The organism is Nocardia sp. NPDC004068, from assembly GCF_042874315.1.
Lineage (GTDB): Bacteria > Actinomycetota > Actinomycetes > Mycobacteriales > Mycobacteriaceae > Nocardia.
On record NZ_JBIAMW010000001.1, the window covers coordinates 563297 to 618946 of the forward strand.

Annotated in this window: 56 protein-coding genes (2 of these 56 only partly in view); 27 read left to right on the plus strand and 29 right to left on the minus strand. The window is 69.9% G+C overall.

Annotated elements, in window-relative coordinates; genetic code table 11:
- Both galE and ACFYTQ_RS02675 read right to left on the minus strand, forming a co-directional pair.
- Positions 1 to 495, minus strand: partial view of a UDP-glucose 4-epimerase GalE gene (gene galE / locus ACFYTQ_RS02670; protein WP_387356500.1) — the 5' portion only. Its footprint begins 486 nt before the window's first position; only the first 495 of its 981 coding nucleotides appear in the window; it begins with the start codon at positions 493 to 495; its stop codon lies off the left edge, out of view.
- Positions 496 to 498: 3 nt separating this feature from the next.
- Complete coding sequence (locus ACFYTQ_RS02675) at positions 499 to 1185, minus strand: iron dependent repressor, metal binding and dimerization domain protein (RefSeq protein WP_387356502.1); 687 nt, start codon at positions 1183 to 1185, stop codon at positions 499 to 501.
- A gap of 216 nt (positions 1186 to 1401) precedes the next feature.
- Here ACFYTQ_RS02675 and ACFYTQ_RS02680 point away from each other — a divergent pair, with 216 nt between their 5' ends.
- Together ACFYTQ_RS02680 and ACFYTQ_RS02685 are read left to right on the plus strand one after the other, a co-directional pair.
- Complete coding sequence (locus tag ACFYTQ_RS02680; protein WP_387356504.1) at positions 1402 to 2622, plus strand: acetoin utilization protein AcuC; 1221 nt, start codon at positions 1402 to 1404, stop codon at positions 2620 to 2622.
- Positions 2615 to 5296: a GNAT family N-acetyltransferase gene (locus ACFYTQ_RS02685; protein ID WP_387356506.1), complete on the plus strand. Its 2682-nt coding sequence runs from the start codon at positions 2615 to 2617 to the stop codon at positions 5294 to 5296. The genes ACFYTQ_RS02680 and ACFYTQ_RS02685 overlap by 8 nt, the downstream gene beginning before the upstream one ends.
- A gap of 196 nt (positions 5297 to 5492) precedes the next feature.
- Here ACFYTQ_RS02685 and ACFYTQ_RS02690 read toward each other — a convergent pair whose 3' ends face one another.
- Positions 5493 to 6050, minus strand: coding sequence for an RBBP9/YdeN family alpha/beta hydrolase (locus tag ACFYTQ_RS02690; protein ID WP_387356508.1), 558 nt, complete (start codon positions 6048 to 6050; stop codon positions 5493 to 5495).
- Positions 6051 to 6164: 114 nt separating this feature from the next.
- Here ACFYTQ_RS02690 and ppc point away from each other — a divergent pair, with 114 nt between their 5' ends.
- Positions 6165 to 8933, plus strand: coding sequence for a phosphoenolpyruvate carboxylase (gene ppc / locus ACFYTQ_RS02695; RefSeq protein WP_387356510.1), 2769 nt, complete (start codon positions 6165 to 6167; stop codon positions 8931 to 8933).
- A gap of 149 nt (positions 8934 to 9082) precedes the next feature.
- Here ppc and ACFYTQ_RS02700 read toward each other — a convergent pair whose 3' ends face one another.
- From ACFYTQ_RS02700 to ACFYTQ_RS02710, 3 genes are all read right to left on the minus strand, one after another.
- The gene (locus ACFYTQ_RS02700) at positions 9083 to 9847 is read right to left on the minus strand and encodes a hypothetical protein (RefSeq protein WP_387356512.1); all 765 of its coding nucleotides are present in this window, start codon (positions 9845 to 9847) and stop codon (positions 9083 to 9085) included.
- Between the two features lie 237 nt (positions 9848 to 10084).
- Positions 10085 to 11053 carry a sigma-70 family RNA polymerase sigma factor gene (locus tag ACFYTQ_RS02705; RefSeq protein ID WP_387356514.1) on the minus strand — a complete coding sequence of 323 codons (969 nt, stop codon included), beginning with the start codon at positions 11051 to 11053 and terminating at the stop codon, positions 10085 to 10087.
- 230 nt (positions 11054 to 11283) lie between these two features.
- Entirely contained in the window at positions 11284 to 12810 is a 1527-nt protein-coding gene (locus ACFYTQ_RS02710; RefSeq protein ID WP_387356516.1) for a methyltransferase, read from the minus strand.
- Positions 12811 to 12933: 123 nt separating this feature from the next.
- On the opposite strand from ACFYTQ_RS02710, the gene ACFYTQ_RS02715 reads away from it, so the two are divergent.
- On the plus strand, positions 12934 to 13269 hold the full coding sequence (locus ACFYTQ_RS02715; protein ID WP_387356518.1) for a DUF485 domain-containing protein: 336 nt from the start codon (positions 12934 to 12936) through the stop codon (positions 13267 to 13269).
- Positions 13266 to 14879 (plus strand): cation acetate symporter, encoded by a 1614-nt coding sequence (locus tag ACFYTQ_RS02720; protein ID WP_387356520.1) that lies wholly within the window; start codon positions 13266 to 13268, stop codon positions 14877 to 14879. The genes ACFYTQ_RS02715 and ACFYTQ_RS02720 overlap by 4 nt, the downstream gene beginning before the upstream one ends.
- Here ACFYTQ_RS02720 and ACFYTQ_RS02725 read toward each other — a convergent pair.
- Positions 14842 to 15855 carry a GlxA family transcriptional regulator gene (locus ACFYTQ_RS02725; protein ID WP_387356522.1) on the minus strand — a complete coding sequence of 338 codons (1014 nt, stop codon included), beginning with the start codon at positions 15853 to 15855 and terminating at the stop codon, positions 14842 to 14844. The two genes, ACFYTQ_RS02720 and ACFYTQ_RS02725, sit on opposite strands and share 38 nt — an antisense overlap.
- On the minus strand, positions 15852 to 16574 hold the full coding sequence (locus ACFYTQ_RS02730; protein WP_387356524.1) for a VOC family protein: 723 nt from the start codon (positions 16572 to 16574) through the stop codon (positions 15852 to 15854). Before ACFYTQ_RS02730 ends, ACFYTQ_RS02725 begins: the two co-directional genes overlap by 4 nt.
- Positions 16575 to 16662: 88 nt before the next feature.
- Here ACFYTQ_RS02730 and ACFYTQ_RS02735 point away from each other — a divergent pair, with 88 nt between their 5' ends.
- The gene (locus ACFYTQ_RS02735) at positions 16663 to 17967 is read left to right on the plus strand and encodes an MFS transporter (protein WP_387356525.1); all 1305 of its coding nucleotides are present in this window, start codon (positions 16663 to 16665) and stop codon (positions 17965 to 17967) included.
- A 23-nt stretch (positions 17968 to 17990) separates the two neighbouring features.
- On the opposite strand, the gene ACFYTQ_RS02740 is transcribed toward ACFYTQ_RS02735, so the two are convergent.
- Positions 17991 to 18440 (minus strand): DUF3099 domain-containing protein, encoded by a 450-nt coding sequence (locus ACFYTQ_RS02740; protein ID WP_387356527.1) that lies wholly within the window; start codon positions 18438 to 18440, stop codon positions 17991 to 17993.
- A gap of 72 nt (positions 18441 to 18512) precedes the next feature.
- On the opposite strand from ACFYTQ_RS02740, the gene ACFYTQ_RS02745 reads away from it, so the two are divergent.
- On the plus strand, positions 18513 to 18752 hold the full coding sequence (locus ACFYTQ_RS02745; RefSeq protein ID WP_387356528.1) for a DUF3039 domain-containing protein: 240 nt from the start codon (positions 18513 to 18515) through the stop codon (positions 18750 to 18752).
- On the opposite strand, the gene ACFYTQ_RS02750 is transcribed toward ACFYTQ_RS02745, so the two are convergent.
- Together ACFYTQ_RS02750 and ACFYTQ_RS02755 are read right to left on the minus strand one after the other, a co-directional pair.
- Positions 18728 to 19933, minus strand: coding sequence for an MFS transporter (locus ACFYTQ_RS02750; RefSeq protein ID WP_387356529.1), 1206 nt, complete (start codon positions 19931 to 19933; stop codon positions 18728 to 18730). The two genes, ACFYTQ_RS02745 and ACFYTQ_RS02750, sit on opposite strands and share 25 nt — an antisense overlap.
- A 62-nt stretch (positions 19934 to 19995) precedes the next feature.
- Positions 19996 to 20205: a DUF692 family multinuclear iron-containing protein gene (locus tag ACFYTQ_RS02755; RefSeq protein ID WP_387357014.1), complete on the minus strand. Its 210-nt coding sequence runs from the start codon at positions 20203 to 20205 to the stop codon at positions 19996 to 19998.
- Between the two features lie 11 nt (positions 20206 to 20216).
- Here ACFYTQ_RS02755 and ACFYTQ_RS02760 point away from each other — a divergent pair, with 11 nt between their 5' ends.
- Positions 20217 to 20411 (plus strand): hypothetical protein, encoded by a 195-nt coding sequence (locus tag ACFYTQ_RS02760; protein WP_387356531.1) that lies wholly within the window; start codon positions 20217 to 20219, stop codon positions 20409 to 20411.
- A 37-nt stretch (positions 20412 to 20448) separates the two neighbouring features.
- Here the strand turns inward: ACFYTQ_RS02760 and ACFYTQ_RS02765 are convergent, their stop codons facing one another.
- A complete protein-coding gene (locus ACFYTQ_RS02765; protein WP_387356533.1) occupies positions 20449 to 21513 on the minus strand; it encodes a YihY/virulence factor BrkB family protein in 1065 nt (354 codons plus the stop codon).
- Between the two features lie 126 nt (positions 21514 to 21639).
- Between ACFYTQ_RS02765 and ACFYTQ_RS02770 the strand changes: the two genes are divergently transcribed.
- Positions 21640 to 23352: a DEAD/DEAH box helicase gene (locus ACFYTQ_RS02770; protein WP_387356534.1), complete on the plus strand. Its 1713-nt coding sequence runs from the start codon at positions 21640 to 21642 to the stop codon at positions 23350 to 23352.
- On the opposite strand, the gene ACFYTQ_RS02775 is transcribed toward ACFYTQ_RS02770, so the two are convergent.
- Entirely contained in the window at positions 23338 to 23949 is a 612-nt protein-coding gene (locus ACFYTQ_RS02775; RefSeq protein WP_387356536.1) for a TetR/AcrR family transcriptional regulator, read from the minus strand. The two genes, ACFYTQ_RS02770 and ACFYTQ_RS02775, sit on opposite strands and share 15 nt — an antisense overlap.
- Positions 23950 to 24056: 107 nt before the next feature.
- On the opposite strand from ACFYTQ_RS02775, the gene ACFYTQ_RS02780 reads away from it, so the two are divergent.
- Complete coding sequence (locus tag ACFYTQ_RS02780; RefSeq protein ID WP_387356537.1) at positions 24057 to 24797, plus strand: SDR family NAD(P)-dependent oxidoreductase; 741 nt, start codon at positions 24057 to 24059, stop codon at positions 24795 to 24797.
- A gap of 55 nt (positions 24798 to 24852) precedes the next feature.
- Here the strand turns inward: ACFYTQ_RS02780 and ACFYTQ_RS02785 are convergent, their stop codons facing one another.
- Complete coding sequence (locus ACFYTQ_RS02785; protein WP_387356539.1) at positions 24853 to 25653, minus strand: AraC family transcriptional regulator; 801 nt, start codon at positions 25651 to 25653, stop codon at positions 24853 to 24855.
- 55 nt (positions 25654 to 25708) lie between these two features.
- On the opposite strand from ACFYTQ_RS02785, the gene ACFYTQ_RS02790 reads away from it, so the two are divergent.
- On the plus strand, positions 25709 to 26275 hold the full coding sequence (locus tag ACFYTQ_RS02790; protein ID WP_387356540.1) for a class I SAM-dependent methyltransferase: 567 nt from the start codon (positions 25709 to 25711) through the stop codon (positions 26273 to 26275).
- A gap of 86 nt (positions 26276 to 26361) precedes the next feature.
- Here the strand turns inward: ACFYTQ_RS02790 and ACFYTQ_RS02795 are convergent, their stop codons facing one another.
- Positions 26362 to 26916 (minus strand): hypothetical protein, encoded by a 555-nt coding sequence (locus ACFYTQ_RS02795; RefSeq protein WP_387356542.1) that lies wholly within the window; start codon positions 26914 to 26916, stop codon positions 26362 to 26364.
- A 1-nt stretch (position 26917) separates the two neighbouring features.
- Positions 26918 to 28702, minus strand: a complete 1785-nt coding sequence (locus ACFYTQ_RS02800; protein ID WP_387357016.1) for a DEAD/DEAH box helicase — start codon at positions 28700 to 28702, stop codon at positions 26918 to 26920.
- 118 nt (positions 28703 to 28820) lie between these two features.
- Between ACFYTQ_RS02800 and ACFYTQ_RS02805 the strand changes: the two genes are divergently transcribed.
- The gene (locus ACFYTQ_RS02805; protein WP_387356543.1) at positions 28821 to 29576 is read left to right on the plus strand and encodes a TetR/AcrR family transcriptional regulator; all 756 of its coding nucleotides are present in this window, start codon (positions 28821 to 28823) and stop codon (positions 29574 to 29576) included.
- A 226-nt stretch (positions 29577 to 29802) separates the two neighbouring features.
- Here the strand turns inward: ACFYTQ_RS02805 and ACFYTQ_RS02810 are convergent, their stop codons facing one another.
- Positions 29803 to 29997 (minus strand): hypothetical protein, encoded by a 195-nt coding sequence (locus ACFYTQ_RS02810; RefSeq protein WP_387356544.1) that lies wholly within the window; start codon positions 29995 to 29997, stop codon positions 29803 to 29805.
- A 353-nt stretch (positions 29998 to 30350) separates the two neighbouring features.
- Here ACFYTQ_RS02810 and ACFYTQ_RS02815 point away from each other — a divergent pair, with 353 nt between their 5' ends.
- The 3 genes from ACFYTQ_RS02815 to ACFYTQ_RS02825 are packed head-to-tail and all read left to right on the plus strand — an operon-like array spanning position 30351 to position 32459.
- Positions 30351 to 30731, plus strand: coding sequence for a DUF952 domain-containing protein (locus tag ACFYTQ_RS02815; RefSeq protein ID WP_387356545.1), 381 nt, complete (start codon positions 30351 to 30353; stop codon positions 30729 to 30731).
- Between the two features lie 14 nt (positions 30732 to 30745).
- The gene (locus ACFYTQ_RS02820; RefSeq protein WP_387356546.1) at positions 30746 to 31228 is read left to right on the plus strand and encodes a cation:proton antiporter regulatory subunit; all 483 of its coding nucleotides are present in this window, start codon (positions 30746 to 30748) and stop codon (positions 31226 to 31228) included.
- A 4-nt stretch (positions 31229 to 31232) separates the two neighbouring features.
- Complete coding sequence (locus ACFYTQ_RS02825; protein WP_387356548.1) at positions 31233 to 32459, plus strand: cation:proton antiporter; 1227 nt, start codon at positions 31233 to 31235, stop codon at positions 32457 to 32459.
- 205 nt (positions 32460 to 32664) lie between these two features.
- Here ACFYTQ_RS02825 and ACFYTQ_RS02830 read toward each other — a convergent pair whose 3' ends face one another.
- The gene (locus tag ACFYTQ_RS02830; protein WP_387356549.1) at positions 32665 to 33417 is read right to left on the minus strand and encodes a rhomboid-like protein; all 753 of its coding nucleotides are present in this window, start codon (positions 33415 to 33417) and stop codon (positions 32665 to 32667) included.
- A 310-nt stretch (positions 33418 to 33727) separates the two neighbouring features.
- Here ACFYTQ_RS02830 and ACFYTQ_RS02835 point away from each other — a divergent pair, with 310 nt between their 5' ends.
- Positions 33728 to 35137 carry an ethanolamine ammonia-lyase subunit EutB gene (locus ACFYTQ_RS02835; protein WP_387356551.1) on the plus strand — a complete coding sequence of 470 codons (1410 nt, stop codon included), beginning with the start codon at positions 33728 to 33730 and terminating at the stop codon, positions 35135 to 35137.
- On the plus strand, positions 35134 to 35889 hold the full coding sequence (gene eutC / locus ACFYTQ_RS02840) for an ethanolamine ammonia-lyase subunit EutC (RefSeq protein ID WP_387356553.1): 756 nt from the start codon (positions 35134 to 35136) through the stop codon (positions 35887 to 35889). The genes ACFYTQ_RS02835 and eutC overlap by 4 nt, the downstream gene beginning before the upstream one ends.
- Positions 35890 to 35914: 25 nt before the next feature.
- On the opposite strand, the gene ACFYTQ_RS02845 is transcribed toward eutC, so the two are convergent.
- From ACFYTQ_RS02845 to ppgK, 4 genes are all read right to left on the minus strand, one after another.
- Positions 35915 to 37510 (minus strand): Na+/H+ antiporter, encoded by a 1596-nt coding sequence (locus ACFYTQ_RS02845; RefSeq protein WP_387356554.1) that lies wholly within the window; start codon positions 37508 to 37510, stop codon positions 35915 to 35917.
- Positions 37511 to 37580: 70 nt separating this feature from the next.
- The gene (locus ACFYTQ_RS02850; RefSeq protein WP_387356555.1) at positions 37581 to 38828 is read right to left on the minus strand and encodes a tetratricopeptide repeat protein; all 1248 of its coding nucleotides are present in this window, start codon (positions 38826 to 38828) and stop codon (positions 37581 to 37583) included.
- Positions 38829 to 39045: 217 nt separating this feature from the next.
- Complete coding sequence (locus ACFYTQ_RS02855) at positions 39046 to 40443, minus strand: RNA polymerase sigma factor (RefSeq protein WP_387356556.1); 1398 nt, start codon at positions 40441 to 40443, stop codon at positions 39046 to 39048.
- Between the two features lie 210 nt (positions 40444 to 40653).
- Positions 40654 to 41412: a polyphosphate--glucose phosphotransferase gene (gene ppgK / locus ACFYTQ_RS02860; protein WP_387356557.1), complete on the minus strand. Its 759-nt coding sequence runs from the start codon at positions 41410 to 41412 to the stop codon at positions 40654 to 40656.
- Positions 41413 to 41526: 114 nt separating this feature from the next.
- Between ppgK and ACFYTQ_RS02865 the strand changes: the two genes are divergently transcribed.
- Positions 41527 to 42474, plus strand: coding sequence for an inositol monophosphatase family protein (locus ACFYTQ_RS02865; RefSeq protein ID WP_387356559.1), 948 nt, complete (start codon positions 41527 to 41529; stop codon positions 42472 to 42474).
- Here the strand turns inward: ACFYTQ_RS02865 and cei are convergent.
- On the minus strand, positions 42471 to 43145 hold the full coding sequence (cei, locus tag ACFYTQ_RS02870; RefSeq protein ID WP_387356561.1) for an envelope integrity protein Cei: 675 nt from the start codon (positions 43143 to 43145) through the stop codon (positions 42471 to 42473). The two genes, ACFYTQ_RS02865 and cei, sit on opposite strands and share 4 nt — an antisense overlap.
- A gap of 443 nt (positions 43146 to 43588) precedes the next feature.
- On the opposite strand from cei, the gene ACFYTQ_RS02875 reads away from it, so the two are divergent.
- Entirely contained in the window at positions 43589 to 43891 is a 303-nt protein-coding gene (locus tag ACFYTQ_RS02875) for a DUF4193 domain-containing protein (protein ID WP_120739486.1), read from the plus strand.
- A gap of 9 nt (positions 43892 to 43900) precedes the next feature.
- Here the strand turns inward: ACFYTQ_RS02875 and ACFYTQ_RS02880 are convergent, their stop codons facing one another.
- Positions 43901 to 44389: a DUF3093 domain-containing protein gene (locus ACFYTQ_RS02880; RefSeq protein WP_387357018.1), complete on the minus strand. Its 489-nt coding sequence runs from the start codon at positions 44387 to 44389 to the stop codon at positions 43901 to 43903.
- A gap of 79 nt (positions 44390 to 44468) precedes the next feature.
- On the opposite strand from ACFYTQ_RS02880, the gene dut reads away from it, so the two are divergent.
- Positions 44469 to 44963 carry a dUTP diphosphatase gene (gene dut, locus ACFYTQ_RS02885; RefSeq protein WP_387356564.1) on the plus strand — a complete coding sequence of 165 codons (495 nt, stop codon included), beginning with the start codon at positions 44469 to 44471 and terminating at the stop codon, positions 44961 to 44963.
- 2 nt (positions 44964 to 44965) lie between these two features.
- Positions 44966 to 45883 carry a DUF3710 domain-containing protein gene (locus ACFYTQ_RS02890; protein ID WP_387357020.1) on the plus strand — a complete coding sequence of 306 codons (918 nt, stop codon included), beginning with the start codon at positions 44966 to 44968 and terminating at the stop codon, positions 45881 to 45883.
- Here ACFYTQ_RS02890 and ACFYTQ_RS02895 read toward each other — a convergent pair.
- On the minus strand, positions 45869 to 46312 hold the full coding sequence (locus ACFYTQ_RS02895; RefSeq protein ID WP_387356565.1) for a nuclear transport factor 2 family protein: 444 nt from the start codon (positions 46310 to 46312) through the stop codon (positions 45869 to 45871). The genes ACFYTQ_RS02890 and ACFYTQ_RS02895 overlap by 15 nt on opposite strands.
- A gap of 53 nt (positions 46313 to 46365) precedes the next feature.
- Entirely contained in the window at positions 46366 to 47082 is a 717-nt protein-coding gene (locus tag ACFYTQ_RS02900) for an alpha/beta hydrolase (protein WP_387356567.1), read from the minus strand.
- Positions 47083 to 47297: 215 nt separating this feature from the next.
- Between ACFYTQ_RS02900 and ACFYTQ_RS02905 the strand changes: the two genes are divergently transcribed.
- From ACFYTQ_RS02905 to ACFYTQ_RS02915, 3 genes are all read left to right on the plus strand, one after another.
- Positions 47298 to 47723, plus strand: a complete 426-nt coding sequence (locus tag ACFYTQ_RS02905) for an OB-fold nucleic acid binding domain-containing protein (protein WP_387356569.1) — start codon at positions 47298 to 47300, stop codon at positions 47721 to 47723.
- A gap of 5 nt (positions 47724 to 47728) precedes the next feature.
- Positions 47729 to 48439: a DUF3159 domain-containing protein gene (locus ACFYTQ_RS02910; RefSeq protein ID WP_387356570.1), complete on the plus strand. Its 711-nt coding sequence runs from the start codon at positions 47729 to 47731 to the stop codon at positions 48437 to 48439.
- Between the two features lie 188 nt (positions 48440 to 48627).
- On the plus strand, positions 48628 to 49281 hold the full coding sequence (locus ACFYTQ_RS02915; protein WP_387356572.1) for a sigma-70 family RNA polymerase sigma factor: 654 nt from the start codon (positions 48628 to 48630) through the stop codon (positions 49279 to 49281).
- Between the two features lie 156 nt (positions 49282 to 49437).
- Here the strand turns inward: ACFYTQ_RS02915 and ACFYTQ_RS02920 are convergent, their stop codons facing one another.
- Positions 49438 to 50112, minus strand: a complete 675-nt coding sequence (locus ACFYTQ_RS02920) for a potassium channel family protein (RefSeq protein WP_387356574.1) — start codon at positions 50110 to 50112, stop codon at positions 49438 to 49440.
- Complete coding sequence (locus ACFYTQ_RS02925; protein WP_387356576.1) at positions 50109 to 50780, minus strand: potassium channel family protein; 672 nt, start codon at positions 50778 to 50780, stop codon at positions 50109 to 50111. The genes ACFYTQ_RS02920 and ACFYTQ_RS02925 overlap by 4 nt, the downstream gene beginning before the upstream one ends.
- Positions 50781 to 50940: 160 nt before the next feature.
- Between ACFYTQ_RS02925 and ACFYTQ_RS02930 the strand changes: the two genes are divergently transcribed.
- The gene (locus tag ACFYTQ_RS02930; RefSeq protein ID WP_387356578.1) at positions 50941 to 52938 is read left to right on the plus strand and encodes an APC family permease; all 1998 of its coding nucleotides are present in this window, start codon (positions 50941 to 50943) and stop codon (positions 52936 to 52938) included.
- A 163-nt stretch (positions 52939 to 53101) separates the two neighbouring features.
- On the plus strand, positions 53102 to 54442 hold the full coding sequence (locus ACFYTQ_RS02935) for a class I SAM-dependent RNA methyltransferase (protein WP_387356579.1): 1341 nt from the start codon (positions 53102 to 53104) through the stop codon (positions 54440 to 54442).
- 200 nt (positions 54443 to 54642) lie between these two features.
- Here the strand turns inward: ACFYTQ_RS02935 and ACFYTQ_RS02940 are convergent, their stop codons facing one another.
- Positions 54643 to 55299 (minus strand): SIMPL domain-containing protein, encoded by a 657-nt coding sequence (locus ACFYTQ_RS02940; protein ID WP_387356581.1) that lies wholly within the window; start codon positions 55297 to 55299, stop codon positions 54643 to 54645.
- Between the two features lie 129 nt (positions 55300 to 55428).
- Here ACFYTQ_RS02940 and dxs point away from each other — a divergent pair, with 129 nt between their 5' ends.
- Positions 55429 to 55650: the beginning of a 1-deoxy-D-xylulose-5-phosphate synthase gene (gene dxs / locus ACFYTQ_RS02945; RefSeq protein ID WP_387356583.1), read on the plus strand. 1671 nt of this gene lie beyond the right edge of the window; 222 of the gene's 1893 nt are visible here — the first part of the coding sequence; its start codon is at positions 55429 to 55431; its stop codon lies beyond the right edge, outside the window.

Sequence of the window (55650 nt, forward strand, 5' to 3'; positions counted from 1 at the left end):
GCGCAGGCTGGTCGCCGCCAGCCCGTGCGCGATCGAATAGGAGGTGATGGCGTGATCTATGGCGAGTTTCGACGCACCGTAGGGATTGGTCGGGCGCGTCGGCGCGTCCTCGGTGATCGGCACCCGCTCGGGCTCGCCGTACACCGCCGCGGTCGAGGAGAACACCAGCCGCGGAGTTCCGGTGCGGCGGATGGCCTCCAGCAGCGCCAGGGTCTTTACCACATTGCCGTACCAGTACTTCTCCGGTTGCTGCACCGATTCCCCGACCAACGACTGCGCCGCGAAGTGCAGGACGCCGTCGAAGGATTCGGACTCGACGAGTTCCACCCCGACGGTCGCGATATCGCCCTCGACGAACTTCGCGCCGCTGGGCGTGCCGTCGGCGTTGCCGGTCGACAGATCGTCGACCACGACCACCTCGTGGCCCTCCTCGAGCAGCACCTGCGCGCAGACGCCGCCGACGTATCCGGAACCACCCGTCACCAGAAGTTTCACGGCTCAGACCAACTTCACGTGCACGGCGTGTGCCATCTCGTCGGACAGTTCGAAGCCCTCGTGGCCGGGCACGGAGATGACGACCACCCCCGGCCGGGTCTCCACGGTCACGCGGGCGTCGGGGACCACGCCCGCCTCGCGCAGCTGACCGATGATCTCCGGATCGCTCTGGATGTGCTCCGACAGCCGCCGCACCACGACCGCCGACACCTGTCCGGCGGGCAGATCCGACAGCCGGGCCAGGCGCTCGTCGGCGCTGCCGGGCGCGATCACGCCCAGTTCGTCCAGTCCGGGAATGGGATTGCCGTAGGGGGAGGTGGTGGGGTTGTTGAGCACCTCGACGAGGCGGCGCTCGACGTCCTCGCTCATCACGTGTTCCCAGCGGCACGCCTCGGCGTGCACGTTCTGCCAGTCCAGGCCGATCACGTCGACGAGCAACCGCTCGGCGAGCCGATGCTTGCGCATCACGGCGACGGCCATGGCACGGCCCTTCTCGGTCAACTCGAGATGCCGGTCACCCGCGACGGTCAGCAGACCGTCGCGCTCCATCCGGGCGACCGTCTGGCTCACGGTCGGGCCGCTCTGCTCGAGGCGTTCGGCGATCCGCGCGCGCAGCGGAACGACGCCCTCCTCCTCGAGGTCGTAGATGGTCCGGAGATACATCTCCGTGGTGTCGACCAGATCCTTCACCTGTTACCCCTTCGTCGGCACGAATTCTACCCATGCGCGGCCGTAACTCCGGCGTCGGCATATGTGGCTCGTCCTGCGGAAACCTCGAGGACTCGACGCGCGTGCCCTGGAGGCGCGCCCCGGGTCGGCGCGCCGCATCAGCTGCATTTGTACTGCATCTCAACGACAAAAACCGCTCCGTGCTTCCCCGTGTTCGCGTGCACTAGCGTGAGATCCATGGCTAGCGACGCCGCGGTGGTGTGGACGGACCGGTTCCTCGAGTACGCCTGGACGCCACAGCATCCGATGAAACCGGCGCGGCTGCGGTTCACCATCGAACTGGCCCGCGCCCTCGGATTGCTCGACGGGATCGAGACGGTGCGCCCCGATCCCGCGGGTGAGGCGGATCTGCTGCGCGTGCACACCCCGGCCTACCTGGACGCGGTCCGGCACGCGACCTCGCTGCCGCCCGGCGCGGCGGCCGCGCACGGGCTGGGCACCGACGACAATCCGGTGTTCCCGCACATGCACGAGGCGGCGTCGGTGATCGTCGGCGGCACGCTGGCCGCGGCGCGGGAACTCGCGGCGGGCCGGGCGCGCCGGGCGGTCAGCATCGGCGGTGGCATGCATCACGCCATGGCCGACGCGGCCTCGGGCTTCTGCGTCTACAACGATGTGGCCGTGGCCATCTCGTGGCTGCTCGACCACGGCTTCGACCGCATCGCCTACGTCGACGTCGACGTGCACCACGGCGACGGCGTGCAGCGGGCGTTCTACGGCGACCCCCGGGTGCTCACGGTGTCGGTGCATCAGCATCCGGCGACGCTGTGGCCCAACACCGGCTGGCCCGAGGAGACCGGCGCGGGTCCGGGCGAAGGCACCGCGATCAATCTGCCGGTCCTGCCCGGCACGCGAGATCCACAGTGGCTCAGGGGTTTTCACGCCGTGGTGCCCGGCGCGCTGGCGGCCTTCCGGCCGCAGCTGTTGATCAGTCAGTGCGGGGCCGACACGCATCGCGAGGACCCGCTGGCCGATCTGGAACTGAGCGTGGACGGGCAGCGGGCGTCCTACATCGCGATGCGCGAACTCGCCGACCGCTACGCGGAGGGCCGCTGGCTCGCGGTGGGCGGCGGCGGGTACGGACTGATCCGGGTGGTGCCCCGCGCGTGGACGCATCTGCTGGCGACGGCCCTGGACCGCGACATCGACCCGGCGACACCGATTCCCGGGGAGTGGGCCGACCTGGTCCGCGCGTATCAGCCCCTGGTCGAACCGCCAGCCACCATGAGCGACGGCGCCGACACCGCCTTCGCGCGCTGGGACGGTCCCGGCGGCACCGCCGAGACCGGCGACGCGCGCCTCGATCGCGCCCAGCGCGCCGTCGACATGTCCGTATTGGCCACGCGCCGAGCGTCTTTCGGGCTGCTCGGCCTGGATCCGGAGGACCCTCGTGACTGAACTGTCCGATGCCGCCACCCCGGCGGATCCGCCTCCGCCGCCGCAACATTGGTTCGCCGACGTGCTCGCCTCCGACGGCGGCGTGGTGCGGCTGCGACCGATCACCCCCGCCGACGCCGAGGATCTGCAACGCTTCCACGCGGGCCTGTCCGACCGCACCCGCTATCTGCGCTATTTCGGGCCGTATCCGAAGATGACGCCCAAGGATCTGTTCCGCACCACCCACGTCGACTATCACGACCGCGTGGGCCTGGTGGTGGAACTGGGCGGGGCGATCATCGCGGTCGGCCGCTACGAGTTGCTCCCCGACCGCGCGGGCGCCCGCGCCGCCGAGGTCGCGTTCGTGGTGGCCGACGGGCATCAGGGCCGCGGCCTCGGCTCGATCCTGCTGGAACATCTGGCGGGCGCCGCGGCCGAGAACGGAATCGACACCTTCGTCGCGGAGGTCCTCGCGGAGAACAAAACGATGGTGACGGTGTTCCGCGACGCCGGATATCAGGTGCGGCGCAGCCGCGACGGTTCGGTGCTGCATCTCGAGTTCGCCATCGACCCCACCGAAGCCCTGCTGACCGTTCGGGATTCGCGGGAGCGGGCGTCGGAGGCGCGCAGCGTGGGCAATCTGCTCGGTCCACGTTCGGTGGCGGTGATCGGCGCGACCCCGTCCGCCGGCCGGGTCGGCGGCGCGGTGCTGGCGAATCTGCTGGGCGCGGTGTTCCAGGGCCCGATCTATCCGGTGAACCCGAATCGCTCGGCGGTGCGCGGCGTGCCCTCCTACCCGACCGTCCGCGATATCCCCGGTGAGGTGGACCTGGCGGTGGTGGCGGTGCCGTCCACCGAGATCAAATCGGTGCTCGACGACTGTATGGCCAAGGGCGTCAAGGGTTTGCTGGTGTTGACCGCCGGATTCTCCGAGACCGGCCCGGCCGGGTACGCGGCCGAACGCGATCTCGTCGACGCCGCGCGCGGGCACGGGATGCGGGTGGTCGGGCCGAGCGCGCTCGGTATCGCCAATACCGATCCCGCCGTATCGCTCAACGCGACCCTCGCCTCGGTGCTGCCCGGCCGCGGCCGGGTCGGATTCTTCTGTCAGTCCGGGCCTTTGGGGGCGGCGATCCTCGGCGAGGCGGCCGCGCGCCGGTTGGGTCTGTCGACCTTCGTCTCGGCCGGTAACCGCGCCGACGTGTCCGGCAACGATCTGCTCCAGTACTGGGACACCGACCCGGACACCGATGTGGTGCTGCTGTATCTGGAGACGTTTGGCAACCCGCGCAAGTTCTCCCGGATCGCGCGGCGGGTGGCACGCACCAAACCGGTCGTCGTGGTGAGCAACGGCCGCAACGCGACGCCGCTCAGCCCGCTGGAGCGCTCCCTCGGGCGAGACCTGTTCGCGCAGGCGGGCATCGTGCAGGTGGACACGATCGCGGAGATGTTCGACTGCGCGATGCTGCTGGCGTATCAACCACTTCCGGCCGGGCCGCGGCTCGCGGTGATCGGCAACAGCGCGGCCCTGGAATGGCTGGCCGTGGACGCGGCCCGCGGCGAGGGGCTCACCGTCGGCGAACCGACCGATCTGGGTCCGCAGGCCGACCCGGCCGACTATCTGACCGCCGTGGCCGCGGCCGCGCGCGATCCGGAGATCGACGCGCTGATCGTGATCTTCGCGCCGCCGGTTCCGGTATCGATCGCGGCCTTCGCCGAGGCGATCCGCTCCGGCGCCGAGGGCGGCTCGAAACCGGTGCTGACCACCTTCGTCGCCGAGCACGGCATCCCGAATCTGCTCGCGGTGCGCGGCGGCGGCGGAATCGTCGAGCGCGGTTCGATCCCGTCGTTTCCCGAACCCGAGCGCGCGGCGCGCGCCCTGGGCCGGGTGCGCCGTTACGCGGATTGGCGGACCCGGCCGATCTCCACCGTCGTCCGCCCCGCCGATCTCGACATCGAGCGGGCGCGAGAACTGGTGGGGGAGTGGATGTCTCGTGCACCCGAGGGGGACTGGCTCGACGACCTCGACGCGGTGCGGCTGCTCGCCTGTTATGGCGTGCACGTGGTCGAGTTCCGCGAGGTGCGCGACGCGGACGCGGCGGAGGCCGCCGCCGAGGAACTCGGCTACCCGGTGGCGGCCAAGGCAACCGGCGAACTGTGGCGGATCCGCCCCGACCTGTCCGGTGTCCGTCTCGACCTGTGGCGTCCCTCGGCCGTGCGCCGCGCCTACGACGATCTGGCCGAACTGTCCGGCAACGAGGTCGTGCACATCCAGCGGATGGCCACCAAGGGCCTGGGCTGTGTCCTGCGGGTCCAGGACGACCCGTCCTTCGGCTCGGTCATCGCCTTCGGACTGTCCGGCACGATCATCGACCTCCTCGGCGACCGCGTCTACCGAGCCCTGCCGTTGACAGAGGCCGAGGCGGCGGCACTGATCGAGGCCCCGCGCGCGGCCCCTCTTCTCGACGGCCGAACCGGTGTGCCCGGACGGACGGTGGGCGAACCGGTCGACAAACACGCGCTGGCCCAACTGGCGCAACGGATTTCGGCCCTCTGCGACGACCTCCCCGAGGTCCGGGAACTGGCCCTCGAACCGATCCTCGCCTCCCCACAGGGCGCCGCCATCCTCTACGCCCGCGTGCGAATAGGCCCCGAGCCCAGCCGCTTCGACGTCGGCCCCCGCCGCCTGGCCTGACCTCGCCTCCTGACGCGCCCTCGCGGTCGTCGCCGGGTAAACGGCGCGTGCTCACACCGGACTCGTGGTCGTCGTCCCCGCTGGCCTCGGTCGCTGCCGCAAGGGTGCTCGATGAATTGACGTGTGCTCGCGGTCGTTGCCTTTGCCGGCCGCGATCGGACGTTGCGAGGTGGGCGGACGGGCGGACCGATTCGGGTCAGCGTGACCCGATCCGCTCGACGGCGGCCAGTGCCTCCGGTAGGGCGGTGAAACCCTCGTCCGCGAGGAAGTGTCCGCCGCTGGGGATCACGATGGTGTCGGCGTCGAGGGCGGCGGCGACGGCTCGGGACGCGGCGGGTGGGACGATCGCGTCGTTGTCGGAGTGGATCATGACGCGGGTGGTGATCCTCGGGGCGAGCGGGGCGATCTCGGGGCGGTCGGCGAGGTAGTCGTCCAACTCGGGCAGGGCGGGCAGGGGGTCCAGGAAACCGGAGACGGCGAGGAGGCCGCCCAGTTCCCAGGGGTCGGGGAGGGCGGCGAGGACGCGCAGCGCGGTGATGGTGCCGAGGCTGTGGGTCACCAGGACGGTGTCGGCGTCGACGGCACCGACGGCGGTGGCGAGGCTGTGTTCCCATTCCGACCGGATCGGCGCGGTGGGCGTGGGGAGTTCCACGATGGATGTGCGGTGGCCCGCCGCCGTGAGCCGGTCGGCGAGCCAGGGGAACCAATGCGACGACGGGGAGGCCGAATAGCCGTGAACGATGAAGATACGCACGTCCCGACCGAACCGGCCGACCCGCGATGGCTATTCCGGGGCGATCGTGGCGCTTGCCACACGCAGGTGGCTTCGCACCCACTCGATCCGGCGTCGATGGTCGATACTGGCCCTATGCGCGAAGATCAGATCGAGGCCGCCACCGCGCCGCTGCGCGACGACATCCGTTTCCTCGGCGCGATCCTGGGCGAGACGATCCGCGATCACGAGGGACCGGAGGTGTTCGACCTCATCGAGCGGGTCCGGGTCGAGGCGTTCCGCGTGCGGCGCTCGGAGGTGGAACGCAGCGCGGTCGCGGAGATGTTGCGCGACACCGAGATCGAGGTGGCCATCCCGCTGATCCGGGCGTTCAGCCACTTCCTGCTGCTGGCCAACCTCGCCGAGGACCTACAGCGCGACCGTCGCCGCGTCGTGCACCAGGCGGCGGGCGAACCGCCGCAGGACTCCAGCCTCGCCGCGACCTACCGCAAACTCGACGCCGCCCCGCCCGACGGCGCCGTGGTCGCGGATCTGCTCGCCGACGCGCTGGTGTCCCCGGTCATCACCGCCCACCCCACCGAGACCCGCCGACGCACCGTCTTCGACGTCCAGGCCCGCATCACCGAACTCATGCGGGCGCGGCAGCGCTACGGGGAGCACGAACCGGAATACGCCGCGCTCGACACCCGCATCCGCCGCCAGGTGCTCACCCTGTGGCGCACGGCCCTGATCCGCTTGGCGCGCTTGCGGATTCAGGACGAGATCGAGGTCGGGTTGCGCTACTACGACCTGACCCTGCTGGAGGTGATCCCGCGGATCAACGCCGACGTGCGCGACGCGCTGCGCGCCCGCTGGCCCGACCGCGAACTGCTGCCCCGGCCGATCCTGCGCACCGGCTCGTGGATCGGCGGCGACCGCGACGGCAACCCCAACGTCACCGGCGAGGTGGTGCATCGCGCCACCCACCGCGCGGGCGCGGTCGCGTTCGGTCACTACCTGAAAGAGCTTGTGGCCCTGGAAAAGTCGCTGTCCCAGTCGGCCCGCCTGGTCCCGATCACCCCGGAACTGGCCCGCCTCGCCGACGCCGGGCACGACGAATCGCCGCAACGCGCCGACGAACCGTACCGCCGCGCCATCCGCGGCATCCGCGCGCGACTCACCGCCACGGTGAAACAGGCCCTCGGCGAGATACCCGGCGACAGCGAGGGCGTCGACGTGGGCGCCGAGCCGTACGCGGGCCCGGGGGAGTTGCTCGACGACCTTGGCGTCGTGGACGCCTCGATGCGCTCCTCCGGCGACGGCCTGCTCGCCGACGACCGCTTGGCCGCCCTGCGCGGCGCGGTCGAGACCTTCGGATTCCACCTGCAGGGCCTCGACATGCGGCAGAACTCCGAAACCCACGAACAGGTCGTCGCGGAGCTGTTCGCCTGGGCCGGAGTGCATTCCGACTACGCGAGCCTGCCCGAGCCCGAGCGGGTGCGGCTGCTGGCCGCCGAATTGACCACGCGCCGACCGCTGCTCGGGCCGACGGCCGAGCTGAGCGAGCTGGCCGTCAAGGAACTCGGCGTGGTGCGCGCCGCCAAGGCCGCGCTCGACGACCTGGGCCCCGGCACCGTGCCCAACTACATCATCAGCATGTGCACCTCGGTCAGCGATCTGCTCGAGGCCGCGCTGCTGCTGAAGGAGGCGGGCATCCTCGACCCGGGCGACGAGCGGACCCCGCCGCGCAGCCCGGTCGGCGTGGTGCCGCTGTTCGAGACCATCGACGACCTCCGTCAGGGCGCCGAAACCCTGGTCGCCGCACTGGAAGTCCCGGCCTATCACCGCCTGGTCGCCGCGCGCGGGATGCGGCAGGAGGTCATGCTCGGCTATTCCGACTCAAACAAGGACGGCGGCTACCTCGCGGCCAACTGGGCGCTGTATCGCGCCGAACTCGATCTGGTCGAGGCGGCCCGCAAGACCGGAATTCGCCTGCGGCTGTTCCACGGTCGAGGCGGCACCGTGGGTCGCGGCGGCGGCCGCAGCTACGACGCCATCCTGGCCCAGCCCGCGGGCGCTGTCCGCGGCTCCTTGCGCCTGACCGAGCAGGGTGAGGTGATCTCCACCAAATACGCCGACTCCGGCACCGCCTACCGCAACCTGGAATCGCTGGTCGCCGGAACCCTGGAGTCAACGCTGCTCGACGTCGAGGGCCTGGGCGTCGACGCCGAACCCGCCTACACCCTGTTCGACGAACTCGCCGAATCGGCCCGGCGCGCCTACGCCCGCCTGGTGCACGAAACCCCCGGCTTCGTGGACTATTTCCGCGCCTCCACCCCCATCGCCGAGGTCGCCGACCTGAACCTGGGCAGCCGCCCCGCCTCCCGCAAACCCACCAACTCGGTGCGCGACCTGCGCGCGATCCCCTGGGTGATGGCCTGGAGCCAGTCCCGTGTCATGCTCCCCGGCTGGTACGGCACCGGCACCGCCCTCGAACAGTGGATCGGTGACGACCCCCGGCGCCTGGAGACCCTGTCCGGCCTGTACCGCCGCTGGCCGTTCTTCCGGACCGTCATGTCCAACCTGGCCCAGGTGATGGCCAAGGCCGATATGGACATCGCCGCCCGCTATGCCGAACTCGTCGAGGACGAATCCTTGCGCCACACCATCTTCGGCATGATCCGCGACGAGTTCGACCGCACGGTCCGCGTGCACGCCGCGATCACCGGCAGCGAACAGCTGCTCGCCGACAACCCCGCCCTCGCCGAATCCATCCGCAACCGCTTCCCCTACCTGGAACCGCTCAACCAGATGCAGGTGGAACTGCTGCGCCGCCGCCGCGCGGGCGACACGAGCGAACTCGTGGAACGCGGCATCCTGCTCACCATGAACGGCCTCGCCACCGCCCTCCGCAACTCGGGCTGACCAATCGCCTTGCGGCACAAGGGCTCCCGATCCTCCGCCGCCGCGACCTCCGTCTCGCGGGAGGATGGGCCGAAACGACCTGTGGCCCCGAAGAGTCACCTCTTCGAGGCCACCGGCGACCCGGGAGGGTCGGCTCGGGGGTGCGGCGCTCAGCGTGCGCCCGCGCTCCTGTTGTGCTCGTCGGTGTTCGTGGACCGCTGATTCGACTGGTTCGACTGATCCGTGCTCCGGGCGTCCGGCTTGCTGTCCTGCTGGGTGCTGTCGGTGCTCCGGCCGTTCTGCTCGTCGGTGGCGGGAGCGTTGGGCCGCTGGCCCATCAGGCGCCCCAGGTCGAGGCCGTCGACCCCGAAGCCGAAGTTCTGCAACGGGTTCGAGTTCGCGCCGAGACCCGCATCGGGGGAGCCCTGGCGGTCGTGGGCAGTGCCGTCCGGGGTGGCGCGGCGATCGTTGCCCCGGGCCGTGCCCTGGGCATCGCCCTGCGACGAGTTCGCCGCACCGCCCTGGGCGGAGCTGGCGGAATTGTCCTCGGCCGAGGCCGAAGCGCCGCCGCCCTGAGTCGAATTCGGCGCGGCGCCGTCCTTCGAGCCCCGGCCGCTGTCGACCGCGGCGCCGCCGCCCTGGGTCGAATTCGATGCGGAGCCGTCCTGCGAGCCGCGCCCGCTGTCGACCGAGGCGCCGCCCTGGGACGACGCGTCCGGGCCGGACCGCTGTGCGTCGGTGTTGCCGCCCTGGCTGTCGGTCTGAGCGCCCTGACTGTTGGCGTTCCCGCCCTGACTGTTCAGACCGGGCGGGGTTGCCGTGCCATTGCTGGGATCCGCGGTCGCGGCGGGGGCCGCGGCCGCCAGGGTCACGAGACCGGCCGATACTGCTGCGACCGTCCACTGCAGGATGCGCGAAGTTCGGTAGGTGGTCATGAGGTCATTAAATAACGACCTACTGGTCCGTAGCCGCTGCCCGAGATCGTTCAGCGTGTCGCGGGGTCGGGCGTGTCGAAGATTGCGAAACGGTAGCCACACCCTGCAAACGCGGCAACGCCGACCGGTTCGCGCGGGCCTGGGAGGGCGGATGCGCGGGGCCGGTCGGCGTCGGGGGTGACCACCCGACTTGGTCACCGCGGGCTGGGCCGGATTCCGGACGGCCCAGCGTCTTGATCAGCTGGCGTAGGCGCGGAGCCGGTCGGCCCGCTCGCCCTTGCGCAGCTTGGCCATGACCTCGCGCTCGATCTGCCGCACGCGCTCGCGGGACAGGCCGAACAGCTTGCCGATTTGGTCGAGGGTGCGCGGCTGGCCGTCGTCGAGGCCGAAGCGCAGCCGGATGACCTGCTGCTCGCGCTCGTCGAGGGTGGCCAGCACACTGCGGACGTCGCGGTGCATGAGACCCGCGATGACCGCGCTCTCGGCGGAGGTGGCCTCGGAGTCCTCGATGAAGTCGCCGAGCGGGGCCTCCTCGTCGTTGCCGACGGGCATGTCGAGGCTCACCGGGTCGCGGCTGTGGTCGAGCAGGTCGGCGATCTTGTCGACGGGGATGCCGGACTCGCGGGCCAACTCGTCGTCGGTGGCCTCGCGGCCGAGCTGCTGATGCAGTTCGCGCTTGATGCGGGCCAGCTTGTTGACCTGTTCGACGAGATGGACGGGCAGGCGGATCGTGCGGCTCTGGTCGGCCATGCCGCGGGTGATGGCCTGGCGAATCCACCAGGTGGCGTAGGTGGAGAACTTGAAGCCCTTGGTGTAGTCGAACTTCTCCATCGCCCGGATCAGGCCGAGGTTGCCCTCCTGGATGAGATCGAGCAGCGGCATCCCGCGACCGGTGTAGCGCTTGGCCAGCGAGACGACCAGCCGCAGATTGGCCTCGAGCAGGTGCTGCCGCGCGGCCTGGCCGTCGCGGACGATGAACGCCAGATCGCGTTTGCGCGTGGCGGACAGCCGCTTGCTCGTCTCCAACAGGTGCTGGGCATAGAGACCCGCCTCGATGCGCTTGGCCAGCTCGACCTCGTCGGCCGCCGTCAGCAGCGCCGTTTTGCCGATACCATTGAGGTAAACGCGTACCAGGTCGGCGGCGGGGCTCTGGGCGTCGAGGTCCGAATCGCTGGCGCGCACTCCAGTGGTGGCGGGGCTTGTCATGACTTGCCTCCTGTCGGTGGTGTCTCACTCCGAACAACGGACCCGACACTGGGAAAGTTCCCCGCGGCGATCGCCGTAAACCGCGCTGAGCTGCGGTTTCCATCACTCCCATCTGAGAAGTTCCTAAGAAGGGAGCGGCGACCCGGCCGGGAGCGTTCCGTGACCGCGTACATCGTTGCTTCCGCTGAGACCTACCCGAGGATTCGAGCAGTAAGCCGGTGGGCTTCGGATCACACGATGTCGACGGGATGGATGAGTCCGTGCCGGACCAAACCGGTGGTCACCGTCAGTGCGGCCGCTCGGAGTTCGGGCGTGGCGCTCGTGCCGGTGTGGCCGAAAGCGAGCAATTCGACCAGCTCGTGCAACGGCAGACCGTCGTGGCGCATTCCCGCCAGCAGCGCCGCGGCCGTGTCATCGATCTCGTGCTGCCAGCGCGGCCCGTCCCCGCGATGGGCGCGCACGACCCGCTGCTCCCATCCGTCGGGACCGGGCAGGTACACCCGTTCCAGCGCGGTGGCCGGATCGACCGCGAAACGTGCTGTCCAGGCGCGGTTCTCGTCGGCCGCGACCGCGCGCAGCCACGCCGACCGCTCGAAGTACCGCACGGCCTCCTCGCCGAGCGGATCGTCGAAGCCGTGGGTGAGGTCCTCGGCGAGCAGTTCGGTCGGCCCGTCGATCGCCCGCAGATACACGAACCCGAACCCGATCCCCTCGACGTCGGCGGCGGCGAACGCGTCCAGCCACCGCTCGGCCCGGCGCTGGGATTCCGGATCGCGCGGATCGAGACCGGCGTCACGCAACCAGGTCCCGACGTACAGGGCCGGATCGGCGATATCGCGCTGCACGATCCACGCGTCCACCCCGTGGTCGGGCAGCCATGAGGCGACCCGGCCGCGCCAATCCTCCCCGTCGACGTGCACCCACGACGCGAGCATGGCCGCGGTCCCGCCCGGATTCAGCATTCCGGGCGCCTGCCCGATCACCAGTTCGCTCGCCCCGTCGAGGGCCAGCCCCGAGTCCCGATAGGTGTGCTCGACCCGGGCCGGTCCGACCACGAACGGCGGATTGGCCACCACCTGATCGAACCGCCGCCCGGCCACCGGCTCGAACCAGGACCCCGCCCGCAGTTCGAGGTCGAGCCCGTTGAGCGCGGCCGTCGCCTCGGCCAGCCACAGCGCGCGCCCGCTGATATCGGTTCCGGTGACGGCGTCGGCGTAGGCGGCGGCGTGCACGGCCTGCACCCCGCACCCGGTCCCCAGATCGAGCACCGAGCCGACCTTCCGGGTAGGGGTCGCGCGCAGCAGCGACAGCGACGCCTGACCGACGCCCAGCACATGATCGGCACTCAACGAGCGCCGCCGCATGGCGTCGTCGAGATCCGACAGCACCCACCGCGTGCCCGCCCCCAGATCCAGCGGCCGCAGATCGAGCGCGGCCCGGATCTGCGCCCCGTCGCGCGCGAGCAACCCGGCCGCGATCGCCCGATCGAGTGCGACGGGGGCCAGGGCCGCGGCCGCCTCACTCTCGGACACCGGATCGCCGAGCAGCAGCAACCGGACCAGCGTGCCCAGTTCCCCCGCGTCGCGCACCGCCCGGCGCACCGGGACCGGCTCCGAACGGCCCATGGCCGCATGGGCATCCGGCCCGAGCACCGCGAGCAGGGTGTCCGCGTCGTAGCGCACCCGGGTCAGCGCGGCCCGTAGGTCGGGGGCGAGCGCGGCCAGCTCGGAGACGGTCGTCGTGCGATCGGTCGGCATAGCAGCGACTCTGCCACCGCTACCTCCGGGCATTCGCCGTGGGTCCCGTTAAGTCCCAAGGTGATTCCGGGTCGAAATGTCTGATTCCCTGTTATTGTGACCTCGCTCACTAGGAGGTTGCAGGTGCAGGGACGAGATGTCGATCGACCGGTGGGGGAGTGGGACGAGGTGTACGCCAGCCCCGAATTCCAAAGCCTGCGAAGACGTTTCCGGGTCTTCGTCTTTCCGATGACCGTGCTGTTCCTCGCCTGGTACGCGCTGTACGTGCTGCTCGCCGACTACGCGCACGGGTTCATGTCGGCGAAGGTGGCGGGCAACATCACCGTCGGGCTGATCTTCGGTCTGCTGCAATTCGTTTCGACGTTCGTGATCACCGCGCTCTACGTGCGTTACGCCGATCGTCGCCTGGACCCGCTGGCCGACGAGCTGCGCGAACGAGTGGAAGGGGCGCGCGAATGACCGGCGTGCTGGCGGCGGCGATCGAGGGCAGCCGCCCCGGTCTGAACATCACCATCTTCCTGATCTTCGTGGCGATCACGCTGATCATCGTGTTCCGCGCCAGCCGCGACACCCGCACGGCCGCGGACTATTACGCGGCCGGTCGCGCGTTCTCCGGTCCGCAGAACGGGATCGCGATCTCCGGCGACTACCTGTCCGCGGCGAGCTTCCTCGGCATCGCGGGCGCGATCGCGCTCTACGGGTACGACGGCTTCCTCTATTCGATCGGCTTCCTGGTGGCGTGGCTGGTCGCGCTGCTGCTGGTGGCCGAATTGCTGCGCAACACCGGCAAATTCACACTCGGCGACGTGCTGGCCTTCCGGATGCGGCAGCGTCCGGTGCGCGCCGCGGCGGCCACCTCGACGCTCGCGGTGAGCCTGTTCTATCTGCTCGCCCAGATGGCCGGGGCCGGTGTGCTGGTGTCGCTGCTGCTGGGCGTGTCCGGCGAACTCGGCCAGAACCTGGTCATCGCGGTGGTGGGCGCGGTGATGATCGTCTACGTGCTCGTCGGCGGCATGAAGGGCACCACCTGGGTGCAGATCGTCAAGGCGGTCCTGCTGATCGGCGCGGCCGCGGCCATGACGGTGTGGGTCCTGGCCCACTACGGGCTGAACCTGTCCTCGCTGTTGCAGGACGCGGTCGATCACGGCGGCAAGACCGGCGCGAAACTGCTCGAACCGGGCTTCAAGTACGGCAAGTCCGACACCTCCAAACTCGACTTCCTCTCCCTCGCACTGGCTCTCGTGCTCGGCACCGCCGGACTGCCGCACGTGCTCATGCGCTTCTACACCGTGCCGACCGCCAAGGACGCGCGCCGATCGGTGGTGTGGGCGATCGGGCTGATCGGGCTGTTCTATCTGTTCACCCTCGTCCTCGGCTACGGGGCGGCGGCGCTGGTCGGCCCGGAGAAGATCGCCAAGGCGCCCGGCAAGGAGAACGCCGCCGCGCCCCTGCTGGCCCTCGAACTGGGCGGACCGCTGCTGCTGGGATTCGTTGCGGCCGTTGCCTTCGCGACCATCCTCGCGGTGGTGGCCGGGCTGACGATCACCGCCTCGGCGTCGTTCGCCCACGACGTGTACGCCAACGTCATCAAACGCGGGCGCGGCGAGAGCGGCGACGGCGAGGTGCGGGTCGCCCGGATCACCGCCGTGGTGATCGGTGCGCTCGCCATCCTCGGCGGGATCGTGGCCAAGAATCAGAACGTGGCGTTCCTGGTGTCGCTGGCCTTCGCGGTCGCGGCCTCCGCGAATCTGCCGACGATCCTGTATTCGCTGTTCTGGCGGCGGTTCAACACCAGCGGCGCGCTGTGGAGCATCTACGGCGGGCTGCTGGTGACGGTCGTGCTGATCGTGTTCTCCCCGGCCGTATCGGGCGCGCCCACGGCCATGCTCGAGAACGCCGACTTCGACTGGTTCCCGCTCGCGAATCCCGGCCTGGTCTCGATCCCGGTGTCGTTCCTGCTCGGTTGGCTCGGCACCGTCCTGTCCCGCGACCGCGACGACGCGAAATACGTTGAGATGCAGGTTCGTTCGCTCACGGGGGCGGGAGCGGAGAAGGCGGTGCGGCACTGAGCGCGGCGCCCGGCGCGGCGCGGAAGGTCTTGCGGTAGGTCAGCGGCGGCACGCCGAGTTCGGCGCGCATGTGATGCCGCAGCGACGACGCCGTCCCCATTCCGGCCGCGCGGGCGACCTCGTCGATGGACAGATCGGTGGACTCGAGCAGGTGCCGCGCGTGCCGCAACCGTTGCTGGAGGAGCCAGGTGCCGGGCGCGAGCCCGGTCTCGGCCTTGAAGCGACGGGTGAAGGTGCGCACGCTCATTCGGGCGTGCCCGGCGAGCGTGGCGAGGTCGAGTTCGCGGTCCAGATGCCGCAGCGCCCACGCCCGGGTGGGCGCGGTGCCGTCCGAACCGTTCACCGGCACCTGCCGGTCGATGAACTGGGACTGCCCGCCCTCGCGCCACGGCGGCACGACGCAGTAGCGCGCGGTCCGGTTGGCGACCTCGCTGCCGTGATCGGTGCGCAGCAGATGCAGGCACAGGTCGAGTCCCGCCGCCAAACCCGCTGAGGTGCAGACGTTTCCGTCCTCGACGAACAGCAGATTCTCCTCCAGCCGCACCTTCGGGAACAGGCGGCGGAACTCGTCGGCGAACGACCAGTGCGTGGTCGCGCGGCGCCCGTCGAGCAGCCCCGCGGCCGCCAGCACGAACGCGCCCGTGCAGATCGACACGATCCGCGCGTCGGGCCGGATGCCGCCCAGCGCTCGGGTCAATTCGCTCGGCAGAACGCCGAATCGGCGCGCGTCGGGCTGCTGGGTGCCCGGCACGATGACGGTATCCGCGCTCGCCAGCGCCTCGGGCCCGTCCTGCGGCACCATCGCGTACCCCCGCGTCGTGCGCACCGGCTCGGTGCTCAACCCGCACAACCGCACGTCGTAGAGCGGGCTGCCGTCCGCGGCCTCCGCGCTGCCGAGCACGGTCGGCGGAATCGTGGCGTCGAAGCCGATCACCGGCTCGAGGAGGAGCACCGCGACCCGATGGAGCGGACTCATCGCCGGGGGCTGCGGGAGGTCAGGCAGTAGACGCCCCCAGTGGGATCGGTCATCACCAGCCAGCTCGTCCCCGACCGCACGCGGCGCGCGCCGAGGGATTCGTGCCACACGGCCACCGCCTCGGGATCCGAACAGGCGATATCGAGATGCGCGGCCGCGGGGCCGTCATCGGCCAAGCGCTGCAACAGGATTCGAATGGGCAGCTCGTCCGGCACCGCCAGTCGCACGAATTCCGGAAGGTCGGCCGCGCGCGCGTCCCACCCGGTCAGCTCCGACCAGAATCGCGCCTCGGCGTCGAAGGCGCTGCCCGGAATGTCCAGGCACACCTGATCGATCGAGCTCAGCGTGTCCCCGGGACCGCGCACCGGCTCGGGCACCCGCGTGCCGTCCTCGGTCGTCAGGCAGAACGCGATGCCCGCGGGCGACCGTGCCAGCGACCAACCGTCGTGATCGGCCACCAGCTCCGCCCCGAGCTCGGTGGCCCGCCGCCGCGCGGCCGCCAGATCGTCCACGTCCAGGTCCAGATGCGCCCCGCCCGGCCCGCCCACCGCCTGCGCGCGCAGGCACGGATCGCCGGTCGCCGGTTCGAGGGTCGCGAATTCCTTGTTGCGCCCGGACCTTTCGGACAGGGTGGTCGCCGACACGGCGGTCCAGAAGGCGAACGCCTCGTCGAACATCTCGGCGGGTCGATCGATGAAGGCCCAGTTCCAGCGGATCACGCGGTCTCCTCTCAATGGCCGGATGTTGACGGATTGTGTCATTCAGGCCACTCGTCCACAACACCCGCCCCGGGGGACGATCTCTGCCGTGACCGAACTGCGAGAACCCACGGGGACAACGGAATCGAGGAATCGGCTGGGCGTGCACCCGGCCTGGTTCGTCGCGCTCATCGGCTTCTTCGCGCTGATCGGCGCGGCCGGATTCCGCTCGGTGCCGAGCGTGCTCATGGATCCGCTGCACGCGGAGTTCGGTTGGTCGCACGGCACCATCGGGGCGGCGGTGTCGGTGAATGTGCTGCTGTACGGGCTGATCTCACCGTTCGCGGCGGCGTTGATGGACCGGGTGGGCGTGCGGTTGGTGGTGGCCGGGTCGCTGCTGCTGGTGGCGCTGGGCGCGGGGCTGACGGTGTTCATGACCCAGGCGTGGCAGCTGTGGGCGTTGTGGGGCGTGCTGGTCGGGGTCGGCGTGGGCTCGATGTCGATGCCGTTCGTGGCGACCGTGACCGGACGCTGGTTCGTGCGGCATCGCGGGTTGGTGACCGGTCTGCTCACCGCGGCCGGGGCCACCGGGCAGCTGGTGTTCCTGCCGTTGGTGTCGACGCTGGCGACGCACTACGGGTGGCGCACGCCCTCGGTCGTGGTCGCGATCATCGCGCTCGCCGCGGTGCCGCTGGTGCTGTTGTTCCTGCACGACTTCCCCAGCGATGTCGGGGTGCTCGCGTACGGGGCCGAGCCGGGCAGCACGATCGGGCTGCGCAAGGTCGTGCGCGGCGGCGCCACCCGCGCGGTGCGGGTGTTGGTGACGAGTCTGAACAAGCCCGTATTCTGGCTGCTGGCAGGCGGTTTCATGGTGTGCGGCGCGTCCACCAACGGGCTCGTGCAGACGCACTTCGTATCCGCCGCGCACGATCACGGGATGCCGGTCACCACCGCGGCGAGCCTGCTCGCGGTCGTCGGCGTCTTCGACGTGGTGGGGACCGTGCTGTCGGGCTGGCTGACCGACCGGATGGACTCGCGCTGGCTGCTGGGCGTCTACTACACACTGCGCGGCCTGTCGCTGCTGACATTGCCGTCGCTGCTCGGCCCGCAGGCCCAGCCGAGCATGTGGGTGTTCATCATCTTCTACGGCCTGGACTGGATCGCGACCGTGCCGCCGGTGGTGCAGCTGTGCCGGGAGCACTTCGGCGACGACGGGCCGGTGGTGTTCTGCTGGGTGTTCACCTCGCATCAGCTCGGCGCGGCGATCGCCGCGACCGGCGCGGGCGTCATCCGCGACCTGCAAGGCAACTACGACCTGGCCTGGTACCTCGCGGGCGGCCTCTGCGGCCTCGCGGCGATCATGTCGCTGGCGATCCGGCGCAACCGCCCGGCGGCCGACCTACGGCCCGCCTGATCAGCCCTCGACGGTCCTCCTGATCAGCCCTCGATCGAACGGTGCTGCCCCGATTCGAGGGCCTTGGCGGCGCGGCGCTCGTCCCAGCGGCTCGGCTCGTCCTTGCGGCGCGGCGGCCGGTCGTTGGCGATGAGCACCGCCATCCATGGCAGCGGCACCGAGACGCCGATGATGATCAGCGAGATCAGCCAGTTGTGCCAGGCCCCGTAGGCGAACGCGGCCAGCAACAGGCACGGGATCCGGAACCCCATGAGCAGCATGTACCGCCGCACCCGCGCCCGATGCTGATCCTCGAGCGAGGGCGCCGCCTCGGTGATCAGCACCGGATCCTTGTCGCTGCCCGGGAAATAGCCCGTACTCCCCGCACCGGATCGGGCGGGTCGGGGAACGGAACCGGGCGGACGAATCTCGAATTCGGGTCGGACACCCCCGTCGCGGCCTTCGGCATCGGGCGCATCGCCGTCACGCTGCATGTCTCGAGTCTTCCACTCCGCAAGATCGAATGCACACGCGGCAACCTCCCCCGACTTTGACATCATGGACTCATGAGCTCCGATACCCTCGTTCGCCCGGACACCGACACGACCACCGACGAGTCCACCGGCAGCGACATCCCCAAGTACTTCCACTACGTCAAGAAGGACAAGATCGCCGAGAGCGCCGTCATGGGCACCCACGTCGTCGCCCTCTGCGGCGAGGTGTTCCCGGTCACCAAGTCCCCCAAGCCCGGCTCGCCGGTCTGCCCGGAGTGCAAGCGCATCTACGAATCGCTGCGCAAGGACTGACGCCTCCCGGCGAGGGTGACCCCGCCCGCTATCGCGATGGCCGCCGCGGCGGCGAATGTCGTCGCGCCCCAACCGAACCAGCCCACCGCCGCCGCGCCGAACGCCGTGCCCAGGCTGCCGCCGACGAAGTAGACGACCATGTAGGCGCTGTTGAAGCGCGCCGGTGCGCTCGGATCGATGGTCAGGATCGTGCTCTGGTTGGCGACCTGCGCGGCGAACAGCCCGGCGTCGAACAGCCCCAACGCCAGCAGGGCCGTGCCCGTGTGGGACACCGCCACGGTCAGGGCCACCGCGCTGACCAGCGCCAGGGCGAGGCCGATCAGGATCACCCGCCGCGCCCCGATCCGATCGGTCCACACCCCCGCGACCCGCGTGGCGGCGACCCCGAGCAACCCCGCAAAGGCGTACGCGCCGATCCGCTCGGGCGAGTACGAGTACGGCGGCTGCGACAACGCCACCGGCAGCCCCGCCCACACCGTGCAGAAGGCGAAGAACCACACCGTGCCCCGGCCCGCCGCGCACCGCAACGCCGGATACCGCCGATACAGCGCGGGCAGACCACGCAGCGTCGCCAGATAACTCGCCGTGGCCGTACCCGCCGCGCCCGGCAGCGCGAAGCGCCCCACCACCGCGACGACCAGACACGCCCCCGCGAACACCAGCAGCGTCCCTCGCCACCCGACCGCCTCGGTCAGCCAGCCGCCCACGAACCGCCCCGCGAGAATCCCACCCGAGATCCCCGCGGTGACCGTCCCCAGCACGGTCGCCCGCCGCCCCGGCGGCGCGAACCGCCCCGCCACCGAACTCAATTGCGCCCCAACCGAAGACCCCGCCCCGATCACCCCCACCGCCAACCCGAGCACCCCCGGCGACCCGACCCCCGCCGCGACCGCCAAGGCCACCGCGAGCCCCGCGAACTGCGCCGACACCACCACCCGCGCCGCGAACCGATCCACCAGCGGCACCAGCACCGCCAACCCCACGAGATACCCCACCGGCCCGCACGCCAACGCCGCCCCCACCGCCGCCAGCGAAGTATCAAGTGCCCCAGCCACTTCCGCGATGGCGGGCTGCAACACGTAGATGCTAGCCGTCCCCAACGCCGCCGCCACCGCCGCGAACCCCACGACGGGCCCCCGCAACACCGGCCCGGACGTCTTCGCGATGAGATCGATTTCCATGCCTCGACGGTAGGAAGATCATCACCGGCGATCCGGCGGGAAACGGCCGCGATAGTTCGGCCTTACCCGAATCCGCCCGCGACATGGATCTCCCAGACCCGATCGAACGGAATCTCGGCGAGGAATTCGTCGACCGGCTGACGACCGTTCCGCGCATTGGCCCAGATATTGTGCAGATCGAGCGCTGCTCGCCGAGACCGTGCGGACGCTGGACCCCGTCCTCGTTCCCCACCCCGAAAACTGGTGGCTTCGCACGAGCAACCCGTGCCGATACCGTCGGATCATGCGCAAAATCTTCGTCACCGCGGCCGTCGGCGTCGCGCTGCTGGCCCCGCTCTCATTCGTCGGCGCGGGCACCGCGAGCGCGCAACTCCCCACCGGTTCGGCCGAGATCCCCCCGTCCTGTGTCGGCAAGATCGACCCGCTCACCTTCTACATCCAGTCCCTGTTCGGCACCCAGCCGCGCGCCTGCCTGTGACCCGCTGACCGGAAGCCGTTGTGGCGCAAGCCGATCGCTACGAGGCCCGGCCCCACGACGGCGCCTCGTCCTCCGGCGGCCGCACGGCCCCGGACTTCGTTTCCCGCGCCACGGCCTTCGGCACCGACCGCAGCCGCCGCGTGAGCCAGTGGGCGATCTTGGTCCATCGGCTCACCCGCGCGGGCCAGAGTTCCTGCACGGTCGCGTTGAACTCCGCGCCGAGGATCACCGCGAAACCGAGGAAGAAGGTGAACAGCAGGAAGGCGATCGGCGTGGCGAGCGCGCCGTAACTGACGCCCGTCCGCGTGACCCAGCTCAGATATCGCCGCAAACCCTCACTGGCTGTCATGAAGAACACACCCGCCACGAGCGCGCCCCCGAACAGTCGATGCCACGGCAGCGACCGATGCAGCGCGAACTTGTAGAGCGTGGTCAGCCCGACGATCAGCAGCAGACCCGTGGCGGGGTAGTAGAACGCGTCGATCAGCCGCAGCCCCGGCTCCCGCCAGATCCCGGGCAGCAACCGCCCGATCAGGGTCGGCCCGATCGCCACCAGCGGCAGCACGAAAACGGCGACCACCAGGAACAACACGTACAACCACAGCGCGAACAGCCGCTGCCACACCGGATGTCGCGCCTCGGCCTGCCCGTGCGCGGCCACGATGGAATCGACAAAGGTCGACATCGCCGACGATCCCGCCCACAGCGACAGCACGAACCCCACCGACACCACCTCGCCGCGCCCGCGTTGCAGCACGTCCCGCACGGTCGGCGCGATCAGATCGTCGACCACGCTCGGGTTGAACAGGTTCCGGCTGAAGCTGATGATCTTGGTCTCGACGATCTGCACGGTGTCGGGCCCGAACCACCCGCCCACGTACCCCAGACTGCCCAGCAGCCCGAGCAACAGCGGCGCGAGCGACAGCGTCTGCCAGAACGCCGCCGCCGCCGACTTCGTGAAGATCGAATCGTCCCAGGCCTTCCCGGCCACCCGCAGCGCGAGGCGCCCACCCGTGCGCGCGGCCCGTCCCGCGCGCTCGCCGACGGCCGCGGCGTAGGCGCTCGCGACGACGCGCAGGGGATGTCTGCCGGGTTTCTGCATGATGGTCCCAGCATTGCCCACCCCGGCCCGAAATACCGGATCACCGACGAAACGTGTTCAGGGTGTTCTCCGACACACGACCGGCGGACTGGAACCGTGTCGGGGGCACTCGCTAATCTCTCTGGAGTGACTTCGGGTGGTGGCGGTTCGTTACGTGCATGGCAGCGCAGGGCTCTCACCAAATACCTGACGACGAAGCCACGCGACTTCCTCGCCGTCGCCACGCCCGGCGCCGGTAAGACGACGTTCGCGCTGCGGTTGGCCTCGGAGTTGCTGGCGGACCGCACGGTCGATCAGATCACCGTCGTCGCCCCCACCGAACACCTCAAGCATCAGTGGTCGGCCTCGGCCGCGCGGCTCGGCATCGCGCTGGACTCCAACTTCTCCAACTCCACCGGCGGCACCTCCGGCGACTACCACGGCGTCGTGGTGACCTACGCGCAGGTGGCCTCGCATCCGTTCAAGCATCGGGTGCGCACCGAGAACCGCCGCACGCTGGTGATTCTCGACGAGATCCACCACGCGGGCGACGCCAAGAGCTGGGGTGAGGCGGTCGGCGAGGCGTTCGGCGACGCGACCCGGCGACTCGCGCTCACCGGTACGCCCTTCCGCAGCGACGATTCGCAGATCCCGTTCGTCGCCTACGAACCCGACGAGTCCGGCTTCCCGCGCTCGCGCGCCGACTACACCTACGGCTACTCCGAGGCGCTGGCGGACGGCGTCGTGCGGCCCGTGGTGTTCCTGGCCTACTCCGGCGAGGCGCACTGGCGCGACAGCGCGGGCGACGAGTACTCCGCCCGCCTGGGCGAACCGCTCAGCGCCGAGCAGACCGCCCGCGCCTGGCGCACCGCGCTCGACCCCGCCGGGGACTGGATGTCGAAGGTGTTGTCGGCGGCCAACACCCGCCTCGCACAGAAGCGCGCCTCCGGCATGCCCGACGCGGGCGGCCTGGTGATCGCCACCGACCAGGAGAAGGCGCGCGACTACGCCGAACTGCTGGAACACATCTCGGGCAGCAAACCCACGGTCGTGCTGTCCGACGATCCGACCTCCTCCAAACGCATCGGCGAGTTCGCCGCCAGCACCGAACCGTGGATGGTCGCGGTCCGCATGGTGTCCGAAGGTGTGGACGTGCCGCGCCTGGCCGTCGGCGTCTACGCCACCAGCGCCTCGACCCCGCTGTACTTCGCCCAGGCCATCGGGCGTTTCGTGCGTGCCCGCCGGCCCGGCGAGACCGCGAGCGTATTCCTGCCGTCGGTGCCGGTGCTGCTGGATCTGGCCGCGCAGCTCGAGGTGCAGCGCGATCACGTCATCGGCAAACCGCACCGGCAGAAGGAGATGCTCGACGACGAGCTGCTGCTCGACGCCAACAAGCAGAAGGACGAGCCCGGCGAGGAGGAGCGCGCGTTCGTCGCCCTCGCCGCCGACGCCGAACTGGACCAGGTCATCTACGACGGCGACTCGTTCGGCACCGCCACCTTCTCCGGCAGCGACGAGGAGGCCGACTATCTCGGCATCCCCGGCCTGCTCGACGCCGAGCAGATGCGAGCCCTGTTGCGGGACCGGCAGACTCGCCAGATCAAGGAGCGCACCGCCGCCGCCACGGCCCCCGAACCGGGCCCGAGCGCCGCGGCCGCCGCCGAACGCGTCGCCACCGCCGACCGCCTGGGCGAGTTGCGCCGCGAGCTCAACAGCCTCGTCGCCATGCATCATCATCGAACGGGCAAGCCGCACGGCGTGATTCACGGCGAGCTGCGCCGCGAATGCGGGGGACCGCCCACCGCGCTCGCCACCGCCGAACAGCTCACCGAGCGGATCGCGGCCCTACGCCGGATGTGAGACCGCGCCGGGCCACGCCGCCATCGCCCGATCGATCGACCGGTGCAGCTGGGTCGGCCCGGCCCCGTCGCGGGCCTGCACCGACAGGCCGAACAGCACCGTGCCGTAGAAGTCGGCCAGCTCGGCGGTATCGGTCTCCGCGGGCAGCTCGCCCTCGGCGACGCCGCGATCGAGCCGGGCGCGAATGTCATCGATTGTGCGCCTGCGCTTTTCGATGAGGAAGTCGCGAACGGCGGTGTTGCGGGTGGTGTAGGTCGAGCCCGCGAGCACGACCATACAGCCGCGCGGGGTGCTGTCGTCGGCGTAGGCGGCGGCGTTGTCGCGCAGCATGGCCTCGATGCTGGCGCGCGCGGTCGGCTCCGCGCGCAAGGCCCGCCCGGTGTGGCCGCCGTCGGTGCGGCCGTAGAGCTCGACCGCCTCCCGGAACAGTTGCTCCTTGCCGCCGAAGGCCGCGTACAGGCTGGGGGAGTTGATGCCCATGGCCGCGGTGAGGTCGCTCATCGACGTGCCCTCGAAACCGTGTTCCCAGAACACCTCCATGGCCCGGCGCAACGCGAGGTCGCGATCGAAGGCGCGGGGTCGTCCGCGTTCGGCCATGGGCGACATCCTTTCTGTGTCGATCGTTAAATATACCCCTTGACACCGTCGCGTGACCTCTGCTTCGCTAATTATGTATTGATCGACACAGAATTGAAGGAGTGCAGATGAACGACCTGACCGGCGCCGCGGCCCTCGTCACCGGCGGCAGCAGGGGCATCGGCGCGGCCATCGCGCGCGGACTCGCCGCGGCCGGGGCGGACGTGGCGCTGACCTACCGCACCGGCGCGGACCGGGCCCGAAAGGTGGTGTCGGACATCGAATCCCACGGCCGCCGCGGGCTGGCGATCCAGGCCGACAGCGCCGACGCCGAACAGGTGACCGCCGCCGTGCACCGCGCCGCCGACGAATTGGGCCGCCTCGACATCCTGGTCAACAACGCGGGCATCTTCCCCGCCAAGCCGTTCGGGGAGTTCACCGTCGACGAGATCGACCACGCCCTGCACATCCATGCCCGCGCCGCCTTCGTGGCCGCCCAGGCCGCCGTCACCCACATGCCCGAGGGCGGCCGCATCGTCAGCATCGGCTCCAACCTCTCCGAACGCGCGATCTTCGGCGGCGTCGCCCTCTACAACCTGAGCAAGTCCGCCCTCAACGGCTTCACCCGCGCCCTGGCCCGCGAACTGGGCCCGCGCAATATCACCGTCAACCTCGTCCAACCGGGCTCCACCGACACCGACATGAACCCCGCCGACGGCGCCCACGCCCCCCGACAACTCCACTTCAACGCCCTCGGCCGCTACGGCCGCCCCGACGACATCGCGGCCGCGGTAACCTTCCTCGCCTCACCCGCGGGCCGCAGCATCACCGGCGCGACCCTCACCGTCGACAACGGCACCAACGCCTGAGCGGAACGTGAAACGCTGTTCCGCAAGGGTTTTCGGGAGGCGCGCCCGCCCGACATCAGCGCGCGAAGTAGCGGCCCGGTGAGACGCCCACCGCGCGCCGGAAGGCGGCGACGTAGGCGCTCGGGGTCGCGTAGCCGACCCGGTCGGCGATCCGGGCCACCGGTAGTCCGGCGGCCAGCAGGGGTAGCGACGCCGCCAGGCGGGCCTGGGTTCGCCACTGGCCGAAAGTGATTCCGGTCTCCGCGAGGAACACGCGCGCCAGGGTGCGGGGGCTGGCGGCGGCCTCGGGCGCGAACCGGGCGAGGGTGCGGTCGTCGGCCGGATCCCGCAGCAGGGCCTCGGCGACGCGCCGCGCGCGGGGGTCGGTCGGCATCGGCGCCCCGACGGGGATCACCTCGACGGGCTCGAGCAGATCGAAGACGACCGCCTCCGCGCGGGCGCGCCGCGCGGCGTCCAGATCCGAGCCCACCGGCTCGCGGACCCGGTACATATCGCCCGCGGTGAGGTAGTCGAACAATTCGTGCAGCAACCCGCTCACCCGCAGCAGGGCCGGACCGCCGAACGCCACCCGACAGCGGTCGGGCTCGACGAAGATGCCGCGCATGGCCGCCCCGCCGGACGTCCCGGTGCGGTGCGGCGTCCCGCCGGGGATCCACAGCGCCCGCGTCGGCGGCAGCACCCACAACCCGCCCTCGACCTCCACCGACAGGACTCCCTGTGCGGCCCAGGCGATCTGGTGCTGCGGGTGCCGGTGTCGCTCGAACCAGTGGCCTGCGGGAACGACGCCCTCGGCCAGCACCATGGCCGTGGGCCCGGTCGTCGCGGCCACCAGCGGATCTTGACCGTTCGGCGACATGATCTGTCAGCGTAGCGTCTCCCGGTCAGCGTCGGCGAACCCTACCGTCGAAACCATGCCCATGAATCTCGTCCATCGCCTGCTCTGCCGCTCCGCCCTCTGGGAACGCGCCAGTACCGAACGCATCGTGCCCTGGGCGCTCGACGGGATCGACCTCGGCGACGCGACCGTGGAGATCGGCCCCGGCTACGGCGCGAACATTCGCGCGCTGTGCGGTCGCACGGCCGAGCTCAGCGGCGTCGAGATCGATCCGGCCCTCGCCGCCCGCCTGCGCGCCCGGCACGCCGACTCGATGCGCGTCGTCGAGGGCGACGGCGCGGCGATGCCGTTGCCGGACAACCGATTCAGCGCCGTGGTCAGCTTCACCATGCTGCACCACGTCCCCACCCCCGCCCAGCAGGACTCCCTGTTCGCCGAGGCGTTCCGCGTCCTGCGCCCCGGCGGCGTCTTCGCGGGCAGCGACGGCCTGGACTCCCCCGGCTTCCGCCTGCTCCACCTCGGCGACACCTGCGTCCCGGTACCGCCGACGACCCTGCCCGACCGGCTGAAACGGGCCGGATTCACCGACGTGCGCGTCGAATCCGGGCGCGGGAGTTTCCGTTTCCACGCCCGGCGCGGGTAGACGGCCGGACCGGCTCATCACCCGAGCCGGTCGGTGGGTTGCCCGAATGTATTCGGGGCGGTCCTACCGGCGGTGACGGCTCTCGCTCACCCGGTCGCACTCATCGGCGGCGCGAAATAGGCTGCGGGATCGAGGTTGTCGAGCGGCGTCCAGCGGGCGGGTGGGGTGTCCGGAGCCGGTTCGTCCGCGAGGGCCCGGCCGTACCCTTGCAGATCCAATGCAAGCCAGGGATTTTCGTCCACCCGGCGGGCCAAGGCGTAGCAGGTCGCCAGAAAATGCAGGCATCGCGGATTGCGGGCGGGACAGGAACAGTCGCTCGCGACCAGCCGGGGTGCGACGACATGCCCTGCGCCGGTGAGCGATTCGTGCAGCGCGTCGGTGAGCTCGACGGCGGTGGCGGGGAGGTGGTCGGCGATCGAGCGGGACAGCGGCGCGAACTCCAGGTGGGTCACCGACGCCTGCCCACCGCGGTGGATGTGGGCGCGCACGATGGTGGCCTCGATCTCGAGCGTGACGCCGCCGTTGCGGGCGATGCTGCGGGCGCGGGGGAGCAGCGGTTCGGGGCGGGTGAGGGAGAGGGGTTCGGCGAGGCGCACCCAGTCCATGCCCCAGCGGGTGTATCCGAATTCGTTGTCGGCCAACTCAATTGCCTCGCTTCCGGCGCAGCAGATCCAGCAGTTGCTCGTCGTCCAGGCGCGCCAGGGCGGCGACGAGGGTGTGTTCGGCGCCGTCGAGGTCGGCGAGCGCGGATTTGCGCGCGTGCATGGCGGCGATGTGTTCCTCCACGGTGGTGCTCGTGGTGAGGGTGGTGACGGTGACGGGCCGCGTCTGGCCGATGCGATGCGCGCGATCGGACGCCTGGGCCTCCACCGCCGGATTCCACCAGCGATCGAAGTGGATGACGTCGGCCGCGCGGGTCAGGGTCAGCCCGGTGCCCGCCGCGCGCAGGCTCAGCACCAGGATGGGCGGCCCGTCGGGGGCCTGGAACCGGGTGACGATCTCCCCGCGCTCGGTCGCGTCGAGCCCGCCGTGGAAGAACGGCGCGTGCACGCCGAACCGTTCGGCGCAGTGCCTGACCAGTAATTCCCCGGTCCGTCGATACTGCGTGAAAACCAATGTGGGCGAGCCGGATTCGAGATTGTTCGCGAGGATGTCGAAGCACACGTCGAATTTCCCGGACCGGCCGGGCAATTCGCTCAGATCGCCGTCGATCAGTCCCGGATGGTTGCACACCTGCTTCAACCCGGTCAGCGCCGCCAGCACCCGGCTGTGCCGCTGGGCGCCGGAGCCGAAACCCTCGGCCTCCGCCTTCGCCAGCAGCCGATCGTAGGCCCGCTGCTGCTCCTCGGTCGGATCGCAGACCAGATCGGTGTGGATCTTCGGCGGCAGCGCGGCGGCGACCTGAGACTTCCTGCGCCCCAACACGATCGGCTCGAGCGCGTCGCGCAACCGCACCACGGCCTCGTAGGACCCTTCGTGAATGGGCCGCACGAAGCGCCTGCGGAACTGCGCCTTGTGCGTGAACGCCGCGGGGGTGACGAGGTTCAGCAACGCCCACAGCTCGTCGAGATGGTTCTCCACCGGCGTCCCCGTCAGCGCCACTCGCGCCCGCGCCCGGATCGCCCGCGCCGCCTTGGACACCTGCGTGCGCGGGTTCTTGAGCACTTGCGCCTCATCGAATATCGCTGTGGCCCAGTCGATCTCGGCGAGCTCGTGACCGTGCCCGCGCAATGTCGGATAGCCGGTGACTACGACCGTCCCCGCCTCGGTCGCGACCTCCCCGCCCCGCCAGGCGACCGGCCGCAGTTCGGGGGCGAACCGTTCGATCTCGTGCACCCAGTTGCCGACCAGCGACGTCGGACACACCACGACCTGCGCCCCCGCCTCGGCCCGCCCGACCAGGAACCCGATGGCCTGCAAGGTTTTCCCGAGCCCCATCTCATCGGCCAGCACCGCCCCGCCGTGCACCGCGGTCGTTTCCCGCAACCAGGCGACGCCCCGCGCCTGATACGGCCGCAACTCCGCCTTCAACCGCGTTCCCAATTCGGTCGCGACCGCCCGGGTGTCCGCGAACGCCCGCACCGCACGGTCGGCCGAGACGACCGCCGAGCCCGCCGCATTGGGCACGGCGTGCCCGGCCACCGGCACCCGATCCGCCCACCCGGCGACATCGTCCCGCTCGACCGCCGAGCGCCACGCGACGAGCGACGCGCCCGCCCGCTCGAAACCCAACGCCGCCAACCGATCCGGTTCGGCCACCAGGCAGGGCACGGGTGCGATCGAGAATCCGCCTCCGGCAGCGGGAATCGCCAGGTCGACGAGTTCGGTGGGAAGGGTCGAATCGTCCCGGGACCGCGCGGAGTCGCCCTCCGCGATCACGGGCAACGGACCGGGCGCGTCCTCGGCCCAGGTCCACAGAGCGAACAGGTGCCGGTCGGGCAGGTAGGTGGCGTGTGTGGTGGGCAGAGTGAACCCCTTATCCTCGTACTGCGTACGGAGTAGTGTAACTCCGTACGGCGTACCGACATTCCGCGAGGGGCATTTCGTGACCGACGACACACCCGGGGACCAGGCCGAACGCCTGCTGACGCTGCTGTGGCGCGAGGTGGCGCCCCCGCGCACGAAGGCCCGCGGCCCCAAACAGGCCGTCAGCGTGGACGACGTCGTGCGCGCGGGCGTCGCCCTGGCCGACCGCGACGGCTACGACAAGGTCTCCATCCGCGCGGTCGCCGCCGAACTCGGCCTAGGTCCCATGAGCCTCTACACCTACGTACCGAGCAAGGACGCGCTCCTCGTCCTCATGGTCGACGCGGTCGCCGACGAGGACCCGCCCATCGATCCGGCCCTCCCGCCCCGCGAGCGCATGGCCGCCATCGCGCGCGCCATCCGCGCCGAACTCCTGGCACACCCGTGGCTACTGGAGGTCCCCCCGTGGCGACAAGTGTTGGGCCCCGGCCGCTTACGCCGCTACGAACGCCAACTGACCGCCCTCGACGGCCTCGGCTTCGACGACCTGGAACTGGACCGCATCATCTCGGTCCTCTCCGAGTTCGCGTCCGGAAACGCCCGCACCGCCGTCGCCGCCCGCCGCGGCGCCGCCGAGATGACCGACGCCCAATGGTGGGACCTCCACGGCCCCTTACTGACCCGCCTCATGCCCCCCGACCGCTTCCCGCTATCCGGCCGAGTGGGCCAAGCGGTAGGGGAGACCTACCAGGCCCCCGGCGACCCCGACGGAGACTTCGAATACGGCCTCGCCCGCCTCCTCGACGGCATCGCGCGCCGGACCCGGGACGTGTAGGGGGTCGAAAGTCGGCCGCCCCCCCGGGGGAACGCGGGTCGCGGCGAAAGTCGGCCACCCTTCGGCGAAACCCGGGCTCCCGCCAGCGTCGGCCGCCTCCCCGAGAAGGCGGGTTCCCGCGAAAGTCGGCCTCCCAGTACACGAAAGCGGGCGACCTCGAAAGGTCGCCCGCTGTGGGTTGTTCGGTTGACGGATTCAGTTGTCGAGCGGACGTGAAGGAGCTGGATTACAGCGCCGGGGCCGCTTCCGTGTCGATCACGGCCTCGAGTTCGCGCAGGCGCGCCATGTGCTCGTTGGCGTGATGCTGGCAGAAGAGCAACTCGCCACCGCCGGGAAGGGTCGCGCGCACCCGCGCGGCCGCCCCGCAGCGGTCGCAGCGATCGACCGCAGTCAGTGGGGTGCTGGTCAGTGTTCCTGGCATGACTCCTCCGTCCTGGCTCCCGGCGCAGAAAGCCGTTCGCCTGGGTGTGGGGCCCACGGTCCCCCCGTGGGCTCGCTACCGCTACTTCCCAGCAGTGGCAATGACTACTCTGTCAGACGTTCGGGACGGGGGCTTTGTTCCCGGAGATGTTTCTCTGTGTTTTCCCTAACATGACCAGGCATTTCGCTGAAGGCGAACACGATGGTCAGTACGGGTGCTCGAAGGGTGTCCACCTCCGCGAACAGGCCGATCCAGTTGTCTTGTCGGCAGATTACCCCGGCCTACCGACACTCACACTCGGGTTTCGGCAAACTTCGAGGCCACCCGGGTGTGACCTGCGTTATGGTGCAGCCATGATCGCCCCGGATGCCCGAATTGCCAAGGCGCGCACGCTCGTTCACATGTGCACCCGCGACGACTACGAAACCGCACGTCGGGAGGGGCAGCGCCGGGCGCCGTCATTGGTGAGCGAGGGGTTCACCCACCTGTCCGCGCCCACCCAGGTGCACCTGCCCGCGAATCGGCTGTTCGCTGGTAGCGAAGATCTTGTTCTGCTGTGGCTCGACCCCGACGCGCTCGATGCGCCGGTGCGGTGGGAACCCGGCGTACCCGGCGATCCGGAGGCCATGCGCTTCCCGCATCTGTACGGTCCGATCCCGATGGCCGCGGTGCTCCGGGTGACCGACTATCGACCGGGGCCGAACGGCGTTTTTCCGGAAATATCGGACATTTGACCTAGGGTGGAACCGTGAACGTCGACGTGACAGCGCTGCCCGGTATCGGGGTCCGCAAGGATTTCGAGGCCCGATCCGGTCGCCGGATCGGCGTGGTCGCCCATCGTGACGGGGGTCTCGATCTCATCGTCTCCAAAGCCGACGACCCCGACGCCTGCGCGGCCCAGGTGCCGCTCAGCACCGACGAGGCGGCCGTGCTGGCGAATCTGCTGGGCGCTCCGCAGCTGGTCGAGCGGCTCAACGAGGAGCATCGCGAGATGGCGGGCATCGTGACCCGGCAGCTGCCGATCGGTGAGTCGTCCCCCTATCAGGGTCGCGAGCTGGGGGAGACGCGGATGCGGACGCGGACCAAGGCGTCGATCGTCGCGGTCATGCGGGCCGGGCAGGTCTCCCCGTCGCCGGGGCCGGACTTCGTGCTGGCCTCGGGCGATCTGTTGGTGGTGGTGGGCACTCCGGCCGGACTGGACGCCGCGCTCGAGATCCTGACCGACGGGTGACGGTGTGCATTCGACGGCTCTAGCACTCGTTCAACTCGGTTCCATCCTGTTCGTGCTGGGAGTGCTGGGGCGCGTCGCCGGACGATTCGGCATGTCACCGATTCCGCTGTATCTGTTGGGGGGACTGGCCTTCGGGCAGGGCGGCGTCATCGAGCTGAAGTCGGCGGTCGAATTCGGTCACGTGGCCGGTGAGATCGGCGTGGTGTTGCTGCTGCTGTTGCTCGGACTGGAGTACACCGCGCCCGAACTCGTGACGGGACTGCGGCGTTCGTGGCTCGCGGGTGTCTTCGATCTGGTGGCCAACGCGACTCCCGGCGTGGCGGTGGCGCTCATCCTCGGATGGGGTGCGACCGGGGCGGTCACCATGGGCGGGGTCACCTACATCTCCTCGTCGGGGATAGTGGCCAAGGTGCTCAACGACCTCGGGCGCCTGGGCAACCGGGAGACGCCGGTGGTGTTGTCGATCCTGGTGTTCGAGGATTTGGCGATGGCGGTGTATCTGCCGATCCTCACGACCATGCTGGCCGGGGTCGGCTATCTCGCCGGGCTGCGGTCGCTGGCGATCGCGCTGCTGGCCATCACGTGCGTGCTGGTGATCGCGTTGCGCTACGGCCGGTACGTGTCGGCCATCGTCGACAGCTCCGATCGAGAAGTGTTCCTGCTCAAGCTGCTCGGCGCGGCCCTGCTCGTCGCCGGGCTCGCCTCGGCGCTCAATGTCTCCGCGGCGGTCGGCGCGTTCCTGCTCGGCATCGCGATCTCCGGCTCCACCGCCCAGAACGCCGCCAAACTCCTCGAACCCCTCCGAGACCTGTTCGCCGCCATCTTCTTCGTGGCCTTCGGCCTCAACACCGACCCCCGTTCCATCCCACCCGTCCTCGCCTGGGCGATCCTGCTCGCGCTGATCACCCTCCTCACCAAAACCGCCACCGGCTGGTGGGCCGCCCACCGCCAGGGCATCCGCCGCCTCGGCTCCGCCCGAGCAGGCGCCGCCCTCGTAGCCCACGGCGAATTCTCCATAGTCATTGCGGGCCTTGCCGTCTCGCTAGGCACCGTCGACAAACAACTGGCCGCCCTGGCCTCCGCCTACGTCCTCATCATGGCCGTCCTGGGCCCCATAACCGCCCGCCTCGTAGAACCCACCATCCGCCTCCTCCAACGCCACCCCACCCCACCCCCCACACCCCCCGCCCTGGAATCCACCGAACCCCACCCGGGCGTCCGCACCGAATAACGCCCCCAGGCAAGCCAACCCAGCCGCACCCCTTATTCGAATCCGCACCCCCTACAAGCCCCCACAAAGAGTGCGAATCCCAACAAGGTGTGCGGCTGTACTGCTGGCGGGGCAAACCCAGCCGCACCCTTTATTCGAATCCGCACCCCTTGCAGCCCTATACAACGTGTGCGGATCCGAATAAAGGGTGCGGCTGGGGTCGTGGTCAGGTGGGGGACCGCCGGGCGTCTCGGGCTCGTTCCAGGTAGCGGGAGGAGGCGACCGCTATCGAGCCGGAGGCGAGGCCGACGAGGACGGCGGTGAGGTGGCCGTAGTCGGTGAAGGTGCGGCCGCGCCAGGCGGCGAGGGCGTACCAGATCAGGAGGGCGGCGATCCAGAGGACTCGGGTGCGGCCGCGAAGGTGATAGGCGAGGGCGGCCAGCACGGCCGAGAAGCCGTAGGAGGCACCGACATCGGCGGCCACGGTCACCTTGAGGGGAATGAGGTGGTGGTCGACGGCGTAAGCGATGCCGGTCACCACGATCACCGTCGCGACCACATGGCCGACGGCGAAGATCGCCATCCATCGCAGCGAGCCGAGCCAGCGTTCGGCGAACGCCATGACCGTCAGCAACCCCAGGATGATCGTCCACGGAAACCCGCCCTCGGTCCAGAACGCCGACGCCACCAGCACCTGCACCGGATCCCGTTGCATATTGTGCAGATTCGTCGACGCCGACAGGATCAGCCGATGCCCGGCGAAGTCGCTGATCCCGCGCAACGTCCACCACGTCACGAACAACGTGAACGCGTACGCGCAACTGGCCGGAGCCGCCGCGAGATGATCGTGCGCGGCCCGCAACGCCCGATACCACCGCGGCTTACGCCCCCACCACACCCGCACCGCCCGCACCCCGTCCGCCGGTTCGACCGTGCGCGTCCAGGGCGAGCGGTAGTAATCCAGTACGGAAGCACCCACACCAGCAAGTCTCCCGCGATCCGGCCCGCCACGCTCCCCGACGCGCCCGCACCCCCTTCACCCTGACGCCGCAGCCGCGCGGCCGCCGCACCCGGAACCCCCAGCCGCGCGCCCCGCTGCATCCGGGCCACCTCAGCCGTGCGCCCCCGCTACGCCCGGAACACCCCAGCCGCACTCGCACCCCCACCCGACACGTCCCTAACACCCGAAACAACCCCTTCCCCACCCCCATACGGCAGCATGAACCAACGACACACCCCCGCAACATCCCTCCCGCAGAATCAACCCCCACCCCCGGAAGGAGACGCCCATGCCCCCATTCCGCCAAACCCTCCACGGCGTCACCCACACCTTCCCCTCCCTCGTAGACCTCCTAGCCAAAGCCACCCCCCACCGCAGCGGCGACGAATTGTCGGCCTGCGCCGCCCATTCCGACGCCGAACGCGCCGCCGCCCAATGGGCCCTCGCCGAGGTCCCCCTCGCCCACTTCCTCACCGAGCCCGTCGTCCCCTACGAAACCGACGAGATCACCCGCCTCATCCTCGACACCCACGACCCCACCGCCTTCGCCCCCATCGCCCATCTCACCGTCGGCGACCTCCGTGACTGGCTCCTCACCGCCGCCGCCCACGACGACGCCGCCACCCTCGCGGCCGTCGCCCCCGGCCTCACCCCCGAAATGGCCGCCGCCGTCAGCAAACTCATGCGCAATCAGGACCTCATCGCCGTCGCGCGAGCCATCCACGTGCGCACCGGCTTTCGCACCACCATCGGCCTGCCCGGCACCCTGGCCACCCGACTGCAACCCAATCACCCCACCGACGACCCGCGCGGCATCGCCGCCGCCGTCCTCGACGGCCTGCTGCTCGGCTGCGGCGACGCGGTCATCGGCGTCAACCCGGCCACCGATTCCCCCGCCGTCACCGCCGACCTGCTGCGCCTGCTCGACGAGATCCGGCAGCGCTTCGACATCCCCACCCAGTCCTGCGTCCTCGCCCACGTCACGACCACTCTCGACCTGATCGAGGCCGGGGCCCCGGTCGATCTGGTGTTCCAGTCCATCGCGGGCACCGAGGGCGCCAATTCCAGCTTCGGCGTTGACCTTTCGCTGCTGCGCGAGGCGTGCGACGCGGGCCGCTCGCTGCGCCGCGGCACCGTCGGCGACAACGTCATGTACTTCGAGACCGGCCAGGGCTCGGCCCTGAGCGCGGGCGCGCACCTCGGCACCGACGGCCGCCCGGTGGACCAGCAGACCCTCGAGGCCCGCGCCTACGCCGTCGCCCGTGCCTTCGATCCGCTGCTGGTCAACACGGTGGTCGGCTTCATCGGCCCGGAATACCTCTACGACGGCAAACAGATCGTCCGCGCCGGACTCGAGGACCACTTCTGCGGCAAACTGCTCGGCCTGCCCATGGGCGTCGACGTCTGCTACACCAACCACGCCGAGGCCGACTCCGACGATATGGACACCCTGCTGACCCTGCTCGGCGCGGCGGGCGCGGCCTTCGTCATCGCCGTCCCCGGCGCCGACGACGTCATGCTCGGCTACCAGAGCCTGAGCTTCCACGATGCCTTGTATGCTCGAAAGGTGTTGGGGCTCAGACCTGCTCCCGAATTCGCCGCCTGGCTCGACGGCCTCGGTATGCTCGACGCCACGGGCCGCGTCCGCGACATCGAGCCCTCGTCCTCTCCACTACGCGCGCTGACGGGACCGCGATGACCAGGTCGTTCTGGGACGAACTGCGCCGCACCACCCAGGCCCGCATCGGCCTCGGCCGCGCGGGCGACGCCCTGCCCACCGCCCGCGTCCTCGAATTCCGCGCCGCCCACGCCGCCGCCCGCGATGCCGTGCACACGCCTCTGAACATCGACGAATTTACTACGCGCACAGCAGAAGTCGGCCTCGGCGAGCCGACCTGCGTCCGCAGCCGGGCCACCGACAGATCCGAATACCTCCGCCGCCCCGACCTCGGCCGCATACCGGAAAACACTGCCGGACAAGGCTTCTCGCTCCTGACCCGAACCGGAGCCGACATCGGCATCGTCCTCGCCGACGGCCTGTCTCCCCGAGCCCTCCACGACCACGGCATCCCCATGCTCACCGCGCTGAAAGCCGCTCTGCCCCAACACCTCCGGATCGCACCACCGGTGATAGCCACCCAGGCCCGAGTAGCCCTCGGCGACCACATCGGCGCGGCCCTCGGCGTGACCACCGTCCTGGTCCTCATCGGCGAACGCCCCGGCCTCTCGGTCGCCGACAGCCTCGGCATCTACCTCACCCACCACCCCCGCCCCGGCCGCACCGACGCCGAACGCAACTGCGTCTCCAACATCCACCCACCCGAGGGCCTGGCCTACGCGGTCGCCGCCGAAGTGACCGCGGGCCTGGTCGCGGGAGCTCGCCGCCTCGGCCGATCCGGCGTCGAACTGAAGGACACCCACCAGCGCGGCCACTCGAACCCGTTGCCGTAGAACGTATCCCGTCCCCGAAGACAGCTCAGATCAGCGGCGGCGGCCTCAGATCCAACCTCCGCATCACCCGATCGACCAGATCGGGCGGCATCCCGGGTTCGCGGCGCGCCGCCAACGCCTCGCCGCGTCCGGCCTCGAGCACCTCGTTGCTGATGGCTCGCAGGCTCGCGCCGAGGCGCAGCGTCTTCTCGAACGCCTTGCTGTCGGTCTCCTCCGCCTGCTGCGCGGCCTCGGGATCGGCGCGGGTGAGGCGGCCCTCGAAGCGTTCGCGCAGCCGCTGGTAGACCTCCTCGGGCATATCCTCGCGGCCCGCGATCTCGTCCAGCCGGGCCAGTTCCGCGCGCAGGATGCGGGTCCACAGGCCGCGTTCCATGGTGCGTTCGAGTTCGGTGTCGGCTTGAACGTGGGTGGCCCGCACGACCAGCGGCAGCGTCGGGCCCTGCACCAGCAGCGTGAACAGCACGACCGCGAACGCGATGAACAGCAGATGGTCGCGGCCCGGGAACTCGGCTCCCGTGTCGGTGGTGAACGGCACGGCCAGCGCCAGCGCGACGGTCACCACCCCGCGCATCCCCGCCCACCAGGTGACCACGGTCTCGCGCCAGGTGTGCGGTTCGTCGGTGTCCCGCCGCCGCCGCAGCCGCTGCCCGAGGGGAACGGTGACCAGCAGCCACACCAGCCGCAGCAGCACGACCACCGCGATCACCGCCGCGGTGCCGCCCAGCAGATGCGGCCACTCCGGCCCGGTGGCCGCGAGCACGGTGGTGAGCTCCAACCCGATGAGCCCGAACGCGATCCCGGTGACCAGCAGATCGATCACCTCCCACACCGAATCCCCGACGACGCGGTAGGCGCTGTCGCTGAAATCCGTTGCGGCGTCGACCAGATACAGCGCGCACACCAGCACCGCGAGCACCGCCGACCCGTGCCAGTAGTCGGCCAGCCCGTAGGCGGCGAACGGCAGCAGCAGCCCCAACGCCACCTGCCAACTCGCCTGCTCGAGCCGCTGCATCAACCGGCTCCCCGCCCACCCCAGCACCCCGCCGACCGCGACCGCCACCACCGCCGACACCACGAACTCACCCGCGGTGTGCCATGCCGAGAACCGCCCGGTGACCACGGCCTGCACCGCCACGTTGTAGAGCACGACCGCGGTCACATCGTTGAACAACCCCTCACCTTCGAGCATCGCCACCAACCGCCGCGGCAACCCCAACCGCCCGGCCATCGCACTCACCGCGACCGGATCCGGCGGCGCGACCACCGCCCCCAACGCGAACGCCACCCCCAACGGCACCCCCGGATACCAGGCATGGAACACCGCCGCCACCGCCGCGGCCGTAGCCACCACCAGCCCCACCGCCCGCCACAGAATCGGCCCCGCGTTCGCCGCGAACTGCTGCCACGACGTCCGCCGCGCCGACGCGTACAGCAACGGCGGCAACACCAACGGCAGAATCAACTCCGGCTCGATATCCACACTCGGCACCCACGGAATCACCGCCAGCACCAACCCGAACACCGTCATCAACACCGCCGGCGCCAACCCCACCCGCCGCCCGATCGGCTGCGCCAGAATCGTCGCGAACGCCAACACGAACACCAGCACCAGCTGCTCCACAACGGCCCAGTCTGGTGCCGTCCCACCCCGATGTCACAACCCCACGCCGCGTGCCCGTGGCGACGATCGATCAGTCGGTGTCCTCGTGGTCGACGCCGAAGAACTTCTTGTACTGCGCTCGTGCGCTGTCGAGTTCCTCCAACGCCTTCATCACGCGGTCGGCCTCTTCCGTCTTCCCGCGCTTGATGTATACGTCGTACGCCTGCTCGAGATATTCGGGTTTCGTCTGCAACAGGTCGGCGGGCAGAATGCCGCTGATCGCTGTGTCGGCCAAATCGAGCAGATTGCGGCTTTCATAGATAAGCGAGATATTGTAGTGGAACGCCGGTTCGTCCGGATTCAATTCGATGGCTTTCAACGCCCATTTCAGCGCCAGCTCCATATTGTTGGTCGCATAGGCCAGCATCTGAATCTTGTTGACGCAGCTCGCCCGGTCCTCGCGCGAGATGTCGGGATTACTGGACTCCTTTTCGAGCAACGTTTCGAGGCGGGCGAGCCCTTCGGTCTCCTCGTCGCGGGAAATGTAGAACTGCGCCAGCGCCTGGATGATCTCGTGCCGACTCGTCCGAATTTCGCCGTCGGTGGTCTTCTCCTCGAGCGGCCAGTTGTCGAGCGCCTCGAACAGAATCGCCCGTGCGGTGTCCTCGCCGTAGGAGCCGAGCAGCGCGGCGAAACTCACCACACTGTGCGTGAGTCCCTGCCGCTCGCGGAGATCGGCCAGATGTTCGGATGCCTGATCGAGATTGCCGTTGATGAGGGCTGTCATCAGCGCCCGGCTCGTCGACGCGCGCGTCTTGCGCAGACGGCTGAACGGATCGGCCTTGGCGTCCCGCTGGACGAAGTCGGACGCCTGCGTCATAGCCGATCTCGTCGCGGCCAGGCGGTCCATCTTCCGCTCGAGCCGATCGATGGCCTCGGCCAACGAGGCGACCGACACTCCGGTTTGCAGCGAGCCCGATTCCGATTGGGTCACCGCCTCCACGTACCGGCGGACCTCCTGCTGCGTCTCGTAGACGGTGCGCGGATTGGTCAGATCGTAATGAATGGTCCGAATTCCCGCGACATCGAACGGCAGCTTCTCGCCCCGCTTGATCAGCTGAATGAACGGCCGCGCGTTCTCGTGCCGCCGACCGCATTCATAGAATACGTTGGCGTTATGACCTGTCAGGTCGATGATGCACAGCTCCGCCGATTGAACCAGCTCGAGAATTTCCGCCGTGATGAGTCCCGCACTCGCGATCTTGTCCGCGCGAACCACACGGAAGTCGAATTTCTCCAGCGCGGGCTGGATGATCAATTCGAGCAGATCGTCCGCCAATTGCCGTGTCTCGCTGCCCTGTTCACCTATGGGCGACATGACGAAACAAGTCTTCATTTTCATCCCGACGTCGAGCCGTTGAGCTATCAGCCAGTGTAGACCCGCCGGGAAAAGGATCGAGAGGTCGCGACCCGATTGGGGGGTTCAACCCCCCAAATTCGCGACCCCACGGAAAAACGAGCGCCGCCGGAATCCCCGGCGGCGCTCGACAAAACCCCTAGTCCAGATAATCCCGCAAAACCTGCGACCGACTCGGATGCCGCAACTTGCTCATCGTCTTCGACTCGATCTGCCGGATCCGCTCCCGCGTCACCCCGTACACCTGCCCGATCTCGTCCAACGTCCGGGGCTGGCCGTCGGTGAGGCCGAAGCGGAGTCGGACCACGCCCGCCTCGCGCTCGGACAGGGTCTCGAGCACCGACTGGAGCTGGTCCTGCAACAGCGTGAAGCTCACCGCGTCGACCGCGACGACGGCCTCGGAGTCCTCGATGAAATCGCCGAGCTGCGAGTCGCCCTCGTCGCCGATGGTCTGGTCCAGGGAGATGGGCTCACGCGCGTACTGCTGGATCTCCAGCACCTTCTCCGGCGTGATGTCCATTTCCTTGGCGAGCTCCTCGGGGGTGGGCTCGCGGCCCAGGTCCTGGAGCAGCTCGCGCTGGATGCGGCCGAGCTTGTTGATGACCTCGACCATGTGCACCGGAATGCGGATGGTGCGGGCCTGGTCGGCCATCGCGCGGGTGATGGCCTGGCGGATCCACCACGTGGCGTAGGTCGAGAACTTGTAGCCCTTGGTGTAGTCGAACTTCTCCACCGCGCGGATCAGACCGAGGTTGCCTTCCTGGATGAGGTCCAGGAACGCCATGCCGCGGCCGGTGTAGCGCTTGGCCAGCGACACGACCAGACGCAGGTTCGCCTCGAGCAGATGGTTCTTGGCGCGGTTGCCGTCGCGCATGATCCACTGCAGGTCGCGGCGGCTGGCGACGGGCAGCTTCTCGCCCTTCTCGGCGAACTCGCGCAGCTTCTCGGTGGCGTAGAGACCGGCCTCGATGCGCTTGGCGAGTTCGACCTCCTCCTCCGCGTTGAGCAGCGCGACCTTGCCGATCTGCTTGAGGTAGGCGCGCACCGAGTCGGCGGAGGCGGTGAGTTCGGCGTCCTTGCGCGCCTGGCGCAGCGCCTCGGACTCCTCCTCGTCCCAGACGAAGTCGCCGGAGGCCTTGTCCTTCTCGGTGGGCTCGTCGGCCTCGGCCTCGGCCTCGGCCTCGGCTTCCTCCTCGTCCTCGACGGCGACCTCCTCCTCGAGGTCGGCCTCGTCCTCGGGAAGCTCGTCCGCGGCGACATCGATGTCGAGATCGTCGAGATCCAACGACTCGTCTTCGATGGTCTCCTCGGCCTCGCCGCCCTCACCGGCGGGGGAGGTCGCCTTCTTGGCCGCGGTCTTCTTGGCCGGAGCCTTCTTGGCCGCGGCCTTCTTCGCCGGAGCCTTCTTCGCGGCGGCCTTCTTGGCGGGGGCCTTCTTGGCGGCAGCCTTCCGGACCGGTCGAGCTTCGGTGGGGCTTTCTGCGGCTTCGGCGGGGTCGGCCGATTCGGCGGTCTGTCGGGTATTCGTGGCTACCACGTACGCCCTTTCGTGACGGTCTCGTGCGGCGTCACGCCAGAGTGAAACATCCGGCGGAGCGGTTCTGTCGGGGGTAAATCCGGCTCTCGTGCCGGTGTCGGTCCGGCCCTACCGCCGGTCATGTGTTCCATTGTAACGACCGGACCGGAGTGCTCGCGTCTACCTCGCTGGTTAGCCGCGCATTCACCGGATCCGGCGGGGCCGCCGGGCTCAGTGCGCGATCCCGTCCTGCACCGCCATGGCGGCCCCGACGATGCCCGCGGTATTGCGCAGATGCGCCGCGACCACGGGAGTTCGGTTGCCCAGCAACGGAATCCAGTGCTCGGCGTCGCGGCTGATCCCGCCGCCCGCGACGATCACGTCGGGCCACAGCAGATTCTCCAAGGTCACCAGCACCTTGGTGACCTCGGCCGCCCACTGCTTGTAGGACAGCTTCTTTCGCTCCTTCACCGACGAGGCGGCCCGGTGCTCGGCCTCCTTGCCGTTGACCTCGATGTGCCCGAACTCGGTGTTGGGCACCAGCGTGCCGTGATACAACAGCGCCGAGCCGATACCGGTCCCGAAGGTCAGCAACATGACCAGACCCCGCGTGTCGCGCGCCGCCCCGAACCGGTCCTCGGCCATCCCCGCGGCGTCGGCGTCGTTGAGCACCACCACCTCGCGCCCGCCGAGCGCGAGCGAGAACAGCTGCCGCGCGTCGGTGTCGATCCAACTCTTATCGATGTTGGCGGCCGTGCGCACGATGCCGTTGACGATCACGCTGGGCATGGTGATGCCGACGGGCCCGTCCCAGCCCGCCTGGGTCACGAGCTTGGCGACGGTCTCGGCGACGGCATTCGGCGTGGAGGGCTGGGGTGTGGCGATCTTGATGCGGTCGTGTGCGAGCTCGCCGGTGGACAGATCCACCTCGGCGCCCTTGACGCCGCTTCCCCCGATGTCGATACCGAAGGCGTGCCCCCGAACGGACATTCCTGACTCCTCGTTCCCTGTGGTGCCGAGCGAAACAAGTGCGCGCGGCACGTTACACGGCATTGTGTGCTGGGCTTGCTCGACGAACGATCTGTGTCGTGCGCGACAAGCCTAATGCGCGCCTGGCGCAATCTGTGCTGCGATGGGGTCGTGCCCGAATCCAACCCGTCGTCCCCGTCCGCCGCTCCCGCCACCGTCCCGGACCTCGACACCCGCGACGAGATCGCCGAATTGCGCAGGGTCGCAATCGATCTCGCGTTGACCGCCGCCGCCCGCGTGCGCGCCCGGCGCCCCGAGGTGTTCGGCGCGGCCCCCTCCGCCGACGTCGTGCAGGCCAAGAGCACCCCCACCGATCCGGTCACCGTCGTCGACACCGAGACCGAGGAACTGATCCGGGGCCTGCTGACCGAACTGCGCCCCGGCGAACGCGTCCTGGGCGAGGAGGGCGGCGGCACCCTCGACGGCGGCGACCGCGAGATCGTCTGGGTGGTCGACCCGATCGACGGCACCGTGAACTTCATGTACGGCATCCCCGCCTATTCGGTCTCGGTCGCGGCCATGCGCGGCGGCCGGTCCCTGGCGGGGGCCGTCGTGGACGTCTCGCGCGCGGTCGTCTACAGCGCGGGCCGCGGCGCCGGCGCCACCCGCACCGACCCGGACGGCCACTCGATCCCGTTGCGCTGCAACGACATCGACAATCCCGGCATGGCCCTGCTGGCGACCGGATTCGGCTACGGCGCCGCGCGGCGCGCCCGGCAGGGCGAACTCGTCGCGCGGGTATTGCCCAGGGTGCGCGACATCCGCCGGATCGGTTCGGCCGCACTGGATCTGTGCATGGTCGCCGCGGGCCTGGTCGACGCCCACTACGAACACGGCCTCAACACCTGGGACTGGGCCGCGGGCGCCCTGATCGCCGCCGAGGCGGGCGCGCGGCTGGTGCTGCCGCCGCCGGGCTCGATGAGCAAGTCCGGGGAACTGACCGTGGCCGTCGCCCCCGGCATCGCCGACGAACTTCTCGAACTCTTCGACCGCCTCGGCGTGTCGGAGGCGATCCCGGACTAGCAGTGCCCCTTGCGCGCGGCGTCGAGCAGGCTGGAGTCGATGCCGCCCGAGGGCGCGGGGTTCTTCAACGACTTGAGCACCTCCTCGGCGTCGGTGCTCGGATGCACGTCGTTGCCGAACAGCGAGCCCAGCGCGAGATCGACCGTATCGTCGCCGCGCTGGTCCTCGATCAGCTCCGCGCAGGGCGCGAGCAACTGGACCGAGGCCGCCGCGGGCCGCCCGTTGACCCCGAACCGGATCTGCCCGGTGCACTCCAGATCGCCGTTGACGTATACGGGATCGTTGGCGAACACGGGCGCGGGCGGGCTGGCGAACCCGTAGTCGCTCAGCCGGGAGGCGATGTGCTCGGCCAGGCCGCGCTGCCCCGAGGCGTTGTAGATGCGCACCTTGGCCTGGGACAGCGGCGCGGGCTGCACATCGTGCAGGCGCGAGGCCGACACCCGCTGGCCGGGCGCGACCTGCTGCTGCGCGGCCTGATCCTGCGCGGGGGAGGGGGAGTTGCACGTCATCGCCGCGTGACTGCGGCCCTCGGTGGTCAGCGCCTTGATCCACACGATCGCGCAGATCAGTGCGAGGATCGCGACCATGGCGACCCAGGGCTGGTAGCGGCGGCGCAGGAACGGCCGACCCTTGTCGTCGACGGTGCTGCCTCGGGTGATCAGTGAAACCACATGCACACCTTACGAGTTCATCGGCCCGGATCGCGCACGCGCACACCGCCGCGCCGGATGTGAAGTCGGTATCGCCCGGATAACGATTCGCTCGCCGAAGGGGCACGGAATGGTCCGGGACGGGTGTTCGGGATGACGATTGCCCCTCGGTTTCGGCTCGGTCGAGTTTTGATTGCGACTTTTGCCCCGCCGTCCGCTATTGTCTGGCGGCCCGATACGAAACACTGGTGTGAGTCAGGGGAGCGATTTCGGGAACAACCAGGGCATGTCCTGCGTTGACCGAGCGCGATCCGGTACGGATTCACAAGATCCGGCCGGTCGGCGAGCGGTGTACACGTGACGTACACCACGGCGGGGCGGTGCACGCCGAGCCGATTCCAGCCGGGATCGGGGCGGAGGGAGCCGGTCCGGGATATACGGAGTAAGGACGAGGGGAAGACGACATGGCAACCGACTATGACGCACCGCGGCGCAGTGAATCCGACGACGTGTCGGAGGACTCGCTGGAGGAGCTGAAGGCTCGTCGCAACGAGGCCGCGTCCGCCGTCGTGGATATCGACGAATCCGATACCGCGGAGTCGTTCGAGCTCCCCGGCGCGGATCTGTCCGAGGAGGTGCTCTCGGTCCGGGTCATCCCGAAGCAGGCCGACGAGTTCACCTGCTCGAGCTGTTTCCTGGTTCATCACCGCAGCAGGCTCGCCAGCGAAGCGGGCGGCCAGCTCATCTGCATGGACTGCGCGGCCTGACGGCGACAGTTAACGTCCCGCGCTCGGCACGCCGAGCGCGGCCAAGACCCGCTCGGGCCTGCGCGTGCTGATCAACCAGTACGGCGTGGGGTCGTCCGGGTCGTCCAGAACCAGCAACACCATCGGCCCGATCCACGGCCGATGCTGCACGTACGCGGCCGGGTCGAGCTGGCGGCCCAGGGCCGCGCTCTTCGCGCTGGCCGGTACGGACGTGCCCCGGGCCACATACGTTACCGCCAAATGCGCTCGGTCGGCCCGCAATTCGAGGGTTCCCGCCGCGTCGCGGCGAACCTCGACCCGATGGCGGCTCAGCCACACCAACGCCCACACCGGGACCGGCAGCAGCAACACGTACGGCAGCCACGCCCGCACCCCGGGCGCGCCCATGTGGATCTCGGCCGCGAGCAGTCCGGTGATGGCCAGGCCCACGGGCCACCACCACAGCGGCACCCAGAGGCGCTCGGCGTAGACGGGGGCCGTGGTTTCGTCGGGCTGCATGCTCACCTGGTGGGACGGGTCGGACACGACATCAGACTAGGTCAGTGCTCATGACGGCGACCGCGTAGGCTCGCTTTACGTGACCGGTATTCCACCCATACCCCTGCTGCGGCTCGATCCCGGTATCCCCGTGCCCACGCGCGCCCATCCCGGCGACGCCGGCGTCGATCTGTGCACCACCGAGGACGTCATCCTGGAACCGGGGGAGCGGGTCCTCGTGGGCACCGGTGTCGCCGTGGCACTTCCGATCGGCACGGTCGGGCTGATCCATCCGCGCTCGGGCCTGGCGGCCAAGACCGGCCTGTCGATCGTGAACACGCCGGGCACGGTCGACGCCGGATACCGCGGTGAGATCAAGGTGTGCCTGATCAATCACGATCCGCGCAGCCCGATCACGTTGCGGCGCGGGGATCGGATCGCGCAGTTGCTGGTGCAGCGGGTGGAACTGGTCGAGTTCACGGAGGTCGACCGGCTCGACGAAACCGCGCGCGGCGCGGGCGGTTACGGGTCCAGCGGTGGACACGCCAGCCTGGCCGCGGCGTCGGGAGCGGGTCCGGTCGGCAAGGAGGCATGACGATGTTCGGACGGAAGAAGCGTTCGAGAGACGACGATCGCGGGCATTTCGACGAGTACGCCTACGACGACGACTACGAATACGACGAGGCGGCCTACGACGAGGTCACCTACGACGAGTCCGCGCCCGAGGAGACGGCGGCCTACGCCGAGCCCGAGTACGAAACCCCCAGGGCCCGAGCGGTTTTCGAGCGCGACCCGGTCGAGGACGAGGGCCCGCGCTCGGGCCCCTACGACTACGAGGACGTCGCCGACCTGCTCGACGACGTCGCCGAGCAGCGCCTGGACCTGGGTTCGGTGATCCTGCCGGTCCCCGAGGGCGGTCAGCTCCAGGTCGAGATGACCCCCGACGGCACCCCCCAGGCGGTCCACCTCGCGACCCCGCACGGCCGCCTCACCGTCGCCGCCTACGCGGCCCCCAAGTCCCCGGGCCAATGGCGTTCCGTAGCAGCCGATCTCGCCGAATCCCTGCGCGCCGACGGCGCCCAGGTCTCGATCCAGACCGGCCCCTGGGGCCGCGAGCTGCACGCCGTCACCGAGGGCGCCGACCTCCGCTTCATCGGGGTCGACGGCTATCGCTGGATGGTCCGTCTCGTGGCGGCGGGTCCGACCGGCGCCGCCGACGAGGGCGGCCCCCTGGTCGCCGCCGCCCGCGCGATCCTCGCCGAGACCATCGTCCGCCGCGGCGACGAACCCCTCCCCGTCCGCGAGCCGCTGCCCGTGGTCCTGCCCCAGGAGCTGGCCGAACAGCTCATCGCCGCGCACCAGCAGCAGCTGGCGGCCCAGCAGGAGGCCCTGGCCGCCCAGGCCGCCGCGGCCCAGGCCCACGCCACCGGCCAGTTCCCCGCCGTTCCCCCCGAACAGCAGGGTCCCCGGCGCGGCGTCGAGGGTTCGGCGATGCAGCAGCTACGCCGGAACTGAGCGATCGGCCTCGTCGAAGGCCGGGGCCACGGCGAGGCTGTCCTCGTAGACGTGATAGCGGGTGACCAGCCCGTCGGTCACGGTCAGGTGCAGGGCGAACCGCGCCCGATAGGCTCGCCCGGTGGGGCGGGCCGTCTGCCGGATCTCGCCCAGCACCACCGCGTCCTGCCCGTCCACGAGCACCCGCTCCACCACGGTTCCCGCCCGCTCGGCCACGTGATGCGCGCCGATCTCCCGGAAATGCTCGGCCGCGTCCGCCGGGGTGACCCGCCGCCGGATCCACGGCGTCGCCGCCCGCCCCAACTCGCTGTCCGGCCAGTTCAGCCGCCAATCGCACACCGGCGCAAACAGTTTCGCGATCCCGTCGGCGTCCCCGGCGCCCATGCGCCGCAACAGCTCCTCGACGACGGCCCTCGTGCTCTCGCTCATACCGGCGAGCCTGCCCGTCCGCCGGCCGCGTGTCGATTACCCGACGGGTAATCTCACCGCTGCGCCGCGTGCCGGGGCAGCAGATGGTGCAACCCGTGCGCCCCGAGAATCGCCGGATCCGCCCCCAACGCGTCCAACGTGATCCGCGTCAACTCGGCGTGCGGAATCAGCGCCGTCCACTCCTGCCCCACGTGCCACGGATGCACCGGATCGTCCACGGCCGACACCACCGACGTCGGAACCGCAAGGGACGCAAGCGTTTCCGGCGTCGGCCACGGATAGGAGGCCGCCTCGTCCAGCGCGTCGGGCAGATGCGGCCACTGCGCGGTCCACGATCGGGTCAGCGCCTCGGCCAGCCACCGCGGGCTGTCGGCCCGCATCCGCTCGAGCACGGCGTCGAGCCCGTCGGCCCGCAATGCCGCCGCCGTGGCCGCCGCGCTCAGCGCCGCGGGGCAGTCCCGGGCGTCCGATCCGGTCCACGCGGGCAACGCCGCTATGACTCCGAACACGCTGTCCGGATGCGCCGCCGCCCACTCGACCGCGATCGCCGCGCCCAGCGAGATCCCGGCCGCCAGCACCGCCCCCGAACGCGCCGCGGTGTCCAGCGCCGCGCGGCAGCTCTCCACCACCGCCCGCGGATCCGGTTCGACCGCGAGGAACGGCAAATCGACTGCCGCACAAGCGGGTCCGAAGGCGCGACGCGCGAAATCGGCGTCCGAGCCGGTGCCGGGCAGGGCGACGACGAGCGCGGGGCGGGGTGACTCTGGCACGCGCCGAAGCCTACGCGGCGAGCCCTCGGGTTCGGGGGAGGCGGGCGTGGGTAATCACCTGGGGTGCCGTCCGCCGGACGCACGGTTCCGGGCCGCGTGGCGTGCCCCCGGAGCCCCATCTACAGTTGGCGGTATGCCAGGCCAATCGGCTGGTCGAGTGGGAAACCCGACGACGTGCGACCCACGCCGTCAGCAGTGCAGGAAGTGTTGCGAAAATGCCTTTCACGGGCAGGAACAAGGCGGGATCCGGTACCGCTGAGAGCAAGTCCGGCCCCGACAGCGGATATTTCCGCCGCCTGGGCCGCCGACTGACCGCGGATTTGGACCGGCTCGACGCCGAGGAACTGGCCGAGACGTCCGAGGCGTCGGGCGCGTGTCAGGCCTCGGAGTGCCGACGCGGCGAGGAGGTCACCATGTTGGGCCGCCTCCGCAGCGTGGACACCAGCCCGACCGGTTCCACCGGCGGTCTGGAGGCCGAGTTCTTCGACGGCACCGACGCCATCGCCCTGGTGTGGATCGGCCGGCGGCGCATCCCGGGTATCGAGCCGGGACGCCGTATCCTGGTCCGCGGCCGCATCGGCGAACGCGACGGGGCCAAGGTCATGTTCAACCCCTACTACGAACTCCGCGAGAACGCTTGACACCTATGCCGATACCCAGCCAGGACTCCGGCGACCACCGCTCCCCGGACGATCAGCCCACCGCCGTGCTGCCGGTCGTGCAGCCCGACGACTTCGAGGCCGAACGCGCGGCGGCGGCGGAACAGACCCTGCTGGAACAGCTGGGCGGCATCAGCGGCCTGATCTATTCGACCCTGCCGGTCGTGGTGTTCGTCCCCGCCAACGCGCTGTGGGGCCTCACGGCGGCCATCTGGTCGGCGCTGGGCGTGGCGGCCGCGATCCTGGTGTGGCGCTTGGTCCGTCGCGACCCCATCCAGCCCGCGATCTCCGGCTTCCTCGGTGTCGGGGTGTGCGCGTTCATCGCGTATCGGATGGGCGCGGCCAAGGGCTTCTTCCTGTTCGGCATCTGGGCGAGCCTGCTCTACGGCGGCGTGTTCCTGGCCTCGCTGATCGTGCGCTGGCCCCTGGCCGGGGTCATCTGGGGCGTGCTCAACGGCCACGGCCACGACTGGCGTTCGGACCGCCGCGCGATGCGTCTCTACGACATCGCCACCGCGGTGTGGGTGGTCGTCTTCGGCGCCCGCTACCTGGTCCAGCACCACCTCTACGACGCCGACTCCACGGGTCTGCTGGCCGTCGCCCGCATCGCCATGGGCTGGCCGCTGACGGCCGTCGCGTTGCTCATCACGGTCTGGGCCGTGCGCAAGGCGGGCCATCTGCCCGTCGCGCGGGCGTGAACGCGCCCGCCCGTCCTCTCGTACAACCTCTTGTAGCCGCCGCGGCGGTATCCACCCCGCGACAATCGCCCACAGGGTGGTGATCGGCCGCCGGGAGGTGGGGGTGAACCCACCCCTGGGGTGCCTATTGAGCGGGCCCGGAAAATCGCACGATTTCTATACACCGAGATCGTGCGAAAGGAATCCCAGTGGCTACCGAGAACACCACCGCGACGCAGGACCGACCGAAGGGTCGCGGCACCCGGCCCGAGCGCCCGGGCGCGGCGAACTCGGAGAGCCGCAAGGCCGCCGCCGAGCTCGACCGCCTGATCGGCCCGGCCGCCGCCGGTGACCGTCAGTCCGTCACCGAGATCATCAAGATCATCCACCCGCTGGTCCGCCGCTACTGCGCGGCCCGCATCGGCAGCGGTTCGCACCTGCACGTCACCGCCGACGACATCGCGCAGGAGATCTGCATCGCGACCGTCCAGGCCATCCCGCGCTACCGCGATCAGGGCAAGTCGTTCCTGGCCTTCGTCTACGGCATCTCCGCCAACAAGGTCGCCGACGCCTTCCGCCGCGCCCAGTCCCACCCCGCCTACCCGGTCGCCGAGTTCCCCGACGAGGCGTGCACCGCCGCGGGCCCCGAGGAGATGGCCCTCATCTCCGAGCGCCGCCGCGCCACCCGCGACCTCATGCAGATCCTGGCCCCCGCCCACCGCGAGGTCCTGGTCATGCGAATCGTGTTGGGCTGGACCGCCGCTCAGACCGCCGAGGCAATCGGCACCAGCCCCGGCGTCGTCCGCGTCATGCAGCACCGCGCCCTGAACAAGCTCCGCGCCCAGCTCACCGCCGCCGCCTGACCCGAGCGAGTTCCATTGACCATCAACGTGATCGGGGTGAACAGCCCACCCGCACCCGGAGTCGACCGGGCTCGATGGGCCGCTACCGCTCGGAGCCGATCCGTTGACTGTCGACGCAATCGGGGTGGGCAGGCCGCTCCCGTCCGACCCGGCCCCCTACTCGGAGCCGGACCCGTTGACCCCCAACGCTTTTCGCAACTCGTCCTCGGCCTCCACCGAGGTCACGAACAACAGCTCGTCGTCGCCCTCGAGCGGGTCGTCGGGCTGGGGGACGATCACCCGCCCGCCGCGCAGGATCGTCACCAACGCCACATCGCGCGGCAATGCCAATGTGCGCACGGCGCGCCCGGCCAGCGGCGTATCCACCGGCAGCGTGATCTCGACCAGATTCGCCTGACCCTGCCGCAGCGTCATCAGCCGCACCAGATCCCCGACGGACACGGCCTCCTCGGCCAGTGAGGCCAGCAGCCGCGGCGTGGACACCGCAACGTCCACGCCCCACGATTCGTCGAACAGCCACTCGTTGCGCGGATCGTTGACCCGCGACACCACCCGCCGGACCCCGAACTCGGTCTTGGCCAGCAGGCTGAACACGAGATTCGCCTTGTCGTCGCCGGTCGCGGCGATGACCACCTCGTAGTCCTGCAACCCCGCCTCCTCGAGCAGCTCGAGCTCGCAGGCGTCCCCGTGCACCCAGGTCGCGGCGGGTGCCACGGTCGGATCGATGTGATCGAGGCGGCGTTCGAGCAGGGTCACGTGATGGCCCCCGCGCACCAGTTCCTGCGCGATGGAACGCCCGACCGCGCCCGCTCCGGCGATCGCTACTTTCACGACTGGTCCTCGCTCGAAGGTGCGGTGGCGGCGAGCGCGACGGCCTCGCCGAGGGAACCGGGAATGGCGGCCACGTACACGATGTCGTCGGCCTGCAAGACCGTCTTGGCCCCGGGCAGCACGCCCTGCCCGAACCGGATGAGGAACGCCACCCGCACGCCGGTCGCCTCCTCGAGATCGCGCACGGTCCGGCCGAACCAGTCCTCGTGCAACGCGAGCTCGGTGACCGCGACCGATCCCGTGGGGTCACGCCAGCTCGTGGTGACCTGATCGCCGGTGATCGCCCGCAGGAACCGGTCGGTCGTCCACGGCACGGTCGCGATGGTCGGAATCCCCAGCCGCTCGTAGACCGCCGCGCGCTTGGCGTCGTAGATCCGCGCGACCACCCGCTCCACGCCGAACGTCTCGCGCGCGACCCGCGCGGCGATGATGTTGGAGTTGTCGCCCGAGGACACCGCCGCGAACGCGCCCGCCCGCTCGACCCCCGCCCGCGCCAACACGTTCCGATCGAAGCCCACCCCGGTCACCCGCTCACCGGGAAAATCCTTGCCCAGCCGCAGGAACGCGCTCGGATCGCGGTCGATCACGGCGACGTCGTGCCCGACCCGGATCAGGGCGCGGGCGAGCGAGGACCCCACGCGGCCACACCCCATGATCACTACGTACAACGTGCCATCCCCAATTCGAAACCGTGGTGTGCGGTCTGCTTCATTGTCGGCGCAACCGTACCCGCTGATGATCCTTGCAGCCACGTTCCCCCTCGGCGACCGCTCGAAACACCCTGGCCCACCGCTGTGTCGCGGGGGGAGTGACCTTATGCTGGGCCGGGTGTCCAAGTTGACGACGGCCGTCAAGCGCATGGTGGTCGGCCGCCCCTTCCGCAGTGATTCATTGGGACATACCCTGCTGCCCAAGCGGATCGCGCTGCCCGTGTTCGCCTCCGACGCCCTGTCGTCGGTGGCCTACGCGCCCGAGGAGATCTTTCTGGTCCTCTCGGCCGCGGGTCTGTCGGCGTATGTCTACGCCCCTTGGGTCGGATTGGCGGTCGCGGCCGTCATGGCCGTGGTCGTCGCCTCCTACCGGCAGAATGTCCACGCCTATCCCTCCGGCGGCGGTGACTTCGAGGTCGCCACGGTCAATCTCGGGCCCACGGCCGGGCTGACCGTCGGCAGCGCGCTGCTGGTGGACTACGTGCTCACCGTCGCGGTGTCGATCTCCTCGGCCGCCTCGAACATCGGTTCGGCGGTGCCGTTCGTGTCGACGCACAAGGTGTTGTTCGCCGTGGTGGCCATCGCGGTGCTGGCCGCGATCAACCTCCGGGGCGTGCGCGAGTCGGGTACGGCCTTCGCGATCCCGACCTACGCGTTCATGATCGGCGTGATCGTCATGCTGGGCTGGGGTCTGTTCCGGGTCGAGGTGCTCGGCGACGCCGTGCACGCCGAGTCCTACGGATTGCAGCTGCACGGGGAGGAGTCGCATCTGTACGGGATGGCGTTCGTCTTCCTCATCGCCCGCTCGTTCTCCTCGGGCTGTGCGGCGCTGACCGGTGTGGAGGCGATCAGCAACGGCGTGCCCGCCTTCCGCAAGCCCAAATCGCGCAATGCCGCGACGACGCTGCTGCTGCTCGGCATCATCGCGGTGACGCTGCTGCTGGGCATCATCACCCTCGCCCGACGGATCGGCGTGGTCTACGCGCACGACACGAGCGATCTGGTCGGCGCGCCCGCGGGCTACGAGCAGAAGACGCTCATCGCGCAGTTGGCCAAGGCGGTCTTCGACGGCTTTCCGGCCGGGTTCTACTTCATCACCGTCGTCACCGCGCTGATCCTGGTGTTGGCGGCCAATACCGCGTTCAACGGTTTCCCGGTGCTGGGGTCGATCCTCGCGCAGAACCGATACCTGCCGCGCCAGTTGCACACTCGCGGCGATCGGCTCGCCTTCTCCAACGGCATCCTGTTCCTGTCGGGCGCGGCGATCGCGTTCGTGGTGCTGTTCGGTGCGGAGGTGACCCGGCTGATCCAGCTCTACATCGTCGGCGTGTTCGTCTCGTTCGTGCTGAGCCAGACCGGCATGCTGCGGCACTGGACCCGCCTGTTGCGCACCGAGACCGATCCGGCGACGCGGCGGCACATGATGCGTTCGCGCGTGATCAACGCCATCGGCCTGACCATGACGGGCGCGGTGTTGATCATCGTCCTGATCACCAAGTTCCTCGCGGGCGCGTGGATCGCGATCGTGACGATGGCCGCGATCTTCGTGCTGATGAAGATGATTCACCGCCACTACGACACGGTCGCCCGCGAACTCGAGGCCCAGTCCGAGGCCGATGTGGTGCTGCCCAGCCGCACCCACTCCATCGTGCTGGTCTCCAAACTGCATCTGCCCACCCGCCGCGCGATCGCCTTCGCCCGCGCCACCCGCCCCGACACCCTCGAGGCGGTCACGGTCAACGTGGACGAGTCCGACACCCGCCAGCTCGTGCGCGAATGGGAGAAGAGCGGAATCCCCGTGCCGCTCAAGGTCGTCGAGTCGCCGTACCGCGAAATCACCAAGCCCGTCGTGGATTACGTCAAACGCGTCCGCCGCAATTCCCCCCGCGACGTGGTGACGGTCTTCATCCCCGAATACGTGGTAGGCCATTGGTGGGAACAGCTGCTGCACAACCAGAGTGCCCTGCGCCTGAAGGGCCGCCTGCTGTTCGAACCCGGCGTCATGGTCACGAGCGTCCCGTGGCAGCTCAACTCCTCCGACCGCGCGCGCCGCGAGGACGGGAACGCGCCCGGTGCGGTGCGCCGCGGCTACGAGGGGCGGGTGGGGCAGCCGTGATCCCTTCGGCCGCAACGAGAGTGGGGGATCAAGCGCCACCCGGCTTACGGGTAGTGCCCGCGCCGGTCGTCAGGACATGCGCCTCGGTGAGCTCGGCGGTCGAGGACGCAGCCGACTCCCGCGGCTTCCCGGCGCACGCCACCCCTCGCGACGGGCACCTGTGATGGCCGAACCCGGTTGGGCGGGAACACTTCTCGAACTGCGCCTCGGCCCTCCCGGCCACGGCGGTTTCTGCGTCGCCCGCCACGAGGGCCGCGTGGTCTTCGTCCGCCACGGCCTTCCCGGCGAACTGGTCCGGGCCCGGGTGACCGAGGATCGCGGCGGCTCGTTCTGCCGCGCCGAGGCGGTCGAGATCCTCGAGGCGTCCCCCGACCGCGTCGAGCCGACCTGCCCGGTATCGGGCCCCGGGGGAGCGGGCTGCTGTGACTTCTCCTTCGCCACCCCCGAGGCGCAGCGCGCGCTGAAGGCCACCGTCGTCGCCGAGCAATTGCGCCGGGTCGCGGGCTGGGAAACCGAGGTCGTCGTCGAACCGGTAAGCGCCGCAACCAGATCCGAATGGAAGGCGGGCGTGGCCGTCGGCGCCGCCGCCTCCCGCAGCGCCCGACTCCCCGTCGCCGAGCACACCACCGGTTGGCGCACCAGAATCCGCCTCACCGTCGACGCCGACGGCCGCGCCGGAGTCCACCGCTACCGAGGCACCGAGGTCATCCCCGATCTCCGCTGCCCCCAACCGGTTCCGGGCGCCCTCACCGGCATCGCCGAAAGCCGCTGGACCCCGCACGCCGAACTCGTCATCGCCGTAGACAGCGAAAACCACCGCCACATAGTCGAATTGGCCCCGCCGCACACCCCCCGCCGCCCCGGCGGCGACCGCCGCACCACCACCGCCCGCCGCGCCGCCACCCACGCCCCCCGCCGCGAACGCCTCATCGAAGGCACCGGCCGCGCGATCCAATATGTGGCAGGCCGCCGCTGGGAAGTCTCAGCCACCGGCTTCTGGCAACCGCATCGCGAAGCCCCCCAATGCTATTCGGACGTAGTAGCCACCTGGTCCGAAGCCACCCCCGGCGCCCACACCTGGGACCTCTACAGCGGCGCGGGCATCTTCGCCGCCCGCCTCGCCACCCAGGTAGGCCCCACCGGCACCGTCGAGGCCATCGAATCCTCCCGCCCCGCAGTAGAAGACGGCACCCTCTCCCTCCAAGACCTCCCCCAAATCCACCTCCAAGCCACCCGAGTAGAACACTGGCTCACCCACCAACCCACCACCCCCGAGGTAGTAGTCCTAGACCCACCCCGAGCAGGCGCCACCAAACAAGTAATCACCCCCCTGACATCAGCCCACCCCACCCGAATAATCCACATAGGCTGCGACCCAGCCTCTTTCGCCCGAGACCTCTCCCTCTACCGCGCCGCCGGCTACACCCCCACCCACCTCCGAGCCTTCGACGCCTTCCCCGCCACCCACCACATAGAATGCCTAGCCCTCCTCGAACCCACCTGACCCCAGGCACACAACCCCCAGGTACACGAACCCAGCCGCACCCTTTATTCGAATCCGCACCCGTTGTGGGGCTATATAAGGGGTGCGGATCCAAATAAAGGGTGCGGCTGTACTGCCGAACCTGGGGACCCGAAGCGTTGGGGGAGGCCCCTATTGTATGAAGCCCGAGGCTCTCGGAAGGCCGTGTGGGGGAACCCAACTCACCTGAGCCGCCAAGTCACCTGAACGCTCGCGCTCACCTCACTCTCCCCATACTCGACCGGAACCGCCGACTCGACCTTGGCCGCCACGAACGCCACCGGCGACGGCGGAGGAGAGGCACCCCCACCCGACTCCGCGATCGACACCACACCCCCTACCCTCAGCCCCGCCCGCCCCGCGAACTGCTCGGCCTTGGCGAGCGCGTCGTCCCACGCCGCATCCCGCGCCCGAGCCAGCAACCCCTCCCGATCCGACACCGCGAGATCGAGCCCACCCAACCGAACATCGTCCCCACCCGCCTCCACCGCATGTCCGATCACCACCGCCGGATCCACCCCGGCATCCGTCCGCAACCCGATCGTCAGAGCCGTACTCGCCACATACCCCGTGATCCGCGACCCCCCACCCTCCACCCACGTCGTCTCCGTATGCACCGACAACCCCGTCGTCGCGATATCCGCCCCCGAAACCCCCTGCGCCCGCAACGCCTCCGTCACCGCCCCCGCCCGCTCCCCGGCATGCCGATACGCCAGAGCCACTGTGCTGGCCCGCGTTTCGACCGACACCGTCACCCGCATCCGGTCGGGAACCGCCGAAGCCCTCCCGTACCCCACGACGGTGACCGTCCCCGCACCCTCGGATCGCTCGTTCGCCACCACCCCTCCTTCCGTGTCGAGACTCACATAACGGACCGAAATCGCTGGTGCTTTCCGTTCCCGTCATCGTCACCCCGCACGGCTCCGTAGACTGTTCCAAACGACGAGCCATCCAGAGGAGCGATAGCGGTGGGAGTTCTATCCCGGGTCGATACGCCCGAGGACCTGCGCCGGCTGACGGTACCGGATCTGCGTGAGCTGGCGGAGGAGATCCGCGAGTTCCTGGTCCGCAAGGTCGCCGTGACGGGCGGACATCTGGGACCGAACCTCGGCGTGGTCGAACTGACCATCGCCCTGCATCGCGTCTTCGACTCGCCGACCGACCCGATCGTCTTCGACACCGGCCATCAG

What these genes read in the sequence shown, in the direction of transcription:
- ACFYTQ_RS02680 (WP_387356504.1), top strand. Translation starts at nt 1,402, where the DNA reads ATGGCTAGCGACGCCGCGGTGGTGTGGACGGACCGGTTCCTCGAGTAC.
- ppc (WP_387356510.1), top strand. Translation starts at nt 6,165, where the DNA reads ATGCGCGAAGATCAGATCGAGGCCGCCACCGCGCCGCTGCGCGACGAC.
- ACFYTQ_RS02700 (WP_387356512.1), bottom strand. Translation starts at nt 9,847, where the DNA reads ATGACCACCTACCGAACTTCGCGCATCCTGCAGTGGACGGTCGCAGCA.
- ACFYTQ_RS02705 (WP_387356514.1), bottom strand. Translation starts at nt 11,053, where the DNA reads ATGACAAGCCCCGCCACCACTGGAGTGCGCGCCAGCGATTCGGACCTC.
- ACFYTQ_RS02710 (WP_387356516.1), bottom strand. Translation starts at nt 12,810, where the DNA reads ATGCCGACCGATCGCACGACGACCGTCTCCGAGCTGGCCGCGCTCGCC.
- ACFYTQ_RS02720 (WP_387356520.1), top strand. Translation starts at nt 13,266, where the DNA reads ATGACCGGCGTGCTGGCGGCGGCGATCGAGGGCAGCCGCCCCGGTCTG.
- ACFYTQ_RS02725 (WP_387356522.1), bottom strand. Translation starts at nt 15,855, where the DNA reads ATGAGTCCGCTCCATCGGGTCGCGGTGCTCCTCCTCGAGCCGGTGATC.
- ACFYTQ_RS02740 (WP_387356527.1), bottom strand. Translation starts at nt 18,440, where the DNA reads ATGCAGCGTGACGGCGATGCGCCCGATGCCGAAGGCCGCGACGGGGGT.
- ACFYTQ_RS02745 (WP_387356528.1), top strand. Translation starts at nt 18,513, where the DNA reads ATGAGCTCCGATACCCTCGTTCGCCCGGACACCGACACGACCACCGAC.
- ACFYTQ_RS02750 (WP_387356529.1), bottom strand. Translation starts at nt 19,933, where the DNA reads ATGGAAATCGATCTCATCGCGAAGACGTCCGGGCCGGTGTTGCGGGGG.
- ACFYTQ_RS02760 (WP_387356531.1), top strand. Translation starts at nt 20,217, where the DNA reads ATGCGCAAAATCTTCGTCACCGCGGCCGTCGGCGTCGCGCTGCTGGCC.
- ACFYTQ_RS02765 (WP_387356533.1), bottom strand. Translation starts at nt 21,513, where the DNA reads ATGCAGAAACCCGGCAGACATCCCCTGCGCGTCGTCGCGAGCGCCTAC.
- ACFYTQ_RS02775 (WP_387356536.1), bottom strand. Translation starts at nt 23,949, where the DNA reads ATGGCCGAACGCGGACGACCCCGCGCCTTCGATCGCGACCTCGCGTTG.
- ACFYTQ_RS02780 (WP_387356537.1), top strand. Translation starts at nt 24,057, where the DNA reads ATGAACGACCTGACCGGCGCCGCGGCCCTCGTCACCGGCGGCAGCAGG.
- ACFYTQ_RS02785 (WP_387356539.1), bottom strand. Translation starts at nt 25,653, where the DNA reads ATGTCGCCGAACGGTCAAGATCCGCTGGTGGCCGCGACGACCGGGCCC.
- ACFYTQ_RS02790 (WP_387356540.1), top strand. Translation starts at nt 25,709, where the DNA reads ATGCCCATGAATCTCGTCCATCGCCTGCTCTGCCGCTCCGCCCTCTGG.
- ACFYTQ_RS02810 (WP_387356544.1), bottom strand. Translation starts at nt 29,997, where the DNA reads ATGCCAGGAACACTGACCAGCACCCCACTGACTGCGGTCGATCGCTGC.
- ACFYTQ_RS02815 (WP_387356545.1), top strand. Translation starts at nt 30,351, where the DNA reads ATGATCGCCCCGGATGCCCGAATTGCCAAGGCGCGCACGCTCGTTCAC.
- ACFYTQ_RS02835 (WP_387356551.1), top strand. Translation starts at nt 33,728, where the DNA reads ATGCCCCCATTCCGCCAAACCCTCCACGGCGTCACCCACACCTTCCCC.
- eutC (WP_387356553.1), top strand. Translation starts at nt 35,134, where the DNA reads ATGACCAGGTCGTTCTGGGACGAACTGCGCCGCACCACCCAGGCCCGC.
- ppgK (WP_387356557.1), bottom strand. Translation starts at nt 41,412, where the DNA reads ATGTCCGTTCGGGGGCACGCCTTCGGTATCGACATCGGGGGAAGCGGC.
- ACFYTQ_RS02865 (WP_387356559.1), top strand. Translation starts at nt 41,527, where the DNA reads ATGCGCGCCTGGCGCAATCTGTGCTGCGATGGGGTCGTGCCCGAATCC.
- ACFYTQ_RS02875 (WP_120739486.1), top strand. Translation starts at nt 43,589, where the DNA reads ATGGCAACCGACTATGACGCACCGCGGCGCAGTGAATCCGACGACGTG.
- ACFYTQ_RS02880 (WP_387357018.1), bottom strand. Translation starts at nt 44,389, where the DNA reads ATGCAGCCCGACGAAACCACGGCCCCCGTCTACGCCGAGCGCCTCTGG.
- ACFYTQ_RS02890 (WP_387357020.1), top strand. Translation starts at nt 44,966, where the DNA reads ATGTTCGGACGGAAGAAGCGTTCGAGAGACGACGATCGCGGGCATTTC.
- ACFYTQ_RS02895 (WP_387356565.1), bottom strand. Translation starts at nt 46,312, where the DNA reads ATGAGCGAGAGCACGAGGGCCGTCGTCGAGGAGCTGTTGCGGCGCATG.
- ACFYTQ_RS02905 (WP_387356569.1), top strand. Translation starts at nt 47,298, where the DNA reads ATGCCTTTCACGGGCAGGAACAAGGCGGGATCCGGTACCGCTGAGAGC.
- ACFYTQ_RS02910 (WP_387356570.1), top strand. Translation starts at nt 47,729, where the DNA reads ATGCCGATACCCAGCCAGGACTCCGGCGACCACCGCTCCCCGGACGAT.
- ACFYTQ_RS02935 (WP_387356579.1), top strand. Translation starts at nt 53,102, where the DNA reads ATGGCCGAACCCGGTTGGGCGGGAACACTTCTCGAACTGCGCCTCGGC.